Origin of the sequence: Marinoscillum pacificum (genome assembly GCF_024714495.1) — a bacterium.
GTDB classification, from domain to species: Bacteria; Bacteroidota; Bacteroidia; order Cytophagales; family Cyclobacteriaceae; genus Marinoscillum; species Marinoscillum pacificum.
This window is the reverse complement of the sequence record NZ_JAMZMJ010000013.1, coordinates 1-57,671: the sequence shown is the minus strand read 5'-3', so window position 1 is coordinate 57,671 and position 57,671 is coordinate 1. Positions and strand designations below refer to the sequence as shown.

The window sequence follows — 57,671 nt, the reverse complement described above, 5'->3', positions numbered from 1 at the left end:
TGAAGCATTTTGAAGTAGTCTGTATTCACTTCGTTGCCTTCTGCATCAAACTCATGGGTCTTACCACTCACGCCCTTGGCGTATGGCATCAGCTCTTTCACCCCCTGGTATTTATCATATTCTTCCTTGCAGCTGCCATGCCAACCATCTATACAGAAGTTACCAAAGTCAGGAAGTGTACCACAGTAATCACTCCCCACTCCTTCAATCACAGAGCTTAACCACTGACCATTGGAAGAATAACCACCATGATTCTCTACAATCACACTGATTCCACTCTGAGCAGCGTAATCCGTTAAACGGCTCAAACCATCAATCGCAGCAGCTTTTACTTCTTCAGCTGTACCTTCTCCAGCAGCATTTACGCGAATGGAGTGACAACCAAGGATCTGAGCAGCATCTACCCAGGCGTAATGGTTTTCAACTGCCTGAATTCTCGCTTCTTCGTTGGTATCACCCAGATTTCCTTCTCTGTCACACATGATCAGCAAACTTTTTACACCTTGCTCATCACATTGCTTGCGCATATCATACCAAAACTGCTTGTCATTCTTTTTAGAGAAATAGAACACATTCACGTACTCTACTGCTTCCACACCAAAATCTCTCTTGGCAATAGTTGGGAAGTCTACCGGCTTTAGTTCACCTAGAAGTACATTGTCTGGACTTTCATCCCACAACTTCCCGAAATTATCCCACGAACTGATAGCATCTCCGAAAAAAGACCTGTGCAATGACCACTGCGCCAATGAAATTTTGAAGAACAAGTCAGCAGAAGCTTCCACCTTTTTGGTTTCCTCAGTAGTCTCTTCAGTTTTTTTAGATGGCGCTGAACATGCTGCGATCCAGTTGGATGCCCCCAATATGCCTAGGGCTGCTCCGCTTACGCCTAATGTCTTTAAGGTCTTTCTTCGTGTATTTTTCATGATTATAGGTTCTGAGTTTCAAGTTAAAGGTTTTATGTTATAGGTTTTGGGTTGTTTAAAGTTCTGAGTTTCAGTTCTATGTTTTAGGTTCCAGGAATTGATTCAGGTGATTGTAGTTCAAAATGAATTGCATCTACCGTGAGCTCATCACCAGTTTCAAAAATGAAGTACAAATCATGAACTCCAGATTGATCAACAGGCAGTTTCATTGATCCTTCAGCATTATAAGTTACAGCATTCACTGTTTTTCCATCAGGTGAATCCAATACCAACTTCAAAGTACCTGCGGCCTTCGAGAAACCTTCCATAGTAACGGAGGTGACATTGCTTAAATCAATCGATTCATATTTCAGCATTGCTTGATCTCCATTCTTCCTCACGGTACGTTCGTCACCATCTTCTATTCCACCTTGCACTTCAAATCCCAAAAGATCGTCGGCTAATTCCGCCTGCAATATCGGTGGCACGAGCGTAACCTCATCTTTAGCTGAAAGACTTATTTGCCCTCCTCGATCCGTGTAAGATGCTTCAATTCTGATCTTTTTAAGAGATTCACGAGTGGTATTAACATATGCTCTAAGCTCAGCTTTCTCACTCTCTGCCGGTGGTGGATCATTAACCGTAAAGATGTACTTCACAATTTCTCTAGCCGCTTTCATGCTGAAGTTCGGATGCGCAATCATCATCCCATCTCCCCAAACGCCAGAGCCACCATTGATAATTTTCTTCGCCAGAATATCCATTTGGATGTAATCCTGATCATACTTGTCGGCAATTTGTTTAAAGCTTGGCCCGATGGATTTTTCGTCCAGTTTGTGGCAACTTTTACAGTCACTACTTTGAATCAATTGCAAACCTGGAGAAAGACCTTCTGCATCCAAAAGTCCTATTTGAGCCAGACTTGCTGCTGCTCTATTGTCACTGCCCTCATAGGCCGTCATTATGACGGTTACTGAACCTTCAGAAACCCCTTCATTCAACGCTCCATCTTCTGAATCTCTCACTCCTACACTGTAATAGAATGGAGTACCTGGCTGATAAAAACTAGAGTTAACCGGGAATCCAATTTTGACTTCAGGCTTGGTGTTACCAGCTGTGATGGTCTTTTTAAACGAACCCTTTGCTCCATCAGGGTCGCTTACTTCCAATTCAATATCGAACTTGCCTGACTGATTGAAAGTATAGGACAATTTAGATCCGCTCAATTCCTCACCATTGATAGACCAGCTATAAGTCAACTCCTGACCATCTGGATCTGAAGAAGCTTCGGCGTTCAAATCTATGGTCAATGGTAACGCTCCATTATCAGTAGAGGCCTCAAAATTCGCTACAGGAGGTCTGTTTCCATTCACAAAACTCAACTTGATCAGTTTAGAATCATGATTGTCTGTGAAGTAGCCTATTCCATATTCCAGCACATACAATGTTCCATCCGGACCAAAAGCCATAGAAATAGGTGATGCTAATACTGAGTTATCTAGAAGTGGCTCTATAGACTGAAAATTACCTTCTTCATCCTGACTAACTACTTTGATCCAATCCCTAGCCCAATCAAAGGCAACCAATTTTTCATCATAATACGCTGGAAACTCATAGCCATGTTTTCTAGCTTCTCTGTAATTATAAACACCACCAGCTCCGGTTGACCTTGATCCTTTCCCTACACCTGGAAACAAAGGATTTTCATCAAACGAATAATAAACCATGGCTGGAACGGCAGGTGGCAGATCCACAATTCCCGTGTTGTTAACCGAAGTGTTTTTAGGATGTGCCGGATCAAATCTTGGTCCTAGCTCCAACGTCTCAAAGTCATAATCCGCATAGGCAAGGTTATTGGCATTGAAATATGGCCAACCATAGTTCCCTGGAGCTTTCGCAAAATTGATTTCATCATGTGCAGAAGGCCCACGTTCGGAAGTAACATTACCATCTGGTCCTACATCTCCCCAGTACAACCAATCTCTATCCAGATTATATGCCATGGTAAATGGATTACGAGCACCCATCACGTAGATTTCTGGCAATCCTTGTGAACCATCTTTTGGAAACAGGTTTCCATCAGGAATGGTATAGCTACCATCTTTCTCCGGATGAATTCTTAATACTTTACCTCTTTTGTCATTGCTATTAGAGGAAGACTTCTGTGAATCAAATGGAGATCTACCTGGACGCTCATCCAAAGGTGTAAATCCATCAGATGCTCTGGAAAACGTATTATCTCCGGTACTGATGTACAGGTTTCCGTGTCGGTCAAACATGATGTCTCCAGCCGAATGACAACACTCTTCTCTTTGGGTCGGAATTTCAATAATTAGCTGCTCCGTACATAAGTGCAGACTGTCTGGTGTTAGCGTAAATCGAGAGATATGCTGTTTTGGTTCGTCACCGGGTGGTGAATAGAAAATATAAGCCCACTGATTTTCTGAAAAGTTAGGATCCAGAGCAATTCCAAGGAGTCCATCCTCTTCACCTGTGTACACATCCATCTGAGTGATTTGACGTGTTTGATCTGTCCCCGGATTGTAGGTATGAATCTGTCCTTTACGCTCAATCCAGTAAACCAACGAATTTTCTGTCACCACAATATCCATTGGCTCCGCAAGTGGCGCAACCAAAACCTCTCTAACCAATCGATCTAATCCTGGAGCGGCTGGTGAGGTAACTTTATCATAATTGAGTGATGCTTTAGAAAGATCAAGTTTGTCGCACTGGATAGCAGCAGCACCTGATGCTAAGAATGGTTTGATTTGTCCCCAGTTGTAGATAGTATCACGACAGCTAAATGAAACCAATCCTCCTGCTTCCAAATAACGCTCCACATAACTTCGCTCTTTGAAAGTGAGGTCATTCACATCAACATTGATCAGCAAATGACCAGCATCTTGCAAATCAGACTCGGAAATTTCCTGAACTTGAATAACTGATTCAAAAGCATCATTTTGAACCGATTCCGGTCCTCTAACGATTAAATTGGAACCTGTTTTTTGACATGCAATCACCAAAAAGGTGATAACCATTAGTTTAACAATTGAAAATCCTTTTTTTGCTGTGTTAATCATTTACCCTAGTCTGTTCATAATCTCAATCATTGCACGGCCATTGTGGTAGGGGCATTTCCAAGGGCCGGCTTTATCTTCCTGATAATCAATATCACCGTGACGATTGACCTTCCAATGCCACTCACCATCTTTATCCATTATATACGTGCGAATAAACGTCCAAACTCGTTTCATTTGAACCATATACTCCTCATTTCCAGTAATTTGCCACGCATTAATCAAGCCAACCAACGCTTCTGCCTGTGGCCACCAATGCTTATCATCATCAGTTATTCCCTCTGGGCCAGCTTCATTCATCAGACCTCCATCAGTATCCAAACCTTTAAGAGCTGCATCAGTCATTTTAATGGCAATTTGATTGACTCGCTCTATCAACTCTTCGTCACCCAACACTTCAGTGGCCTCACATAAAAGCCAGGCACCTTCTATATCGTGCCCAAAGGATATCTCATGAGATAGCAACTCCCATTTGTCTGTAAAAAACAGATTGAAATGCCCCTGATCATTAACAAATCGATCAAGCATTACTTCAATCAAATTCTTAAGACGTCCCTTTAACTTCTGGTCTGGCCAAATGCGGTACAAATTAGTGTATGCCTCCAACACATGAAGATGGGTATTCATGGTCTTATCAGCATTCATATCCTTATCACTAAGTCTTACGTCGGCTAATTTTCCCCATTGAGCATTTAGAGCCTCCAGGTAGCCATTGTTCAGCACATCATAGGTGTGCTCTTCCATCAATTCAAATATTCGTAAACAAAAGTCCTTTGCCCGCTTGTATTCGTTGATCTTATGGTACTCTGACAAAGCATAAATCGCAAAGGCCTGCGCATAGGTTTGCTTCTTATCTGATACTACCTGCCCTTGATTATCAAGAGACCAGAAAACACCACCATTTTTGAAGTCGATGAAATACTTCGCGATGTATTCATAGGCTCTGTCTGCCATCAACTTATGCTTAGGATTACCAGTAATCTGATAAGCCGCTGAGTAGGTCCAAAGGATTCTTGTATTGAGAATAACTGCTTTATCTGCTTGCTCATGCAACTTGCCCTGACCATCAATTCGACCATAGAAGCCACCCATTGGGTCCACCATCTTTCTTGACCAAAAGCTCAGAATATTATCATTCAGCACATTTATACACTCTCTAGCAAAACTCAAGTGTACTTTTGTTTCAGGTTTTTGTGTCTTCATCATTCAACAAGGCATGTCTACAACTGCTCCACAATCTCTCAATTTATGAAATTATTTCAGCTACATCTTCTTCGATATTTTTCAAAATATCTCTGCTTAGTATTGATGAAAAGCATCAGAAACAAACCCTAACACCACTGGTAATGAGGCTCTCCAATAGGTCCAGGTGTGACCACCATCTCTAACTCGATACTCATGCTTAACTCCGGCTTTGGTCATGGCGATATGCATCAAACTGTTACCTTCAAAAAGAAAGTCATCATCACCACAATCAATAAACCAACGAATAGAATTCAACTCTTCGACAGTACGCTCCTTCATTAGATCCAGAGCATTGTTCTTTTTGCGATAAGCTTCTAAGGTTTCATCACCAAGTTTCTTTTCTTCTTCAGGCATCCAACGTTTCATACTTTCCAAATCCAGTGCACCTACATAAGCACTTAATGGACATGCTGAGGAAAACAACTCTGGATGACGCATGGCATACATGAAAGTACCTCCACCTCCCATGGACAAACCTGCAATAGCTCTGAAGCGTTTCTCACCTTTAATTCTGTACGTTTTCTCTACATGCGGTATCAATTCTTCAAAGAAGAAGTCCTCATACCTCCACTTGTTGTCAATGGAATTGAAATAGCCCATGCGCTCAGTATCCGCATCTGGCATCACAATAATCATTGGAGTGGCTGTACCATTTTTTATCGCTTCGTCAGCGATTCTTCTCACCTCTCCAAACTGTACCCAACCAGTGTGATTGTCTGTTGCTCCATGAAGTAAATAAAGTACAGGATAGCTTCTTTGCGAAGACTCATAGTCAGGCGGAAGGTAGACGGCAAATTTTCGTTGAGACTTGAGGATCTTACTTTCTACAGTAAGGTTATCAAACACTTTTCCGTATTGGGCAAATGCACTTACGGCAGCTAGCATCAGAGCTAGCGACAAAAGCTTTTTCATCATCTATTGGGTATCGAGGTTAAAAAACATCTATAAGTTACTATTTGTAATTGACTGTAGAAAATCCATTACTCTGAAGCGGCATTCAATTCATCCTTCACTTTCAGCATGAATGACTCATCTAGTTTGTACAATCTCATGAACCCAAAGGAAATCAATGCGCCAACACCTGCAATTACACTGATCATCAAACGAATACCCAAAAGTGCTTCATCAGACTGCTCCACATTCGGCTCAAAGCCAAATCCCGCCAACAACCAACCAGAGATGGCTCCTCCGAGTGTCCACCCAAATTTTTGAGACATAGACGAGGAAGAGAACACCAAACCTGTTGCTCTGCGCCCCGTTTTCCATTCTGAGTAATCAGCAATATCAGCATACATGGACCAGCCCAATGGAAGGATAATCCCAGCGGTGATTCCAATGAGTACATTCAAACCAAAGATTAAGAAAATCTGATCACTGGAAATGAAAAAGAACAAGAAACTCAACCCTGCAGAAATCAAAGCTGCCCAACTAAAAGTAGCTTTTTTACCAAACCTTGCCGCAACTGGCTTAGCCAAAAGAACCCCCAAAATATTGGTTCCCAACCATACTGACATGTATACGGATGACAAAGCTGTTGCTGAAGCCTCGAAAGAGTTGCCGAACAAGTTCAGGGTCTGATCTTTCACGTAATATTTAAAGTAAAACAGAATGGAACCATCTCGAAGTGAATTGAAAATCAAAATGAAAATATTAGCTCCTAACATAATGAACCATGGCGCGTTTTTAGCCAGATCTTTCAAGTCGTCTTTCAGAGAGTTCTTTTCTTCTTTTGGTGGAGCTAAACGCTCCCTTGTACCTGCAAAAGTCAGGATAAACAACACCGCAGCTACTATTGCATAAACCCCAATAGTCATTTGATATCCAGTAGCCTGATCTCCTCCTTCACTAAAATAAGCCACCAACGAATTGGCGGAAGCTGTCACAAACAATCCACCAGAAAATGCACCAATAAATCTCCACGAAGCTAGCGAAGTACGTTCCACACTATCGCCGGTCATCACTGCCATCAATGAACCGTAAGGCACATTTACAGCAGTATAAGCCATCATCATCAGCGTGTAAGTAATGTAAGCATAAACTAACTTACCATCAGCTGTGAGATCTGGTGTAGTGAATGTCAAGACACCAATAATTCCAAATGGAACCGCTCCAAAGAGCAGAAATGGTCGAAACTTACCCCATCTCGTTTTGGTTCGATCAGAAATGATTCCCATCATTGGATCATTCAGCGCATCCCACACACGAGTCACTAAGAACATGGTACCTACAGCCGCAGCTGAGATACCAAACACATCGGTGTAGAAAAATAACAGGAACATGGAGAAAAGCTTCCAAAACATGGACGAGGCAAAATCACCTAATCCATAGGAAATCTTCTCTTTGATACTAATGGTTGAGTTGTTCATGTGATTAAATATTTAAATAAGATTTTTCTCTATTTGCCAACATTGCCCCGACCCTAAAGGGTGACTAAAAATCTCCCCTTTAGGGAATAAAAGGGCTTTATCTGCAACTTCTCCTTTTTTGAAAAATCTTTATTTCTTTACTATTCAGTCTTATTTTAAGCCATTGGCCTTAAGGAAAGCCAGGTTGCTGTCAATTAATTGATTTCTGGTTTGAACACTCGCATATGATCTCAAACCATCTTCCGGTGTGTTTTTGCAATAATCCACTAGCTTGTCTACTGTAGAAGTAGCCACATGCATGCGCGTATCTGAGGATGCATAGTAGATGTACACATCGCCATTATCCTTCGCGATCCAGCCGTTCGTAAACAGCACATTGGATACATCTCCAACTCGCTCGTCATCCTGAGGTCCCATGAAATGCCCTGCAGGTCGGTGGATTACTTTAGTTGGATCTTCTAAAGCAGTCATGAACATGTATAGGGTATAGCGCAATCCAGCGGCAGTGTTTCTCACACCATGCGCCAGGTGCAACCATCCGTCTTTGGTTTTGATTGGAACAGGTCCTTGCCCGTTCTTTACCTCTTTAATCGTATGATACACCTTCGGATCGATGATTTGCTCGTTGGAAACCACGGCTTTTTCCATGGACTCTACCAAAGCCCAGCCGATTCCACCACCTTTACCTGCATCGATAAAGCCATCTTGTGGACGGGTGTACAAGGCATACCTCCCATTAACAAACTCAGGATGAAGTACCACATTTCGTTGTTGGCTTCCTCCAGAATCTAAATCTGCTAGTCGCTCCCATTCAACTAAATCTTTGGTTCGAGCAATGCCACATTTAGCAGTAGCTGCTGACTGATCAGATTCAGGTGCGGTAAGATCTCTTCTTTCTGTACAGAACAAGCCATAAATCCATCCATCTTCATGTCCCGTCAAACGCATGTCGTACACGTTAGTGTCCGGCTCATCCGTCTCCGGAAGAGTGATTGGGTGATCCCAAAATCTAAAGTTATCGACCCCATTGTCACTTTCCGCAACTGCAAAAAACGATTTACGATCATAGCCTTCTGCTCTTACCACCAAGCAAAACTTCCCATTGAACTCGATGGCACCTGAATTGAAAGCCGCGTTCATCCCTTGACGCTCCATCATGTATGGATTGGTCTCAGGATTCAAATCATACCTCCAGATCACCGGAGTATGCCTGTCCGTAAGAATTGGATTTTTATAGCGCTGATAAACTCCTGTCGTCTCAGCTAAAGGTTCGTTTTTCTCACTCAAAAATTGCTCGTGTTCTGCAAGCAACGCCTTCACTTTTTCTAACGATTGACTCATTGATTATATACTATTGATATTTTGATCTCTTTAATGTGTTGACAATGAATTTGGCTCATTTTTAATATTCCACTAAATCCATAGTCATTTTAAGCCCTTATTTTGACGAATTGATCCTGTCACCATTCATTCTGACACCTTTGTCAAGACAAAAAGCGTTTCATCAAACCCTTCCATACTTACTTGCGGAAGCGTCAATTGACCTGTAGACTCCATTACCCCTGCGCTTGATCGGATTAAGTTATCCGGGTTGAATGAAGCTAACTGGTAGCTTCCTGCTGGCAAGTCGATCAAGACCTGTTCAGTTTGCGGAGCAGTATCGTTGTTGAGAATCACCACAAAGTATTTATCCCCACACTTTACCGCATAGCTTTCCAAAACTTCAGAAGAGGTTGAGATTTGCTCAAAAGACCCGTTACCTGCTTCTAGCATTTCATCGCTGATCTGGCGAACACCTCTGAAGTATGGCGTCATTCCACGCTCATCAAAAAATTCCCACCACCAGGTCATCGGTAATATTGGAGTAGGATTGAACAGCCCGTACCAAAGCCCTCTTCGATAATCATAATCAGATTCTTCAGCAAATTCTGAGAAATCCAGGTTCCAATCCCATTCATACCCAAACTCTCCCCAGACAAAAGGCTTCTGGTATTCTGCCACGTATTGATTGATCAAGCCTGGAATCTGTTCCGTCTTCTTGTAGATGTGTCGCTGAGCGATATCAATATCCTTTACTTGAAACATTCCTTCAATCTCACGGTGTGACACACTGGTTGTCACAATATGTTTGTAGGGATCAGTTGCTTTGATATAAGCACTCATCTCAGCATGCCAGTCAGTAACATATTTATGAGGAATTCGAATGCTGTCATGAGGTGTCCGCGTGAATACGGAGTTATCAATCTCATTGAAAAACTCCCAGGCACCTAAATGGGTACTGTATCCCCATCTAGCAATGAGGAATCGAAACTTGTTTTTCGACATTTTGCGTGCCTCCTCATTTCTGAAAAAATCGGTTGGCGTTTCAGCTGGACCTCCATTGATCTTATTGTATCGATTATGCTCCCAACCTCCATTTTGAATCAATGCGCCGTGTGTGTCCATGGCAAGCATCACATACAAGCCAAGAGAATCACACTTATCAATAAACTCATCCATCTTCTGGATTCCTTCCGGGTGGAAGTAAGCATCAGAATCTTTGTATCGATCCGTAGGACCAATCTTTTGCCAGAAAACTGGCAAATCCCATGAGCACATCCAGGTACGGAAGAAATTGGCTCCGTTTTGAGATAAGGTTGGCAACAAGTAGTCGTAAGTGTATTTGGGATCTTCGTAATCTCTGGCTTCCCACCCTACATTTTCTCCGATTCCACGGAAGGGTTTTCCAGAATCAAATTTCAATGTCCAGTAGTCGTTAACATGCAAAAATCCATCGCTTTCACCTGCAGATACGATCATATCTTTTGAGGCAGTTTCGTCGATCACGTCTTTACTTTTTACCATAAAAAGATACGTGTAGACTCCTTCCTCTGCAGGTGCAAATCGTGCTCTGAATGCTGTTGATTGTTTAGTAGACGTATTGGGTTCGTAATAACATGGAAGGGTGATTTCTTTACCGGAAGGAGCTGTCAATTTCATATCTACAGCCACTTCCTCCTGATCATAGGCGTTTTCATACACCGCATTGACCTGCAACTCAAACTCTGCCTTTTGGTATTGGTTAATCTCTTCAAAATATCGTTTTTCCGAAAGAAAATAAGAGTCTTCACAGCTGAGTAACCCACCTGCTATGACCACTGAAAAAAGTATGTTAAAAATCTGTTTCATGTTTAAGTGGATTTGATGGTTACCAACCCGGCATTTCATCTCTACTGATGACTCGTTGATGGTTGTAGGTATCCTGAATTTCTTCTTCCGAATTACTCTCCTTTACCAGCTCTGCCCAGGGCATGAAAAACACCCATCTTGGTTGTTCTTTGATTACTTTTTTCGATGGCATTTTCATGCATTCACCTATTGCCATTGGCTTATCTCCTACAATTGGCAGGATGTAGTCATACCACGACTTATCATAGCCTCCATCATAGATATCAAAAGCAAAAACATCCCAATAGTCATTTCCAGGATTGTATTCCTCAAAATCTCGACTCATATCCTGCATGTCCCACACCCAGATTAGATTGGACAACCCTTTTTCTTTTTCAAAGTAATCATGGGTTTGTCTATATAATTCTGCAGTACCTTTTTCACCTTTGCGACCAGCCCACCAGAAAAGCCCCTGATTCATTTCATGAAATGGTCTAAACAAAACCACTACTCCTTTATCTTCTAAATACTGTAAGTAGACAGCTACATCATCCATACGCTTCTTCCAGGTGGTATTCAACTCAGTGCCTTCCGTTATCAAGTCTTCCCATTGCTGATCATCTAGCTGGGCATTGAGTAGCCCCGGATCCCAACCACATGGCTCGCCCATATCGGGCGGACACCCGTGCCACATGAGATTGATGATGGCGCCATTATTCCATTGCTTCTCCGCTTCTTTGATCATCTTCCAGCGATTATCAATATTCTCTTGCTGAAAGAGGAAATCCCCACTCCAGAGCGCTGGATACTTGCCGGTGGTTTCATAGATATAATCCGTCCACTTCGTTGGCTCAATATTCGGTTCTTTATTGTGCTGTCCTGCGATGATCTGCTTACCTGAAATGCTATACAGGTAATCAAGCACTTGCTGCTTGTTTTGGGCTTGCACCCAAAAAGCTCCCAGTATCAGGAGCATTAGCAATGGTTGTCTTTTCATTTGATATGTTGATTTTAACAAGTCACCCGGACCGCTGGTCCAGGTGACTGATACTTATAATTATTCTTTGATCAGCTTACCTGAAGCTGCATTCCTCCCTGACTGATATTGGAAGAAGTAATTTCCCTTCGACACAATTGAACCTGCTCCATTAGCACCGTCCCAAATCACTTCCTTTTGGTTACTCAAGTGATCCATATTGAGTGTTCGAATGACATTCCCTGATACATCAAAGATTCTTACCGTAAAGTCTGTTTCACCATCCCATTCCACTGGAATAGCCACTTCTTTGGTAAAAGGATTCGGGTAAGCCCGGAGTTTTTGCTGAGTAGCCAACTCTGTCGTCGGTTCCGCAATACGAGATCCCGATGCTGGGGTAATTGCCCACCAATTGAGGTTCCAGCCACCAGCATTTGCCTTAATTCCAAATGACTGTGTACCTGCATTCAGATAAACTGTCTGATAAATGGTGGTCCAAGTCTGCCATCCACCAGTAGCAGGCACATTGATGGTTCCATAAACAGGGCCTCCTCCGGCTTGCTCCAGTTGAATCACTCCACCTCCATTTTGGCTCGCTACTCGATAAGCAATGCTGTAGTTGCCACTTGATGGGATATTGATGCCATCATAAGTCAACCAATCTCCAGCATCAACCCAACCAACATTCTGGTTTCCACCTCCAGGATCGCTAGTTGGCTCTGTTTGGATGCCAGACATGTTATTGTAACTCTCGGCCTGGATGTATTGCGTACCGCCAGTACCACCGCCCCCATTTTGCCAGCTGCCTGTACCATTCCAACCCGGCATTTCGTCTAATACACGAACTTTTCCAGACCAGAAGATGTCTTGAATTTTCTGATTAGAGTTTCCAGAAAAAGTTAACTCTGACCATCCCATGAAGAATGTCCACAGTGGTTGTTGATTCAAAAGATTAACCGCTGGTAAATCTTCACATTCGCCAATGCCGATAGGTTTACCAGCGGCCTTATTGACTAATGCGTTGTATTTGGATGAAGAATAGCCCTGACCATCGGACCAATACATATCCATGGTTAAGACATCCCAATAATTCCATCCCGGATCATAGTTATTCAGGTCACTGGAAAGCGATCCAAAATCCTGCAAATTCCACACCCAGATAAGATTTGATAACCCTTTGGTGTATGTGAAATAGTCATGAGTCAATCGATAAAGTGCAGCAGTTCCTCCAGAACCTGGTCTTCCACCCCACCAAAACATTCCCTGATTCATTTCATGAAGTGGACGGAAAAACACTTCCACTCCTGCGTTCTCCAATTGCTGTAAAAGTGTAGCTACTTCGTCCATCATGGCCTTCCATCGGTTATTGATTGCAGTTCCATTAGTGAGAAGATCATTCCATTGACTATTGGAAAGATTTGCCAGGACACCATTTCCATCCCAGTTACATGCTTCTCCACTTACAGGATTACAAGCATGCCACATCAGATTAATCATAGCGCCGTTATTCCATTCATTAATCACTTGATTGATCATGGTTTGACGATCGTCTATTTCCCATGACTCAAACATGAAATCTGAACTGTAAAGACCTGGCCAATCTCCAGTAATGGAATTGAGTTGCTGGCTGTACTGGTTAGGATTGCTGATAGGTTGACGGTTGTGTATACCTCCAATGGTCGTGTTGCCGCGGATGCTATACAAATAGTTGAGTGACTCATAAGGAGTCTGTGCGAAACTGCTTATAGCAAGCAGCATCAGCACACCAATGATTCTTAATGATTTCATCGTGTAATTGGTTTATGTGAGTATTAAATCAGATGAATAGTCCTATTATTCCGGCTGATCAATTCACTGTTACACCTGTTGCCATCGTATACATATCAGGAAGATCCTGACTGAATATGGTAAATGAACTCTCATAGAAATCGACAAAATCATCAGCGGAGGCGTGTCCAGCCCAGGGTCCATAGTAGTGATATCCACCATACTGAGGATCATATTTGTTCCTCCACATTACTACTAAACTGATGTCTTTTCCTATGATTGGCGTGAGTATCTCCTGAGTCCAATATTTGGCATATTCCTGACCATTATTATCTCTTACACCTTCAATACCCGTTTCCGTCACTCCACATGGTTTGAGTTTTTCCTTAGAGAGTGCAGCTAAATTTTTCACATTACTAGCAAGTGCATCGGTATTCGTTCCATGGTAACTATCCATACCAATAAAATCCACATACTCATCTCCAGGCCACCTGTATAGCAACCTTTGTGAAGATGCCACTCCATCCAACTGAGGAGAAATAGCGAAAATGAGATTGTGCACATTTTTATCCTGTGTTAGGTAGTTCACTGTAAACCTCCAGAAGTCAATAAACTCATCTTGAGTTGTACACTGACTTCCCCACCAGGACCAACCTTGGGTATGTTCATGATATGGTCTAAAGATGATTGGGATCAAAACTCCATTTTCATCTTTCAGGTTATTGACAAAGTCTGCCAAACGATCTAACCATACCTTGTATTTGATGTTGGTCTCACTTCCAGAAGTGAGGATTTCTTTTACAACTGTCACATTGGAATTATCCCAGGAATCACCTCCTGTGAGAGGATTGTTTAAGTGTGCACAGGCTGTAATGACTTCACCCCTTGCTCTCGCTTCCAAAATAGTGCGTCTACGATCATCATTGAGATCACTGGTTTCATGTCGATCATCCATGATCTCTGCAAAGTCTACGCTAAAAACTGCCGGGTAGTCTCCACATACTTCTTTCGTATCAGATCTCCCAGCTTCAGCATACCAATCTCGACCATAAATAAGATCATCGTGGTGTCCAAACATAAATCCCTCAGACTGCAGTCTCCATAAATTGGAGTAGAGCGCCCTGGTGATTTCCGTAGCATTTGGATCCGCTAGAGTAAGAGTGACCTCTTGATTTTCTGGTTCCTTCTGTGGAATCTCAGGCTCATCAACAGGAGAACATGAAAACGCAATGATTATGGCAAGTAGACTGAAATACTTCATTTTGGAAGTGGTTGTAATGATAATTTGGTAAGCAAACCGTTTGCCTTCCACTCAAGTGAGCGGAAGACACAACGTTTGCACGTATGAAGAAGTAAGTTTTACTGTCTTTTCAGATCTATCCAGAACGTTCTAGGCTTTCTAACAAACTTGTCATAGTCGGAATAGATTTTTTCCCAGTCGTCAGTTCCGTTTAGTTCAAATTGGAAAGCTTGATTGTCCACCGTTTTGGTTTGATCAAACCCTAAGTCAACGGTAGTGGAAGATTCCACAAACACTCCCTGTGTGGTCGTACCATCCGCGAAAGTGAATGTCACCATCCCTGTGGCATAGTTTCGTTCCCATTGTCCTTCACCGGCAGGTATTTTTCTGTAGAACCCATTCACATTCGTCGGTGGATCCAATACGTATTGAAAGTCAGCGTATGCTCCATCTGCACCCGCATTGTTAACGATCGTTCCAAAGCTATTTCCAGCATCAGTAAATCCGGTTAACTCCAGCGTAATGGTGTTATCCATTTCAGCTGCAGGCCCACCATTTTCTGGCCATACCCATGGCTTATCCGTCATTGCCAGAACAGCACCACCACCATATTCAGGTCCAGTTCCACCCCAAACCACTAAGTTGGAAATCGCATAAGTACCTAATATAGTTTCAGTGAATGGCTCGGCAATCACGGTATAATCGCGCTTCATTCCAGTTGGAGAAGTAACGGTAATTACCGCACTGTTAGATGCATTTTCGAAATTGAGTGCTTCCCCAACTTTCACAGAAGATGCTGCATCATAAGACAACACCAGATTGCTCAAGGCGATATTGCTAAAATCCGGTACTGCATCTACATTGATCCCTACAGTGATGGTTCCAGTATTGTCACCGTCTCTTACGATTTCGGCAGCACCCACCTGGTTTTCAAACTTAATGTTGAGAATACTTCTTTCGTTGTTCCAATCTCCTTCTTCAAACTCCTTAAAAGGATCTTTGACACAAGAAAACTGCGCTACTACTGCTAGTAGTAAGAATATTTTGATTGTATTTTTCATGTCTATTGAACTTTTGGAGTGAATTAATCTAAACCTTGATTGAGGTCTAACTCAATTTGTGGAATTGGATAATATGCCACCTGCTCATCAGACAGACCCGCTGCTTCTTCAACCAAATCATTTACTCGATTGAATCTTCTAAGGTCATACAGTCTATTTCCTTCATACATCAATTCCCAGCTTCTCTCCTGCCATACCGCTTCCCTAAAATCAGCTAGTGACAACCCTGGAGCAAGATCCCCCAGGCCAGCTCTGTTTCTGATGAAATTCACCGCAGCATACGCTTCGGCTGTAGGGCCAGCAGCCTCTGCATATACCAAAGCGATATCCGAGTATCTCAATAAATAAGGCTTGGTACTTGTCTTATCAGTAATGAAATGTGGATCGACATATTTTCTGGAGAATCGGTAAGGAATGGCTCCCGGGTATGTCGCGATACTATTGCCATCAGCGTCAAAAACCTCAGCTACTAACAACTCCTGACCTCTGGCATCAGTAGCGTCAAAAGTGTTGTAAAATGTCTCACTGGTTTGGAATACCGACCAGCCATCGTGAGACACGGTCATTGTTCCATCACTATTATCCAAATAGATATCTCCACCAGCAATGTATGGAATGAACAACTTCGAAATTTTCGAATAATCTCCTTCGATAGTTCCGGAACGATCCATTGACATCAAGAAGATATGCTCTGGTCCTTTTGGTTGATCTACATCATAGATATCTAAGAGATTGTCATCAAATCCGAAAGTTGATTGATCCGTTAGTACTTCATTCGCAAAAAAGGCTGCACTATCGTATAATGTGCTGACATCCAATGCCAATGCATCGTATTTTGGCACACCATGTTCCTTAGCTGATGCCATATGCAAGTAGGTTTTAGCCGCCAATGCAGCTGCTGCAACTCTATCTGCTCTTCCTGTTGTTTGGTATTCGGTAAGAAGCTCCTGAGCTCTTCTAGCATCCGCCAGGATAAGATCGTAGACTTCCTGTAGACCATTTGCAAGTGGAGCGGATGTTTCATCCAAAGAACCTACCAATGTTTTGTGCATTGGCACTTCTCCAAAGTTTCTTACCAGATTGAAGTAATTCCATGCTCTCAAGAAATGCGCTTCTCCCAGATATTTGTTTTTCAAGTCATCCTCAATGGGCGCATTCGGAATATTCTCCAAAATAGCATTGGATCTATTGATCGCGATGTAAGCATACTTGAAGAAGTTCACCAAACTTCTGTTAGTAGAGAAATTATCTACTTTCCAGTTATTCAGATCCTGTGCATCTGCACCTTCATCTGCTTTTGGTCCGCACTCATCTGTCGGCATGTCTCCAAGGAAAAACACAGTTCTTGAGTACTCCAGGAACGTCAACGCATCATAGGCATAAGTAATTGCTGCCTCAGCATCCTCAGCCGACTGGTAGAAGTTTTCTTCTGAATAGAAACCATATGGTTCCTCTGTTAGATCACAGGCATTGGCCATTAAAAGACCAACAATTATCAAAGTATAGTATCTAAGTTTCATCATTGTGTCTTTCATTAAAATGTAATATTTGTACCCACTGTCCATTTGCTCAGTCTAGGATATCCACCCCAGTACCTGCCATCCGTTCCTACTTCCGGATCGTATCCTTTGAACTTGCTGAATGTGTAGATATTGGACGTATTGACGAACAGTCTGGCAGAAATCTGCTTCGGTAGCTCGAAGGTATATCCAAGGTTTAGGTTTTGGATTCTCACGAATGAGCCATCTTCTAACCACCAGTCTGAGAACTTAGTCAATCGACCGTCTCTTAGACTTGGATAATCATTAGTTGGATTATCTGGTGTCCATCTGAAAGGAATAATACTAGGTTGGTTGAAGGCTTGAGTATTCAATACATCGTTTCCAAAAACACCATTAAAGAAGATGCTCGCATCGAAGTTTTTGTAAGAAATGTTGAGATTCAAACTCGCCATGAAATCAGGATTTGGATCGCCGATGATTGTTCTGTCATTCTCATCGATTACATCATCTCCGTTGATATCAATGTATTTAAACTCACCTGGCTGTGCCAGATCACTTTCCAGACCTGCCTCTACTCCTTCTTCTAGTGTCTGAACAATTCCATCCACTTTGTATCCGTAGAACACATTGATCGGCTGACCAATCGCTAACAAATTCGGGAAGCCTCTGAACATCTCAATGGAGTTTCCAGAGTACTGAAATTGCATGCCGGTATTTGCATCAGTGATCAAACCTGACTGCTCTGCATTACCAAGACTGGTTACTTCATTGCGGTTTCTATAGTAGATCAAAATAGCTCCAACAGTGAAGTCGTTTTTCTCTAAAATATTACCATCCAAAGTCAACTCAATTCCTTTATTAACAATAGAACCGTCGTTGATCCACATTCTGTCATAGCCGGACGATAGAGGAAGGATTCTTTCCTGAAGTAGATCATCAGTTTGTTTGTTGTAGTAATCAAAAGTCACATTCAGACGGTCATTCAACACAGTAAAGTCGATACCGAAGTTGGCTTGTGCAGTGGTCTCCCATCTCAAGTCTGGGTTAGGAATCCCTCCCCAAAGCACTTCAATACCATCCTGGCCAGTTCTTCCTACTTCAATACCAGGACCAATTGAAGTAATCCATGCACCATCGTTGTAGTAATTACTGATTCCGTATCTGCTTAGTGTCTGGTATGGCGAAATACCCTGATTACCCGAAATACCATAACTAGCTCTGAATTTCAACTGAGTGAAGATGGATTGCCCGCCCATAAATGTCTCTTCATGTGCCTTCCAGCTTACTGCACCAGATGGGAAGTATGCCCACTTATTATTGTTACCAAACTTAGATGAACCATCCGCTCTGGAGGTGAATGTGAACAAGTACTTGCTATTGTATGCATAGGTAGCTCTGAAAATCCCAGACACCAGCTGAGTCTGTGACAAACCATTACTCAAGTCATTCAACTCAGGGTTACCTGCACCCATATTTTCATTTTTGAGAGTTTCATTCACAAAGTCATAAGCCGCCAGATTACTCGTTCTAGACTCATCAAACTGATAGGAATACCCAACTGTAGCTCCAATATCGTGCTTATCAAAAGACTTAGTGAAGTTGGCAAAAGTCTCCGTTACCAAAGTATTCATCTGCCAGTTGTTGATGTAAGCCGCACCATTGTTGAACTGACCAGCTTGAGTATAAATCTTAGGTTGATATTGATCATTGATACTGCTTCCATATTTATAATTAAGCCTGGAAGTCAAAGTAAGAGACGGGATGATCTTCCACTCTAAATCAAGGAAAGACAGCATGTCCAAAGTCTTGGAAACATTCGTTCTGTTTTCAGTAATTGCAACCGGATGTCCAAAATCATTATTGTTTAATAAGTAATAATCACCTTCGTCATCATATACTGGGAAGATTGGATTTCTCCAGTAAGCCAACCCTCCGTTTGCATTTCTCTTACCTCTGGTTAAGATGTTCGTGAATGTAACCTTGAAGTTGTCAAATACTTTATGACCAATGTTGAGGTTGTAGTTTAGCTTATCGTAGTTATCGTCTATGTACACCCCACGATCGGTATAGTAGTTTCCGCTCAAATTGAAATTGGTCTTTTCATTGGAGCTTGAAATACTGATTGTTGTATTGTTAGAAATAGGATTGTCTCTGAAAACGATCTTATCCCACTCCGTGTAGTAAGGCCATTCACCTGACTCCAACTCTCCAACAGATGGGTAATAAATTCCCGATGGTGAAGTTTCACCAATATACACTGAAGGAAATCCGCCATTGGTTCTTGCCTCATTGTTGAGCTGAGCCATCAATGCCGGGTTTCTCCACAAGTTTAGTTCTGAGGTAAACTGAGAAACGGTTACTTGCTGACGAACGCTAACCGTGGTTTCTCCTGTCTTCGCTTTTCTAGTCGTGATAATGATAACCCCATTAGCTCCTCTTGATCCATAGATTGCAGAAGCTGAAGCATCTTTTAGCACTTCCACAGATTCAATATCTGCAGGGTTGATTTGTTTTAGATCACCGGCGTCTCCCAAAGGAAATCCATCTACAACTACAAGCGGAGAATTGGAACCTCTTAATGAACTTCCACCTCTAATACGTACTGTAGCACCCGCTCCAGGGTCTTGTGAAGGACTAATGATTTGCAAACCAGCTGCTCTTCCCTGTAAAACGCCTTCTACAGAGTTTGCGGGAATGTCTTTCACTTCTTTTAGCTCAACCTGAGTAACTGCCCCGGTCAAATCCTCTTTTTTAACAGATCCATAACCAACCACAACTACTTCTTCCAAACTTGCATAGTCTGGTTGCATGGCAATGTTTATGGTAGTTTGTTCAGTTATTGCCACTTCAGTGGTCTTGTAGCCTACGAACGAAACTAACAGCACTGCCCCTTCTTCTACTTGAAGTTTATAATTACCATCGATATCGGTAATGGTACCATTAGCAGTCCCTTTTTCTACTATGGTAGCTCCAGGTAGTCCTTCTCCATTTTCATCAGTAACCTTACCAGAGATACCTACCTGTTTTTTATTGATGATAACCTCCACAGGCTGGTTGGAGGCGCCTTTCTTCTTACTAATACTTATTGTTTGGTTGATTTGTCTGAATTGAACTCCTGTTTGGCCGGAGATCTCCAGTAAGTATTCAGCTACGGTAGCACGCTTCTGCGAAACAGTTACTTTTACTTTTTCGCTCAAGCTCTTATCGGTATAGAAAAACCGAAAATCTGTTTTCTGCTCGATGTTTTTAAGCACTTTATCCAGCGCTTCTTCTCGAGTTTCCAACTCAATATATACCTCCTTAACACTCTTCACCTGACCAGAAACAGAGTCTGCCAGCAATGAAGACATGGTAAGTACCAGAGCTAAAAATGTATATATAGAGTATTTTGTAACCATAAGAATGGTCTGAAATAGGTTGTATTTCATATTTTTGTCATAGAGTTAAATGAACATTAGATCAGATGGCACAATGGAAAGCTGCAACTTTCCGTCATGCTGAGTAATGATTTCAACCGGGGGTTTAGCGATCCCCGGATTTTTTTAGAGGTTAGTTAGTCTTTCGCATACAGTATCATTTTTGGTTAAATTTTATTTGTACTTGCTTTCCAGCAAGGGAGTATTCAAATCCAACTGAGTAACTAAGAATATCCAGCACATTGGTCAGATATTCATTCTTCTGAAAAGTACCCGAACATTTCACATCAGGAAGACCACCAACTACCTCTATCTCGACTCCATACCATCTCTCTAATGTTTGAACTACATCGTAGACTTCCGTTTTATCAAAATAGAGCACACCATCTTTCCAATAGGTTATTGCCTGCACATCAGCGGTGCCCTTGAGAATTGATTCCATTTCATTGGAAATACTTGCCGTTTCTCCTGGAACTAGATATACCAGATCATCACTGTTATCACGTCTTACTTTTACTTTACCAGTCACAAGAGTTACTTCAGTTTGTCTAGTGTTATATGACCTGATATTGAAAGATGTACCTAACGCTGTGGTTGCCAACGAACCGCTGTACACCGTAAAAGGTCGGGATGGGTTCTCCGTCACATCAAAGAAAGCCTCACCTTCAAGGTTTACATTTCTACCATTTTCGAAATTCTCAAAATAAGTGATCTTACTCTCAGAATTCAATGTGACAATGGTTCCGTCAGGAAGGTATACTTTGGACTTCTGTCCGGCGGGGTTGTCTTTTATGATCTCCACATACTGAGGTTGAACGTCAGTGGTTCTAACTTGCAGAATAACCGCTACAGAAATAATCAATAATGCTACTGCGGCCGCTACTTTCCACCAACTTGTGGAGAAGGATCGGTCATTCGAAGGTTCGCGCAATACATTAAGTGACCTTGTATTGTCTTTGTCTTTAAGAATCTGCTGAAAAAGTTGTTTGCCATCATACTCGAACTCAGGCTTTGCTTTACCATGCCACATTTTATCAAATTCGGCATGTACCTCTTCGTCACTCTTCTCTGAGAGATACCACTTCAAAAACTCCTCAGCCTCAGCCTTGGATAGTTTTCCGTCGAAGTAGTTACGAATTTGTGTGAGTCGATCCATTAGTTTTTGTTTACGCTATTATATAGCCTCAACTCACTCGAACTACTCACGCATATTTTCACATTTACAATAAATTTATCTTTTTAAGTGAGTGTCCAATGCATCATTCAATGAAATCGCAATACCATTGAAAATATCACAACAAAAAGATCAATCCAATTACTCCTGGAGTGATCACTTTCATGTCGATTAGCTTTTCCTTTAGGGATTTTGTGGCACGGTAGATTTGATTTTCTACTGTTCGAGTGGATAGACTGAGCCGCTCTGCTATTTCTTCATTCGACAAGTGCTCGAAGTTCTTCATCATGAAGACTTGCTTCTGCTTGGCTGGCAGTTCGTCAATAGCTTTACTTGACAGTTCGTCCAAATCTGAGAAGATCACATACTCTTCTGTTTCATTGGTATCTCCAGGCCAATAAGTAATGGCATAATGCTGAAAAGCGAGGAAACGGGCTTTTTTCTTTGACTGTTTGATCACAATGCTTCGAACAATAGAAATGATGTAGGCATTGAATGAAAGTGAACTATCCAGGTTGTCTCGATTGCGCCAGATTTTCATGAAGACTTCCTGAATTACTCCTTCGGCATCTTCATGTTGCAAGCCCATCTTGCGACTAATATTGTAAATTTTGGAAGCGTATTTTTCATACAATTTAGCAAACGCTTGCTCATCACCTTTTTGTAGGCGAGCTACTAATTCGCTCTCGTTTCCAAAGTTTATAGAAAAAGCCACTGATTTTAAGAAGATTGATAATTGTGCAGCTAATCTGATAGATTTTTTTTCAATTTCAAAATCACACCAATCTGTTTAGTCCAATTATTGAGAAGATTCATAGATCATTTTCTTCTATTTATCCGATTTTAAAGAGCCTCAATTAAGATTTGTGTAACTTTTATAAAATAATTCTGAATACTAATGATTCAACCGGAAGAAGTAATCAACTTAATTCTGAGTATCGTTTTTATTATCTATCTACTTTACTTGGTAAAATCTAATTCCAGATCTCTCAAAACCTTTTGGTTTCTGGCAATCGTCATGATTTTCATTTCTCAAATATTCACCATTTTAGAGGGCTATTTTCTACCGGAACTTTTCAACCTAATAGAACACTTTTCAACCTGTTTGGCCTCTGTTGCATTGTTATTAAGCGTCTATAAACGAGAACTCTTTTGGATCTAATGATTTCGGCACTCAATATCTTCTCATTTATTGCCTTAACAACAGCTGTTGTATTGATTATTGCACGCTTGTACAAAAAACCAAACAAGAGTTTAATCGCCGTTTTGTTAGCCGTCAGCCTATTGTCGTTATCTGAATTCACCAATATTTTGGAGCATCTAGATATAGCTCCTGAGACAGATGATTGGGAAGACCTATTAGAGATCGTATTTTTACCACTGCTGATTCTGTCACTCCATATAGGTATGCTGGAGGAAGAATTAAACAAACGACTCCTATCAGAAAGTAAATTTGAGGCTATTTACAACAATGCTTTCACATTCATTGGGTTGCTTGATCATGAAGGCCGCTTGCTCGATGCCAATGATGCCTCCTCCAAATCAATAGAGTCAAATATCACTGGTATGTATGGTCAATATTTCTGGGACACACCCTGGTGGGCACATGACGAAACCGAACAACAAAAGTTAAAAGCAGCAATCAGGATAGTTCAATCAGGAAAGATCAGTCATTTTCAGACAACTCATCAATCAAAAGATGGAGAAATCGTCTACATAGACCATTCACTGACGCCTGTATTTGACCATGAAAATAAACTGATCTACATTATCCCTGAAGGACGCAATGTCACACAATTAACTCTCGCACTTAAAGAACTCGAGCAACATAAAAATACACTTGAAAGACTTGTAGAGGAGAAAACTGAAGAGCTCAATGCCGCACTAACTATATCGAAACAGTTAAACGATAAACTATACAATTCTAATCAGCAATTAGAGCAGAGCAATTTGGAGCTAAAACGACAAAGCGAATATCTGCAACAGACACTCACACAATTACAAGCTGCACAACATCAACTCATCGAGAGTGAAAAGATGGCTTCATTGGGTATTTTAACTGCCGGAGTTGCACATGAAATCAATAACCCTCTCAATTTCATCATGGGTGGAGTTACCGGAATTGACTTATATGCCTCCGAGCATCTATCCGCTCACGATGAAGGTATCAAACAGCCTCTTCAATCCATCTATTCCGGCATCAACCGAATCACCAAAATTGTAAAAAGTCTCAATACTTATAGTCGTACAGATAATTTCAGAACCACTGAGTGCAACATCAATTCCATCATGGACGATTGCCTGATCATGCTGCAAAACAAATGGAAACAGCGAATCAATATAATCAAACGATATGATCAAGATGCGATTATTGAGGCTAATGAAGGAAGACTACATCAGGCCTTTTTGAATTTGCTCAACAATGCAGTACAAGCCATTAAAGAAATGGGAGAGATTGAGATCATTACAACGGTGACTCCAGCAGATATTACTACAGAAATAAGAGACAATGGCATTGGTATTTTACCTGAAAACCTCAATAAAATCTTTGACCCATTTTTCACCACCAAGGAACCAAATGAAGGAACTGGATTAGGATTGTCCATCACACGCAAAATCATTGCTGACTATCACGGAACAATCAATTATTCGTCAAACACCCCGGAAGGAACCATAGTTAAAGTCGTTTTCCCTAATTTTAGAGGAATAAAGGACTCATGATTTCTAAAGAACAAGTACAAGAATCGGCTTTGACACTTTTCACTCGATACGGTCTGCAAAGTGTTAATATGGATGACCTTGCCAAAGAACTTCGTGTATCAAAAAAGACCATCTATCAACTCTATAACAGTAAAGAAGAACTAGTCCTAAGTCTTTTTGAAAGGATAAGTGGAGAATGGGATAAAGAAGTTGGAATACTATTGAAAAAACCCAATAATCCGATAATACAGTTTCTGAAACTAACGGATCTTCGGTACCAATATGTAGAGCGACTCAATCCTACCTTTCTATTGAAATCAAGTCGTCAGTATCAAAAGGTGTACTCTTTTATGCTGGACATTACCAGCAGTATTGAATCTCTGGTCTTAGAATTATTAATCAGAGCTAAAGAACAGAATGTTATTTTAGAGGAGGTAGATCCAAAGATTTTTCACACGGTTCATGAAAGTATTTTCATTTCGTATTTTGAACATTATAACCCAGTAGTTCCTGGTTCAAAAAACACCTTTAAACACATGGTCATTGCTCCTATTGCAGGAATTTGCGATACCAATAAAATCAATATCTGGAAAGAATACGATACCATAAGCACAGGAACCCTCACTTAAACAACTCTTTACTAAGCAGTTGCAACAAAAATATTTAGACACCCTTCCAACTAAATGAGGGTTCATGTGGTCAATGCTAACAAATCACCAAGACTATGAAAGCATTAATTCCAACCACAATTCTTCTATTATCATCCTTATTCTATGGATGTACAGACACCTGCGAAACCGTTTCTTCTTATCAATATTACGAACCGGTGTTCACTTCAATGGAGGAGATTCGTCAATCAGTCCAGTTGAGTGATGCAAAAAACATTAAACAGTCTGGTAAAATCTATTTCATTAATGACCACTTGCTAATTAATGAACCAAATGAAGGAATTCATATTATTGACAATACCAATCCAGCCAATCCAAAAAACATAGGATTCATTAACATTCCAGGCAACTTCGATTTAGCTGCAGTAGATGGCTACTTGTACGTAGATAGCTATGTCGATCTGGTTGTATTGGATATCAGTGATCTCACCAACCCAAAAGAAATAAAACGTATTGAAGACATTTTCCCTAACTACAACTCATTTGGGTACTATGCAACTGATGATGGGATAGTCACTGCATGGAAAGAAACAACATCTACTTCTCAAATTAGTACGGAGTGTGATGGCAGTGACTTAATATATTATGGCTGGGGGTATCGGTACGCTGGAGGAATTGCTGTAGATATGGCTTTTGCTGAATCAATAAGCATGTCTGGATCTTCAGTTTCACCAGGAATAGGTGGTTCGATGGCCAAATTCACCATTAACAATGACCATCTCTTTATGATTGATGATCATGAGATGAGAATTGCAGATATCACCACTCCATCAGCTCCAATGTTAGGAACGAAACTTCAGGTTGGCTGGGGTATAGAAACGGTTTTCCCATATGATGACATGCTGTTCATTGGCGCCAATAATGGCATGTATATTTATGATGTGAGCTCTCCACTCAATCCAGTAGAATTATCAAATTACTCACATGTAAACAGCTGCGATCCAGTGGTAACGGATGGTCAATACGCCTACGTCACTTTACGTTCTGGCAATTCATGTGCAGGATTCACGAATCAACTAGAAGTCATCAATATAGAGGACCCAACTACTCCGACATTGGTCTCTACATTCCCAATGTACAATCCTCATGGCCTAAGCATTTCTGATGGCAGATTATTCATATGTGATGGAGAAGCCGGTCTTAAAATCTATGACGCCAGTGACGTGATGCAAATCGGCAATAACTTGATAAAACACTACGGAGACATTCACGCCTATGATGTTATCGCCTTTAATTGCAACATTATGCTCATTGGCGACGATGGACTGCAGCAGTATCACTGCAATGAATTTGATGGAGACATCACCTATTTAAGCACCATTGAGTTCAATAAGAACCTATAGATGAAAAGGTATTTAGGTTTTGTTCTGCTACTTGGAACACTTTCACTTCAAGCTCAAAATGACAGGCTGTTTCTAAATAATGGCAATGTATTAAGAGGAGTTATTGCAAATGACTCCCTTTCCGACACCATTCGCATAGCAATAAGCCAGGTGATTGTATCGGTTCCGTTTGAGGCGATTAATGAAATATATCCCAATAGAAGACACAATCAGGATCTACTGTATCAAAGAAGCGGCCCTTTAAGAACCATGTCTACCAACTTAACTTTTGGGATAGTAAGTGGAAAAAGTAGCTCATATGCTCCATCTGTAATGCGCCCTGCCGGGTACATTTCTCAATTCTATCACGCACACAAACTGCTTAATATTGGAGTCCAGACTGGCATCGTTGATTATAAAGAATACACGATCTATCCCACTTCTATAGAATATCAAGCTCACTTTGGAAGAAGTTATAGGAACTGGTTGGTTTACGGAAATACTGGATATGGTTTTGCAAGAGCCACCAAAGATTATGAAGAGCAGTATAGCTTATCTGGTGGCATAAATTATCAATTGGGTTTAGGTTATCATCTTGCTCAAGACCGATATGCCTTCCAATTCAAAGTAGGATATTCGGTTCAAATGATCGAAGAGACAATAACCTATTCAGACGTTAACAAAACAATTCGTCAAAGACAATTGAATAAAATCACTATTCAAATAACCTATCGAATCAGTTATCTATAAGTCACCTTTAGTTTAAAGTAATAAAAAAGCCGACACCCAAAAATGAGTGCCGGCCCTCGCTTAATCTGATGATTGCTTTCTATCGCACAATCACCTTAAAAATCTCCGTCTTGTTTCCTTGTGCTACTCTTAGCAGATAGTGTCCTGATGCTTTGTTATTCATATCAAACAGGATCTTTCCATCTTTCTCAATAACATCTACTGCTACATCTTTACCATTTAGATCCATGAGCTTCCATTGTGCTCCGTCAAGTGAACCTGAGGACTGAAGCGTAAAGTATCCATCACTTGGATTTGGGTAAAGAAGAAGATTAACATTATCCTCCAGGTTTTCAATCACTATCACATCAAACACTTCCGTTGTTCCGTCAAAGTCTGTTTGCTGAAGTCTGTAGTAAACCAGACCTCTTCCATTTATCTGGTCATCGAATTGATATTCCAGTGGCATGTTGGTTGTTCCGTGACCTTCTACAAATGCCACCGTTTCCCAGGTTTCACCATCAAATGATCTATCAATTGTGAAATAATGATTATCCGTCTCGGTTGCAGTTTTCCAGTTGAGCTGATTATAGTTTCCTTTGTCTGCCCCTTTCCAATACAATAAGTCAACTGGTAAAGGACCTTCTTCCGATTCAATTATTCCATCTGGATCCGCAGCAGGATTTGACGCAGAATTTCCACCACCATCAGCAGTTGACCCGCCACCTGTATTATTATTGCTTCCTCCAGACCCCTGGCTCACATCGGTATTTAAGTTAGTACCAGGCACAGTACCTGAGAAGATGATAACACCTTTACCACCTCCGCCACCACCAGCGTGAGTAGTTGCATCATTAACACTGCCTCCAGCACCTCCTGTTGCAGTCACATTCAGCGTACAAGTAGCTAAGCTCCAATTTTGAACCTGGAATAAAATAGAACCTCCAGCTCCTCCACCACCGCTACCATCATTTCCAGTATCAGCAGCACTTACACCATTTGCAGTGATCGATTTACCACCACCACACGTACCACCTGTCGCTATTTCATTTGCTCGGATGATGATCATTCCACCACCATTTCCTCCAGCAGAACCTATAGCATTGTTTTGGTGACCTCCTCCACCTCCACCACCTAGGTAAATTCTCTGCGCAGAAATAAAGTCACTTAAATCAACTCCACCAATTCCACCTGCAGATGCAGCACAACCTCCTGCTGACCCATCGTATCCAGGCCCTCCATTACCACCAACAGTGTAGTTCCCTCCACCAGCACCACCTGCATTGTGAGGATTTCCTCCGCCACCACCATTGGCTATTTTACCACGTGCCGCTCTATAAGTATTGTTGGTAAGTTTATGAGCTCCTTGTCCCTTTTGCCCATAGCCGTCAGCATCAGCTCTATACACTGTGGCATTACAACCATCCCAATTTTCTGCACTTGGGTTGCCTCCTAAAAAGCCCTGACCATTTACAGAAATATTATTTTGAAGAGTTAAAGTATTGGCAACATCAAGTGCAAATACACCTCCAATTGTACCATTCCAAGCTTTGGCGGTTAAATCAGATGTGGTAGTGTAATTGGTATATTTCGGAAATGATACCATTTGAACAGAAGTAGCCGACCCTACAGAATAACTATTATCCAATGTTTTAGATAAGGTAACAGATGAAGCACCGTAATGACCAGTCACGGATATATTATCCACTGCACCGTAATGTCCAGCTGCAGCTAAATAGACAACATAAATACGCACTGAATTACCTTTAATTCCAGTAGTACCATAATTCGTCCAGCCAAAATTGCCAGTCAAGTCTTGGTAAGTTTGGAAATCACCGCTTTCATCTATATCATAGATCAGGTAAATGTGATCATTGTTATCAAAACCGTACTGAGCTGCAAACATGGTTAGGTCTACATGATCGTATGTTGAAATAGCTATCAGATCTGAATACCACATAGAATAACCATTGGTATTCTCTGCCGCCATGTAATTGCTACCACCATAAGCTTGAATAAAAGGAGCTCTACACCCTCCAGTCACACATCCCGTCGCTCCTTTTATCGCCGCTGTATTTTCAAAATCTTCCGTCCATGCCGTTACTGACCCAGCACGAGTTACGCTTGTTATCTCTACCTCCTCATATAACCCCGCTGACCCAATAGTTTGGACGTCTCCAAATGTCGTATTATCACCGGTGTTAGTTCCTATAATATCGTCCTGCATCTGCATGATCAGCACATTATCCCCCACTTCGAAACTTGCAGCACTTTCATCAGTTTCTCCAAGTGTTACTGTTGTACCAACAATGTTCGTTACCTCAGCATATCCGTTTATTACATCCTGAGCTGTGGTCGCCGATGTAATAAAAAGGAATACAATAATGATCCAAATATGTAGTTTCATGAGTGTCATTTTGATGACGCGAAACTATTATTGAATCATACGTGCATTAGAAGTAATTATTTAGACTACATAAAAAACTAGTTGAGTTAGAGGTTTTACTCTTTGAATGAAAATGAATAAACGTCATTCCTACAGATAAAAAAAGTCATTGCTATGACGGCAATGACTTTATGAAATGAATGAAACAAAATTTTATTTATCTAACCATAACCTTAAAGACCTGACTTTCTCCACCCTGGCTCACCGTTAGGATATATTGCCCCTGTGCTTTGTTATACATATCAAAAAGTAGTTTCCCATCCTTTTCAATAACATCAACTTTGATCGTATTTCCATTGAGATCTATCAGCTTCCACTCCAATCCTTCTACTGATCCAGAAGACTGCAAGGTGAAATAGCCATCACTAGGGTTTGGATAAAGCAATAAGTTCACATTGTCTTCCATATTTTCAATGACAATAACATCAAACACTTCGTTAGTACCATCAAAATCCGTTTGTTGTAATCTGTAATATACCAATCCGCGACCATTGATATGGTCTTCAAACTGATAGTTCATCTGCATATTGGTTGTTCCGTTTCCTTCGACAAATGCTACTGTTTCCCACGTCTCTCCATCAAATGAACGTTCTATTGTGAAGTAATGGTTATCTATCTCTGTAGCAGTTGCCCACTCCAGTTTGTTGTATCTCCCTTCATCTTTTCCTTGCCAGAATAATAAATCTACTGGCAACGGCCCCTGTTCTGACTCTATTACACCATCAGCATCCGCTGCTGCATTGGAAGGTGTAGTGGCTCCTGCATCTGCTCTAGTAGCTCCTCCTGTATTGTTATTGGCTCCACCTTCACCTTGACTTACATCAGTCACCATATTCGTAGCAGGTACAGCGCCAGAGAAAATCACGACGCCTTTACCACCTCCGCCACCTCCAGCGTGAGTAGTTCCATCATTTACACTACCCCCATCACCTCCGGTAGCTGTTACATTCAATGTACATGCATCTAAGGTCCAATTTTCTACCTGGAAAAGTATAGAACCACCAGCACCAGCTCCACCGCCGCCATCATTACCGGCATTATTAGAATTTGCCCCGTTAGCAGTAATTGATTTTGATCCAGTACATGTTCCTCCTGTCACAATTTCCGTTGCTCTAATGATGATGATTCCACCACCATTACCTCCTTGGGTGCCAACTCCATTATTTTGCTGACCACCACCGCCAGCTCCACCCAAATATATTCTATCTGCGGAAATGAAATTACTCAGATCTGCACCTCCGATTCCTCCAGCAGACTGATTACAACCTCCAGCAGAACCATCATATCCTGGACCTCCAGCGCCACCTGCCGTGAAGTTTCCTCCACCTCCGCCTCCAGCGTTATGAGGATTTCCACCACCTCCACCATTCGCAATCTTAGCTCTGGCCGCACGATAAGTATTGGATGTCAATTGTTGAATTCCTTGTCCCTTTTGACCAAAATTATCAGAGTCTACTCTAAACGCGGTAGCGTTACATCTATCTCCATTTTGCACTGGACTTGGTAATCCTCCTATAAAACCCTGGCCATCAACCGAAATATTGTTTTGTAAGGTAAGTGTGTTCTCTACATCTAGAGCGAAAACCCCACCTAACGTACCATCCCAAGGCTTAGCTGTCAAATCGTTGGTAGTCGTGTAATCCGTATAATTTGGAAAAGTAATCAACTGAACAGCCGAACCAGCACCAACATTATACGAATTATCTAATGACTTTGATAGGGTTACAGATGTTGTAGAAGAATGTCCTGTTACAACCACATTGTCAATAGCTCCATAATGACCAGCAGCTGCTAAGTAGTAGGCGTATATTGTGATCGTATTACCTTGAATATTGGTGATGTCGTAATCTCCCCATGTGAAATTTCCATTTAATTCTTGATAAATGATTCCTGTTCCACTACCATCAATTTCATATATTAAATACAAATAATCATTGACATCATAAGCGTACTGAGCTGCGTAAATTGACAAATCAACCCGATCGTAGGCAGAAATATCAATCACATCTGAATACCAAACAGCATAGTTTCCTGTATTTTCTGCTGCCATGTAATTACTTCCTCCATAATTAACAATAGTTGGAGGATTACACGCCCCACCGAAACAAGCTGTATATCCATCAGGTGCTGTTTCAAAATCTTCTGTAAATACAGTTACCGGAGCCGGACGTGTAATCCCTGTGATCTCCGCTTCTTCGTATAAACCTGCTGAACCAATACTTTGAATGTCACCGAAAGATGCATCGTCACCTGTATTTGTTCCAATTACATTGTCTTGCATCTGCATAATGAGAATATTGTCTCCAATCTCAAAGCTGGAGGCTCCCTCATCTGTAGTACCAAGACTTATTGTGTTTCCAACGATGTTTGTAACTTCAGCATATCCGTTAATAACATCTTGTGTAAAAGCTGTTGATGATATAAAAATGCTTGCTAATGTAATCCAGTCTCTTCGTTTCATATCATTGTTGTTTTGATATGGCTAAACTAGAGTTAGATCATTGAGCGAAAGGTGATTATTCTTTCGTTAGTAAAATTTGAACGATGAATAGTAATGATTCTACTTTAAGTGATTTATCCGACAAATACACCCGTATATTACGCTAATTCAATAAGTAAATCACTTATTACCGAATGAAAGACGATTTATCAATCTCTGTAATCTCTGCGCTTCTTTATCTATAAAACCCAAAGAAAATAATCATCACTAATACAGGTTTTATATTCTATAATACAAGAAAAATGAATACTGGGAGATTCTCGAAAAATCCCCCAGAATCTATTACTTAATCATAATTCGGCGAGATAAATACCCTTCATTAGTTCTAATTATCAACAGATACATTCCCGGCATGGCTACTTCAACATTTAGCTTTAATTCATTGAAACCAGAATCATAGGCCTTTCTTGAAATCAATTGGCTGACCTCTTTTCCATTGAGATCTGTAAGAGTGATAGATAAATCTAATTGTTCTGGTAATTGAAAACGGATAGATACTTTCCCCTCGAAAGTTGGATTTGGATAAACTTCTAATTCATGCAAATGGATCGTGGATCGGCAAGCCTCGAAAAAGGTACAAGAGGTGGTCAAATCAGATTTATCTTCAGCTACTAAATACTCATACTCCTCACGAATTTGCTGTCCTTGCTCTCCTGGAATGAGACTCAACAGTTCATCTGTAGCTTCAAACCACAAGTACTGGTCCTCAGCGAGAAAAGGGTAGGTGGATTTGCTTAAAATAACTGGAATTAAGGTTTCATACGAAGCAACAAATGCTTCATTGGATTTGTCATTATTTTCTTTGTCACAATTCCAACTTACCCATTGACGGCCCAAATTATCTGACGCGAAAACTAGTTTAGATAGCCTTTTTGGGTGCCTTACACGCATATCTACTCCCATTTCATCATTACCAAGGCTCAATTTCATACCACATATAGAGGTTTCTTGTTGAGAATATTCAATCCGGTTATTACTGAATTCGAATCCCATCTGTTCCAACTTATCCTGAGGTAACTCTAATGCTTGGATCCCTTCCATCATGGAATTACGATAATGTGACACAATATTGGTTCTGCCTGTTTGACCTCTTAGTTCCTGTATACATTTCACCGTTTCAGGTAAGTAGGCATATCTATCAGGTAAAAGAGCCAAAAAAGACTCTGTGGGTTGAAACCAAAGTGTTTGCTCCTGATCAAATAACGACGAGACTTGTTGATTCAGCTTAATTCCTACATACAAATCTCTTTGATCCATTTTTGCTGATCCAGGAATTACTGCACCTCTTACGGACTCTCCTGTAAAGTCTGTCATGAACAAGGGATAAAAATCAAAATGAGAAGGATCCTTTTTAATATTATCATTATCAGAAGAACGTTGCGGTGCCCACGTACTTCTAAAAGTGGTGCTTCCTCTCTTCTTCCAATCCATTAAAAACGAGCTAACGATACCGTCATATTCATTCAAATAATACAAACCCATTTTCTTGTCAGATTTCTCATACTGAAATCCAAGTCTTGAAAGCTCTTCGATTGTCAATTGAAGCACCATATGATCCGCAGGAATGACTTGGTCTTTAGACCAACCACAATCCATCAGGTTGGCTTCTTGAGAAAAAATCTCTTCAACTGAATCCTCAACAATCACCTGTTGATCACTTGGAGTAGTTGTCGGCTGTGTTTCTATGATAGCAACTTCTCGACTGTGTTTAACTGGTTGTACTTCTTCAGTTGTTGCTACATCAGCAGGTAGTGACTCTAAAGCGATTTCAGTTTTCCGTTTAGGAACCTTCATTTCAGGAAAATGCTCAATTCGCTCCAACTTCAGTTCACTTTCATTTTCCTCAGCAGCAGGCCATAAAAACCACGTAGTGGCAATAATTACACTCGTTAATACACTCATAATAATAAAAGGTTTAATAGAATTTGTTTCCACCAGCCTGGCCTGTGCTGGTGGATGATTAATTAATTGGTGCACCTTTTTTATTGAAACATTCTCATGCACTTCATGAAGCGCAGAGAAAAACTTATCTATATCGTTTTGATCATAACTCATAGTGAAAGCATATAGATCAATGTTGATTTTTCTTTGTCGGTTAACATTTTGAGGAGTTTCTCCTTACCCCGCTTCAACCGCAACTTCACTCCACTCAAACTCCCACCCTGAACCTGATGAATCTCTTCCATTTTCAGATCACTGACATAGAAAAGAATCAAGGTCTCCTTCATTCTGTCCGGAAGTGTCATCATCTTTTCGTAAATCATCTGAAACTCTAATTGCCTATCCAAATCCACTTCATTACCAAGAAATTTTTCCAGTTCTGCTGAATCCCATTCGGAATAAAACTTCTTTCTTCTGGCCCGTTTAAAGTGAATTCTGGATGCCACAGAAAACATATAAGACAGCAATGCTTGTTTGTTTTCTAATTTGGAAAAGCTATTGAGAGTGGTGAGAACGGTATCATGTAGCAGGTCTTCACCGTCCATTTTATTGCCTGAAATAACCCGGCAGTACCTATCCAATGATGAGTGAATAGGTTCATAATACTTGATGAATTCCTGACGTTCTGTATGTCTCAAATGTTAACCTTTTGTAGTATGTGCCACAGGCAGATCAAAAAGTTACATGAGATCTTAAACTTTCTAAAAAAACTTATTGAAAGAAATCAGGCACTAGCCAGCTTGCCGATCAACCAAACGGAGAATTTTGGCGCCAATCGCTTTAAGAAATCAAACAAATAAGCATCTGGACCCACTTTTACTCGCTTTTTGCCTCTTCGAATTCCTCGTACAATAATCCTAGCTGCTCGTGGTGCGGAAGTCATCGCTACCTTCTTAAATAATGCAGCAGATTCCTCCTGAGACATGCCTTCTTTTGGACCTCTTACGAATTTACTGTTGTTGACGATGTTGGTTTTCACCCCTCCAGGAAAGACACTAATCACTTTCACTGAAGTGCCATTTAATTCCTGTTGCAAAGACTCATTCATGCCACAAATAGCATATTTGGAAACGTTGTATGAACTCTGGTTAGGAAACGGAATCAATGCATTGACACTGGACACATTCACGATAGTGGCATCCGGTCTTTCCATCAAGTGAGGAAGAAAAGCCTTGGTCCCATGAAATGCACCCCAAAAATTGACATCCATCACCATTTTAAAATCTTCTACGGTTCCCGTGACAAATGCATCAGCCACAGACCTTCCAGCATTATTGATCACTCGATCCACATGACCAAAATGAGCGATTACCTCTTCAGCGTATTGAAAAAATCCATCCTTATCAGCCACATTTAATTTGTCAGCCTTCACTTTTACTTCATAGACTTTGAGTAATTCCACAGTCTGTTGAAGTTCTGCTTCATTCACATCTGAAATAGCTAAGTGACAACCTTTCTTTGCGAGTTCAATAGCCAACTCTCTTCCTATTCCGGAAGCCGCGCCTGTCACTACTACTACATTGTCTTTCAGATTTCTCATGATATCTCCGTGATGCTAATTCTGCTCAAAGTAAATGAATATCTGTCTTTCCAATCTTAGAAATGCTCGGAAACACAAAACCGCCAGCCCGTAGGCCGACGGCTTCCCCCAATCGTTAATATTTTAAAGCAATTTATTCTGTCCCTGATGGCACTTCTATTCGTTTACCATCTGGCACGGGTACTCCAAAGTCTGGTAAACCATTTGATTGCCAGGTAAACTTTTGAATGCGTGGCTGGCGACCACCCCAGCCTCCATTTGGATCTGACATAGCATGATAAATAATCCAATCTTCCGTACCATCTGGTGACTGTGTAAAGGCGCAGTGTCCTGGTCCGTAGATGTAATTGACATCAGACTTTTCAAAAAGTGGCTCTGGGTATTTAGTCCATGATTCTTTGTTCATCAAGTTACCATCCACATTGATGTATGCACCTAAACAGTACCACTGTGTCCAGCTGGCACTCGCAGAATAGATGACCAATGTAGTATCACCCCGCTGTAAGATTTCAGGACCTTCGTTGGTATACTGATCACGAGTTTCCCAATCCAAAAATGGCTCTATTGAAACTTTCGTGATGTCCTCTTCTATTTCCCATGGAGAGATCATTTTAGCTATGGAAATATGCTCGGTCTCACCATCAGCAGTTCGCATCCATAGGAAATAGTTGTCTCCATTCTCCCTTTGCAGGACAGTGCCATCGATACCTTCAGCAATGATACCTTTGTATTCATAGCTTCCTAGTGGGTCCTCCGTGGTACTTTCTAACACAAAACTTTCCTGAAAACATTTTGTAAAATCACCACAAGGACTTCCTGCTGCATACACATACCAACGATCACCAATGAAATGTAATTCCGGTGCCCAAATGGCATTCTTAATCTCTCCATCGGGTAATGGTTGCCAAACGGTGATCCCCTGAACTTTTGCTACTTCGTGCAAATTCTTTGATTTCCTAATTACAATAGATCCTCCATTGGTAGCAGTGTAGTAATAAAACCCATCTTTGAAAACTACCCACGGGTCTGCTTCATAGCCTCCAATAGGATTGCTGAAATATTGCGTCTGATCATCTACTTCTTCCACCTCTGGATCAGGGGAATCAGTTCCTTTTTGACCACAAGAGGCCATTGTAATGACACAAATAATCAATATGGCTTGAACGTATTTTGAGAACATGTATGATTTGATTTTATCAATTAAGGTGGAGTCATCTTTTAAATGACTCCAAACCTCGCAAAGACATTATTTACTGAAAGGAAGTGGCTTACTGCTTGTAGATGGACCATCTACTACTAGTTGACCATCTTTATTGATGTGCATTTCGTCAATAAAAACTACTCTATCCTGACCACTCTGAGTAGTTCGTCCATGATAAACACAATACATCTTAGAACTATCTGGAGAGAACAAGACCATATTGTGTCCAGTACCTGTTACATCACCACCTTGCTCCACATTCTTTTGAAGTACAGGATTGTTGGATGCTTTGATAAATGGCCCAAGAGGACTGCTACCCGTTGCATAACCTACTGCATAGTTTTTCCCAGCATAGTAGTTAGCAGAGTACATGATGTAATAGACCCCATTCTTTTTAAAGAGGAAAGATCCCTCCGTCCAACGTCTATTAATCTCATTAGAAGTAACCGATCTACTCTCCCACTCTGCTTGCTCATCATCCATTCTGGTTGGCGGTTTCAGAAGTAGTTTAGGTCCACCAATTACACCGCTAAAGTCAGGCTTCAACTCTACACCATACACCCAGCTTTCTTCAATTTCTTCGTACATGCCTTGCTCCTTTGCCCAGTCAGCCACTTCACTTTCTACTGGATGTTTGTAACAGGCTCTTGAATAGTAGAGGTAGTTTTTTCCATCGTCATCTACAAATAGGTTCGCATCGATCACTGGATATCCAGGGTTAAAGATTGGTCGATCATACAAGTCCTTGAAAGGGCCGGTTGGCTTATCAGATACCGCGACACCAATCATAAAGTTCTCTTCTTCATTAGTAGGATTTTCTTTCCATTGTGCACTGAAGAAAATGTAATACTTTCCATCTCTTTTGTATACCTCTGGAGCCCAGAACCACTTTTCGTTCCAGGAGCTATCCGTATTGCCAGTATAAACCTGACCTTCAAATTTCCAGTTGATCAAATCAGTAGACGAGTAAGTTGCAAAGCCATCCTTGGCTCCACCTCCAGTTCCATACATGTAGTAAGTTCCATCTCCATTGTCAAGAATGTATGGGTCTCCAAATTCCACATCAATTGGATTACTATAAGTTGCTGCAGTCTCCTCCTCTTTTTTAGCAGGTTGACTACATGCCCAGGCCAGAACAAGGCCTGCAAGCAATAATAGGTTCGATAGGTTCTTCATCGGATTATGTGTTTAGGTCTATTTTAAGTTAGGAAGATAAAAAGTGAAATCATCTGCTTTGTCAATGAGTTTTCCGTTTTCAACAATTAGTTCTCTCACTTGAATAACAGATCTTCTAAGATCTAGTGGAATGTTGCCATGCTCATCTGCTGGTGCTTCAAGGTGGGATTTTCTACCCGGGTGTGTGAAATAAATTACATAAGCTTTATCTCCAGTCACCACCACATCTCCATGGGCTCCTTTTGGACCATCCATAAAGCGGGAAGATGCTTCGTTCAAAATCAAATCCTGCTTTTCCCATTTCTCAGTATCATCAGATTTGTAAACTCTTAGCCCTTGCCATTCATCAGTTACCACCCAGTAACTGTCTTTGAACCAAAAAGCCTTCGGCCCTTCATGTGCTTGACCACCAATAGCAGGCTTTTTATTCGTTTTCCAGGTAAACAAATCTTTGCTCGTTGCAGACATGGTGATTCCGCCACCTTCTGGAGACTTGTACCACATCTTCCAAAGGCCATCAGGCAATTGGATCAACGTTGCGTCAATCACATTCTTCGTATCCAAATCAACATAGCCTTCATGTTTCCAATCCCACAAATTTTGACTGGTGTAATGTACTAATGTGGCATGACCTCCCCAGTGATTTCTCACTCCCTGGATATAAGCCACGAACATGTGATATGTACCATTCGAATAAACGACATCTGGCGCCCAGAAAGTGTTCTTACCACGCTCAAACTCTAAATCCAATGTACCACGGTATACCCATGTTTTTCCATTATCCTTACTACTGGCAAACCCTATGTCATTTCCATAGCAATAAGCAACGTCAGCTGTTTCTACATTGGCTCTACGCTGGGTGTACAACATCCACCAGCTCTGCTCTTCTCGATTGTAGACTACCACAGGATCTGCAGCCCCATCAGTTATAGGATCTCGATAAAGTGGAGAACTAGGAATAAATTCCTGAGCTGATACCGAGAGGCTCAAGAGCATCTGGCAAACTCCATAGAATAATAGTAATTTCTTCATTTTTTAAACGTCATTTATACGCTTACAATTTTTGATACAGCATTTTCATGCTGAAATTCATTTTTTAAATTTTATTGATCTGTTCTAAATGGACTTGCAGGAAGACCTTCCTTATTGTACAAATTGGCATCATCCGGATTATCACCCCAGGCATATCTAACTGCTTTTGGCTCATTGACCTGACTGCTCCAAACAACTACTTTATTATCGTTCAGTTGAGCTTTTGCCCATACAAATTTTCCATCTGCACCAGCTATTGCAAAACCTTTCACATAGCCATATTTGTCTTTGACTTTCAATCCAGAACCTGTATTTGAAAAACTCAATACAGCCTTATTACCATCCAACTCCATTCCAGTGAAGGTTGGACCTGAGTAAACGATATCTTTACTATACGCTACCTTTTCAGCAGCCATAGCCAAACGATACCCTACATCCTTCTTATTGCGCGGATGAATATCATTAGCTTCTCCTATGTCGATGATGACAGCTTGTCCAGTTTTAGGCAAAGCCAATGTCATAGATTGTGCTTCACGAAGTTCTGCCCAGCCGCTCTCTTTCGGTTGTGCTGCAGGAGTCATGAAGTTGGCAAGCTGAACCCAGATAAATGGAAAATCCTGATTGAACTGTTCTCTCCAATCCATGATCATTCCTGGGAATAATTCCCGATATTGTTTCGGGTTTCTGGTGTTATTCTCACCTTGATACCAAATCACCCCTTTGATAGACAAGTCTGTAATTGGAGCAATCATAGCATTGTACAAACACGTTGGAAAATCATTCGGTCCACTAGATGGATTGCCAAAAGCAGATGAAAGGACTGCTGTCTTGTAGTACCACTTCCCTGACAAATCAATGGTAGCACCACCTGTATTTAAATTTAGATCTGAAGGCTTTCCGTAGATTCCACCTCCTCCAGTGTTATCCGTTACTCGAATAACCAGCCAATTGATACCTTCTTTTAGTACCGTTTTCGAAACATTATATTTTCGAGCTACTGACCAGTCTTCCATATGGCCTACCAATTGACCATTGATGTAGGTATCATCAATATCATCTATCGGCCCCAAACTTAAAGTAGCATCTTTCACTTGCTCTTTGGTTAACTCAAATGACTTTGCAAACCATATAATACCGTCTTCATTACCAATCTTAGTGCTTTCCCAAATTTTGGGCATTTCTATCGTTTCCCATGACTGGTATTCTTTCGCAGACAGCTTGAACCAATTTTGCTTCATGCCTGGTTCTTCAGCAATCGCAGCTTGAAAAGCAGCTCTCATTTTACCCGAGTTCTCCTGACGATATACCAGTTCTTCCTTATTCAAATTACCAAAACCATCTACAGAAGACAATGCTTCCCAACTCATCCAGGTTTCTATGTCCGTTCCTCCCCATGAACTGTGAATCAGTCCAATTGGAATATCAAGGTCTTGATTGATTTGCTTACCAAAATGATACGCTACTGCAGAGAAATTTGGTGTCGACTCAGGGTTGCTTACAAACCATCCATTGGTAGTGACATCTGCATTTGGATTGGCAGCCATGGCTTCCTCAACAGTGAAAAGTCTAATATTCTTATTCGCGCTATTCGCGATCGATTCTTTACCGGTTTTTGTATTGAACAATGGCCATTCCATGTTCGACTGTCCACTTCCAATCCACACATCTCCGATCAAAATATTCTTAAGATGTAATTCTTCCTTTTTTCCGCTGATGGTCATTTCAAAAGGCCCACCATGAGTCATTGGGTGCAATTCAACTATCCATTTTCCAGATTTATCGGCTTTGCCAGAAACAGATTGTCCATTGAACTGTACAGAAATAGCTTCTTTCGGACTGGCTTGTCCCCATACTTTTACAGCTTTCTCTCTTTGTAAAACCATATTATCGCCAAACACATTGGCGACTTGTAATTGTGCGGTTAGGATATGCGCACAAAAAGTCATCAGAGCTATTGAAAAAATTCTCTTGAAGGTCATCATTTTGGGATCTTTTGAATGAATATACTAAGATCGAAAATCCTACGCATATAACCGTATATTTTACGTTATAAATAAGTTTAATATATGGCGCTCCTAAGAACGCCATATCATCTATCTAAATCATGTTTCTAACTGAAACAACTGCCTTTTAGTCTTTTACTAAAAATGGCTCTTTTCCAAGAGACTCTCCTCGATCATTCATCACATGTAAAATGTACTGACCGGACTTCAAATTCAATCCTTCGATTTCATAAGAATTCACGCCCATTTCCACATGATCTCTTGTGATAGTTTTTACCAAAGAGCCACTTAAGTCATATATATCAATCCGTGCACTTTTAGCTTCATATGAGGCATTAAATGCAATATAGAAGCGCTCGTTTGGAACAGGGTTCGGGTAAATTTTCAATTCTTTATCCTCAATTACACCAAAATCAGCAACTACTTCCACATCCGTCACATCTTCCAAAACCACAGTTAAAGTCATTTCTTCGTTGTTGCCTTCTGAACGATTGCCCTCTAAAAACGGACCATTGACTGCTAAGCGACCAATAGCCACTCTTCTCGGCGAGTTTCCAGCACGATTACTATTTACCGCGATGTAATCATTGACTGTTGACGCATGTCCCAATCTGAAAAGGTACTGATCTGCTACTGGGAAATTAACCTGACCTCTATATGTCCAGTTTTGTCCATCACCAGTCGCCCAGTTGGTACCATAAGAATTTTCCCACCAGTAACCTCGAGCATACAACATCACTTTTCCCACTCCAGAAACATATCCCACATACGGCGCCTCAGAGTAATTAGTCAGTCCGTTAACTCTTCTATGGTTTGCAGATCCACGGCCATTGTTGATCAAATCAGCCATGAAAGCCCCACCACCAAATGAGCCACCATAGTAAATGATATCACCATCAATACCAGCATCAATTACATCGGTACATCCTCCAGCTCCATCATGAACTACTTCTACTTCGTTGGCAAATCCGGAGTTTGGATTATTGGAGAATGCTACATAGATATTGTTTTCATCTGGGCCTCTTGTATCCTTTGCCGAAAAATACATTCGGTACTCGTTTCCTCTTTTGACGACTGCAGGAGCCCAGCCATGAATCAAATGTGGAGGCATGGTAAAAGCCGTTGTTGCATACCAACTCCCTTTCAAGTTGTTATTGTCATACGGTCGCATACATCGAATTACTCCCGCCTGATTGGTCACATAAATTCGGTAGTTTCCGTCAAAATTGGTTAGCTCTGGATCTGCACCTTCAAAAGCATCGACCATATGTCCGCCGTTTACAGGTCGCTCATGAAATGTCGCATCAGCAGGAAGACCCCAAGGATTCTCGCTATAAAGCAATCCTCCTCTATGTCGTATGTAGTTTCCAGAGAAATTATACGATTCGAAAGAGATGCCACCTCCAGCGATTCCAGAACGAAGCCACCATGTAGCATCCTGATTGTACCAACCTGTTCCGTCGGGCGCTTCCAGCCAAATCTCACCGTTTTTGTGTCTCAAATATCTGCCAGGGAAATTGACAGACTCAATGGAAATGGCATTTCCATCAGCAAGGCCTGGAACTACCCTAAATTCTGAATCCTGAAAGGGATTAACATTCGGGTCTATTCGTCCACGACTGTAGGCATGTCGGATGAAACTCCCGGGAAAATTAAACGATTCGAACTGTACTGTTTGGGCAGTAAGTTCAGTCAACATCATGCTAAACATAAACAGCATGACCATCATTTTCTGATTAGTTGTTTTCATAGTTGTGTAGAGTTTAATTGTTTAAAAACAGTCATCATTAAGGCAATTCATAGACCTTGTTTTTGAGATTGATCTCGACACACTACCTGTTTATATGCTCCCTTTTACCTAATAAGGGAGACTTTTGAGTTTATTTAGTTTCTAATCACTGTACCTGTCACCCAGTAGACTTCCGAATGCCCATCAGCAAAGTTTCGGCTTGCCAACGCAATGATGGTATTGGCATCCAAAGCACAGACGGAGTTGAAAAATGCACCTTCATTGATTGGCAGATCAGGAAATGGGTATGACACATTTCCAAAATCTTTCGCCTCATCGTCCCCAATGAGGACGTACATCGTATTTTTCATCCAGTCGCTTCCGATATCTCTTCCACCTGTATCATGTAGAGACAAAATGGTTTCCCCGGTTGGAAGTTGAATCAGATATGGACCTCCACCAAAATTGACAAGCGTCTTTGGAGCTGCTAACCATCTACCTTCAGGCACTTCAAATCGATTGGATAAACTGGATTGAACTACCCAGGGTCCATTGGAGTTCCCAATAGATTCAATAGCAAAGGCAATACCTTTTTTATCATGAAGTACCACTGGCACAGGCATGCCATCACGCATTGAGGAGGTATAAGCTACCGTTTTTGGATTGTCCCAGGAGAGTCCGTCATTGTCAGATATGACCATTAAGATTTCTTGCTCTATTTGGTCAGCAACTTGCCACCATCTAGCTTCACTAGAGTAGAAAAGCATCACTTCTCCACTAGGGTGCTGTACCATGGCTGGCTCCCATGATCTTCCATAGGCGACAATTCGAGGCCTTGACCAGGTCAGGCCCCGATCATCACTTTGCATGATCTGGATGTTATCATGTTGGTTATCATCTGGCCTACCTCTGCCAGTAAAAGCCATCAAAATCACTCCGTTTCTCAGCTCTAAAAACTCAGGATTTGCAAAGCCCCAATAATCTGGATCATTGTCCTCCATCAGCACTTCAGCTTCTGACCAGGATTCTCCTAGATCAAAACTCTTTCGGAGATAGATATTGTCCCAGGAATTGTTTTCATCGCCTCCGTGATAGGCCATCAGAAGTGTATCTCCACCTAGACGGATCATTCTTGGATAAGCAGCATTGTATACTTCGTGAGAAACCTTTTTAGGAGTACCCCATTCGATATGATCTATTGGGTTAGCTGCTACGGAATGCTCAATAACCCACTTAGTCGTATCCTCAGGCTCCTCTACTTCAGGCTCCTTTGGTGTAGGGTCATCCTTACCGGCAGAACAGGCAAGAAACGACCCTACGATTACCAAAATTGGAATGAAGGTTTTTATGAATCGAATAGCTGGTTCTATCATAGTTCTTCTAAGTTTATTTGAAATAGGCTTCTGTACGACCTACAGTCAAGAGTTCCCATAAGGAAGCTACCGTCCAGCCTGGAGCAAATATGTCGTTGTAAAATCCTTTACCGAACTTGCCATAATCCCATTGGGTGTGCTGTACTACTTCCGGATAATATCCTACCTTACCAATATTGACCATATGGTCTTCGTAAGGCAAAAGCTGTGATCGCATAGATGTTCTGATCACATCTGCAAATGCACTGAAACGAGGTTCTGAAGTCTCCTCAGCTAACCAATCCAATATTTCATCAAATTCGAAAATGTATACATCGATATGATTGTTCTCCACAGAGACATTTCCCCATCCCCGAGTTTTCATATCGACATCACCCAACATTTGCCCTTGAGCAAAAGGAACGTCCCAGGTGTAGTACCATGACAGAGCAAAATAAGATGCCTTCTTAGCCAATTGAATGTACTTTGCTTTTTCCTTGCCTTTCGTAACCTGAGCTAAATAATACAATGATGTAGCAACGTAAAGTGAAGCTTCTTTATCCTCACAGTTGGCATCTAGTGTTGATGAGAAATAGTCGGCTTTGTTGATCAATTCCGTTTCCTGGTAATCCCCAACTTTTCTAGCTATTTCCAAATACTTTTTATCTCCAAAGTATTCGTAAGCCATCACCAATGGAGGAACTACACATGACGAACTTCCTCCACTCGCATCTTTCACTACCAAACTATCGTCGAATTTACGAGGGAAGCTTCCATCTGCTTTTTGAAGCTTCACAAACAAATCGAACATACTTTTCACAGTGGCTTCCCATTCTGGATGCTTTCTACCAGCTTTCTTTTCGTAATTCAAGTAAAACAATGCCGCATACAATCCTTCAGATTGTCTTCTGATAGAAAACACATCTGTTTCCCAGTTGTGATTCTCTTCTATTCGTTCTCTGAAAAGTCCGCCTTTAGTAAATCCATGAGCTAAATAACTATCCCAAATCTCTTGAGACATATCAATCAATTGCTGGTCGTTTTGCTCATAGCCAAACTCCAATGAATTGAAGGCGTTTAGCAATACTCTACCAACAAAACCAACTTCAAGCAACGGAAGTACTTCACATTTTTCCGTTGACAAGTGCACCCCAGAGTAACCTTTCAATCCGTCTGAATTGGTCACAAATGACTGCTTCCAGAACTGAGAAAGTGTTTTCTTGATATCCTCATCAGTAAAGTCATCCGAATCCACATTTGACGGATTCTTAATATCAAATGAAGTATTCCACGATTGCGCTACGAAATCAGAAAAGTCCTTCGAATCATACGTTCGAATTAAGTATTTGTAGGTTACCGTTTCACCAGCATTCAATTTAATGAATGAAGTTACCGGCTCACCTAGCGTGAGTTTTCTATAATAGGAATGTGGCGCTTCTTTGTATGGAATAGCAAATGTTAGCGCTACTTTGTTAGACTTCTCTTGAAAACCGATCGCGCCTAGATTCGTTGGCCCGCTTAGGATCACTTCCCCTTGATTCAAGGGCGCAAGTGACACTTCGTCATTCTGATCTAAACGAACCAGATTGACACCTTTACCTGAAGTCTCATTGTACGCACCTGCTAATGGTGTACTCAAACGGTCTTCTCGAACGATCCAGCTTTTACTAACTCTGGCATTTGGCGCTTTATCTGGAGAACGTAAGTTTTTTCTATACCAAAATCCAGGAAGGTAAAACTGAGTCTGTTCGTAGTTAAAACCTGTCAAATCAACTGCTCCACTCAAGTTGATGTAAGTATCTTGATTCGCTCGCACAGTGATGGTCAGCTCATTGGAACCTGATACGTTCATCATTTTTTGAGTGATGGAAACAGGTGCGTTTTTGGCATCGAGTTCACCTTCAACTCCGTTAATAGCATATTGCTGAGCTGGATTACCAGGTGATTTTACGGACAGCACATAGTTTACTGGATAGTCCTGTGACCATGAAAGATGAGATGCAAACGCAAGAAGTACAACAAGTAACTTTTTCATCATAAGTGCATTTATTTTTATTTGATTCGACATTAGTAGCAAGTTGCTGGAAAGCTTAAAAATGGATGGCCTTTGCAGACCATCCAATGGATTTCATACAAAGTTGAAATCCCGCCTTAGTATTATTTGACTACAGCTTTTTGTGTAGTAACCGATCCATCAGAATGCGTCATTTTCACTAAATAAATTCCACTAGCTACTTGTATCTCCAAATACGAAGTACCTTCCTGGTTTTTTAGCGTTTTGACCAATTTGCCATCGAGAGTTAGCACACCAACTTCAACGACAGAAGTGCTATTGTAAAGATTGATTTTAGACACTGATGGATTAGGATAGATTACGGCATCAGCAATATCCCCTGAACTCAATACCAGCTCTTGGTGTGTGAAATTGCCAGATGCGAAAGTAGAACCCTCAAAGCTATTATCTATCGCCTGTACTCCCCACTCATATTCACCATAAGGCAAATCCTGAACAGTCCATGAAGTATTGAGTTCCACATTTCCTTTTTGCTGTATCATCAGATCCCCAGTAGTCATGTCTGCCAACGGAGCATAATAATAGTATCCTTCAGAATCAATCAAGTAGAAATTATACGTCAATACAGAAGAGTGATCATCTGTTGGAGCATCCCAACTAAAGACTGCTTTCTGACTAATGGACTCAGCAGCTAAATTGGATGGCGCTGCTGGTGCTTCGTTACTTCCTGCAGTTGTATTTTCTATTACCACAGAAATATTTCTACCAAAGGCTGATCCTTCGCCATTCCATTGGTTTCCAGAAAAACCATTGATCACCAAATCCAGATCACCATCATTATCTAAATCTCCCACTTCAATAGCACTCTCCGAAACTCCTGGAACCGAATGACTGTAATCGGCAAGTTCAAAAGATCCTCCAGTATTGATAAAGAACCCAACTCTTTGACCTCCGGCATCTGGATTCCAACCAGTAACAATTACATCTAAATCACCGTCGTTATCCCAATCTGCAAAACGAGAGGAATTGCCTGGACTGAATGCCCCAAATGGTTGGAAAACAACCGCCTCCGTGAAAGTACCGCCATCATTTTCATAAATGCGGTAGATTAGGTCATTATCTTCTCCAGAATTCACATAGCCGTATCCTCCAATCAACAAATCAAGATCACCATCAGCATCATAATCACCCCAATCAGAAGAACCTGGACCTTTATTCACAATCCCCGGATCTACAGCAGTGAATTCTCCACCATCATTTTCGAAAATCATTCCAAACCTGGCATCTTTATTCACCTCGTATCCAGCCATTACCCACAAGTCCAAATCTCCATCTGAATCATAGTCTACTGCTTGAGGTTTAGAATCTATAAACTGATAGGAATCAAATGGTGAAGTTGCATCAAATCCACCTTCACTATTTCCCAAATACACTTTTGGTCGCTGATCTTCAATGTTATGATTTCCAAAGATGAATATATCGGTATGGCCATCATTGTTCAAATCGGCAATTCCTAGACCTGGAGCAATCTGAATCAGACTACTGGATAATTCATCCACAGCAAATTCATTAGATTCATTGGAAGTGTAAAGATTAACAAAAGGTGTATCCCCAAAACCTGACTGAAGGACATCCATTAATCCATCACCATTTACATCTCCAAAATCCAAGGTAGGAACGTTACCTCCTTGAAAAACAGACTCCACTTTTTCGAAGGTCAAATCACCATTGTTCTGAAATAATTGAACCATTGGAACACCTCCATTTTCACCTACAATGAGGATATCCTGATCTCCATCGGCATCAATATCTACGATGGATATATCACCTTTTTGAACCTCAAAATCAAGGCTCACAATATTTTCTTGAGCATAAAGCCCTATGGTTGCTGCCAGAACGGCTGCAACAGCTAATAATTTCTTATACATTTTTGAATAGGGTTAGGTAGTTAAATCAATATTCACCTGAGGGTTTGGTCAGTTTTTCATAAAGTGGATGAGGTACACCAAAATCCGGGTAACCGTTCTCATCCCAGTTAAAAGGTTGGATTCTAATAGACCTGTTGCCTCCACATCCCTGACCTGGTTGTGGATTTGCATGGTAGATAATCCAATCTTCGGTACCATCTTTCGATGTGAAAAAGCTATTATGTCCTGGGCCGTAAGCATTTCCTTCATCGTTCTTGCTGAAAACAGGCTCCTCTGACTTAGTCCACGATTCTGGATCCATCAAATCTGCCTCATCATCTGCCGTCAATAGCCCCAATGCATAGCCATCAGTCCAGCATGCTCCAGCAGAGTAAACGATAAAGATTTTACCGTCATGCTTCAAAACTTGAGGACCTTCAGTTACTGTAGGATTTACGCCATTCGTTTCCCATCCATACTCTGGTTTAGTCAGCATAACTCGCTCACCAACTGGAGTCAGCGCATCATCCATCTTACAGATATAAATATCCTGACGAACATTTACGTCTCCTTCCCAACCTGACCACAAGTAATACAATTGATCGTTGTGTTCGAAGATCGTACCATCAATAGCCCATTTGTCATCTGGCAGCATTAGCTGCCCCATATCTTCCCAGGTTCCTACTTCTGGATCTTCATTTTCATTTCGAACGACGAACATTCGGTGATTTTGATTGTCTCCATCATCAGCGGCATAGTAGATATACCAAACACCATCAATCTGATGAATCTCAGGAGCCCAAATGTTTTTAGAGTTTGGACCTGTAGCAGGAGGTGTCCATACTGACCTGGAATACGCATCACCCAAGTCAGACATCACATCACTTTTATAGAGGGTGAGATTATACCCAGTAGTGAAGGTGAGGTAATATTTATCATTCGCTTGAAAAACCCACGGATCTGGACCTGAAGTATGAATAGGATTCAAAAACAAAGAATCTACTTTTGTATCAGGCTCTTCTGGCTCTTCTTTTTTAATATCTGGAGTTGTCTCTTCAGAACATGCCAAAAGAGAAAAAACTGACACAAAAAGTAAGGATACAATGAAAGATCTCAACATATGCTAGTTCGTTTCTTAGTATAAAAAAGCCGTGCGAGCAATCTCACACGGCGATTTAAAATATTTACCAATTTGGGTTTTGATCAAGGTTTGGATTTACATCCAAATCAACTTGAGGAATTGGAAGCAATTCGTGCTTTCCTACTTCAAAGTTGTTAAATGCAGGATCATTTCCAGCTAATCCCGGACCTACATCTCCCCATCTCATTAAGTCATTCCAACGGTGACCTTCACCCGCAAGCTCCAGCAATCTTTCATGCTTGATTTGCTCCAGGAACGCATCCTGACTCAAACCTGGCTTCGCTGTTGACAAAGGAGCCAAATTCGCTCTTTCTCTAACTCTGTCTACATGCGCATACGCTTCTCCTGTTCTTCCAAGCGCATTAAGGCACTCTGCGTACATTAACAACACATCTGAATATCTAATGTATCTGTAGTTGTTAGGAGAACGATAACCTTCTTCATTTTTCCAGTGATCATTCAAGAACTTACGTACCCAAACTCTTTTGCTATCCGGACCGTCTCCATATCTATCAGCGAAAGAAACCCCGTAGATCATTGTCTCATTAGGACCATTGATATTCGTAGAGTCAAACAAGAAACTTGCTTCTACTCGTGGATCTCTATTACCATCTACAGTCAACTCATCAAATTCATAGATCACCCATCTGCGTGCTTCAGCATCTGACCAACCTATTCCTACTGGAGCAGTGAATTGTGCCATAGAAGTACCGTAATTGTGATTTGGAGTTGCGATATCATCATCTGTATACTCATTTGGATTCTCAGCAAACTGCCACTCGAATACAGACTCCACATTGTTCTCTGTAGTGATTAGGAAATTGTCTCTATAGTCAGAGGTAAGGTCGTAAATATCTCCACCCTGACCATCTACTAACCATTCCAATGAAGGAAGTGCACTATTGTAATCTTTCAACTGGAAGTATGCTTTCGCCATCAATGCATGTGCCGCGCCTTTAGTAACTCTTCCCAAATCATCAGGGCTTGCATATTGTGCAGGCAACATATCTACTGCCATCTCTAAGTCAGAAATGATCTGATTGTATACTTCTTCTACTGAGCTATTCGCCGGATAATCATCTGGTGAAGTCGTTTGAAGCATCAAAGGAACATTGCCAAACAAGGTTACTAAGTGATAGTAAAACAATCCTCTAAAGAAGTATGCTTGACCAAGAACTTCATCCTTTTTGGCAGCATCCATATCAATGCCTGGTACGTTATCCAAAACCTGATTAGCTCTGTTGATACCAACATAATTATCAGACCATGTACCTGCTACCGGACCAAAATTGTAATCCGGCTGAATGAACTTATCCAAAGCATTCGCTAAATCTGTCCACGGGCTTCTACTCTGACCAATATCTGATCTTGTAGAGAACAACATTGGCATCCATCTGGAGATAGATCCTTTATGTAGTGTACTGTATACTGCATTTACTCCTTTTACGGCATCTTCTTCGTTTTGCCAGAAGTATTGAACACTCGGTTCATTAGGGTTTATAATGTCTAGTTTCTCTTCACAGCCAAACCCCAAACCTATGATGACTATGTATATTAATATTCTTTTCATTGCTCTGATGGTTTAAAAATCTAACTGAATGCCTGCTGAATAAATTCTGTTGGATGGCCAGTTACCTGTATCTGCACCTCGCTCATAGATACCATTACCTGTTACATCTGGATCAAGACCTGAGTATTTTGTAAATGTCAGGAGGTTCTGGCCGCTGACAAATACCCTTGCATTGCCCAAGCCAATAGAGCTTAATAAGTCACTGTTAAACGTATAGCCTAACTCGACATTTCTCACTCTCACGTACGATCCACTTTCTAACCATCGGTCACTGTTTTGACCATTCATAGCTAATGCTACATCATCGCTAGCCACACCAATTCTTGGATCATCAGTATTTGGATTTTCTTCTGTCCAAGGCTGAATGTCACTACGGAAATTAGTGTTTTGGTAGCTATCCAAAATCTGTCTTACACTGTTGTAAATATGGTTACCAAAGATCCCTACCAACTGCACATTGAAGTTGAAGTTCTTGTATGATGCGTTAAACTGTGAACCAATTTGAAGTGTAGGCCAGGCTGATTTGCCGCTAAAGTCTCTATCATCTTCTGTGATCTGACCGTCATCATTTACATCCACAAATCGGATATCACCTGGTTGTGCATTTGGCTGAATCACTTGACCTTCAGTGTTCTGATGATCTAGTACATCTTGCTCAGATTGGAATATTCCATCTGTTTTCAATAGATACCACTCAGAAATGGATCTTCCTACTTTCGTTCTGGTCAAACCTGTTGGGATGTAGTCAATACCAGCTCCCTGGTTACCAACACTTTCAACAGTGTTTTTAATGGTTGTGAAGTTTCCAGATAGATCCCAGTTGAAATCTCCTTCTCTCTTTCTGTAAGTCGCACTGAACTCAAATCCTGAGTTTCTCAACGAACCAGTGTTCACGTATGGATTACCACCTAAAGTACCAAAGTAATTCGCTACTGGAGGGTTAAGGATTGCATTGTCAGAAACTGAGTTGTAGTATTCAATACCTACCAATACTTTGTCATTCAATAATCCTACATCCATTCCGATGTTTCTAGTGATTTTAGTTTCCCACTGAAGTTTTTCATTGATCAGACGTGGCTGGTATGCACCAACATACGCTTGTTGTGAGTTACCAAAAATTGCTCTTGTATTGGAGTTCAAATTACCAACGTAATCCCATGACCCAATTGCACCTGGCACCAAACCAATCTCTCCATAAGATGCTGTTAACTTCATATTGGAGATGTATGGAACGTTAAAGAAGTTCTCCTCACTGATTCTCCATCCTGCTGCTACAGAAGGGAAGAAACCTGTTCTATAATCTTCCTGGAACTTAGAGTTCTTGTCAATTCTACCAGTTAAAGTAAGCAAATACTTATCTGCATAGGTGTAGTTGATTCGACCAAGGTAACCGATGATGTAACTATCTAGCGGTCTACCTCCTGATGAAACATCCTCTCCTACTGCAGAATTAATTGTATTCAAATAATCACCATTGAACTGCTGCAATTCACTTCTGCGCGCAGTAGTGTATTCATTTCTAAATGATTGCTGAGAAGTACCAAATACCGCACTGATTCTGTGCTGTCCAAAGTCTTTGTTGATATTCAATGTATGTTCCAACAAGCCACTCATAAAAGTGGATCTGTTGTCTTCTACGTAACTTGGATAAACTGCAGCATTGAATGACCATACACCATCTTCACGAAGGTATTTAGTAAAATCAAAACTAGCTTCTAAACCAGCATTGAATCGATAGGTGATCCAGTCGGCAATTTTCACATCCACATATGCATTACCTACAATCTTCGAATAAGTAGACTTGTTGTGACTTAAATTATTGATTGCAACCGGGTTCCATGCATAGGTCACTGCGTTGGTTGTTCCTGTTCCCCATCCTTCAGGATTGCTTACATTGATGTAATCATCACTCTGTACAGGAATAACTGGAAGCAACTGCGGCATATCATAAAATGGATTCCCTGCTCCTGGATTTTCATTGATGGAATGAGTCAACACCATATTTTCACCTACCGTCACTCTACCAATCTCGCTCTTACTATTCAGTCTTAAGCTGTAACGTTCAAATGATCTTCCTTTTAGAACACCTTCATTATTGAATGCACTTCCACTGATCATGAATGAATTATTCTTTGACCCTCCAGAAAGGCTTACATTGTAATCATTGATTTTACCTAGTTGGATGATCTCATCTTGCCAATCTGTATCAATAGATGGATCGAAATCAGCTCCTACGGAAGAGGGAACAGGTAATCCTGAGTTCTCGTACATGGTAGTTTGCAAGGCTGCAAACTCCTGTGCATTCATCACATCCCATCTCTTCGCTATTTCCTGAATACCAGATTTTGCAGAAAGGCTTACTTTCATTGGCCCATCACTACCTTGTTTCGTTGTGATGATTACGACACCATTTGCAGCACGAGAACCATAAATGGCTGCAGCAGATGCATCTTTCAAAATTTGAACAGAAGCTATATCATTTGTATTGATTGTTGGATTAGCATCCGCCAACATTCCATCAATTACATATAGAGGTTGCGTATCAGCAAAACTACCTACTCCTCTAATTTCGATCACCGCACCCGAACCAGGAGCTCCACCGTTCCTTACAGTCACTCCAGGAGCCAAACCTTGCATTGATTCTGCAAGTGTAGTTCCTGTTACTTTCTTAACCGCGTCAGGCTTAATAACCGCGGTAGAACCTGTCAAGTCTTTCTTTTGGACGGTTTGGTAACCAATTACCACGACCTCTTCAAGCCCTTGAGTATCTACATCTAATGATACATTGATAGTTGTCTGACCATTCAACAAAACTTCCTGGGCTTGATAACCTACGAAAGAAACAACCAAAATCTGCCCTTCTTCCGCATTCAACGTAAAGTTTCCATCAATATCTGTGATGGTTCCATTGGTTGTGCCTTTGATAGTCACAGTTGCACCTGGTAAGCCTTCACCGTTCTCATCGGTTACAGTTCCTTTAATGGTCTGTAGGATACTTACTTTCTCTGAAACTACTGGTGTCTCGTCAGCTTCTACCTCACGAATAGTGATGGTTTCATTGATACGCTTCAGAGAGACACCTGCGTCTACAGAAATTTCGCGAAGAAGTGATTCCATATTCCACTTACCCGATGTTATATAAACCTCTTTATCCTTCAGGTCCTTTTTCGAATAGGCAAAACGAAAGTCACTCGCCCGCTCGATTTGGTCAAGCAGGTTCAACAAACTCTTGTTGTCATTTTTGATCTCAAGAGTAATCTCACTCAAATACTTCCTTTGAGCAATGGACTCATGACCAAACGCCATGGTGAGCGAATAGCACATGATCACCGCATAAATCGCAATTTTTGACATGCGAACGATTAATTTTGGTAATTTTGCATGCATAGAGTTTATGTTTAAGTCAGAAACTTTATTGAGAGCCGAGATCCTTTCCCCAAAGTCCTCTCGGCTTTCGTCATTTATTTGATAATTACAGTTTTATCCTTTAGTTCATATTCAAAATCATAGGCATAAGACAAACTCTCCATTACCGCTCGTAGCGTAGGGTTCTTGTATTTACCAGTGAATTTTTTCTTAGTGTCGAGTTTTGTTGTGATCTCGACTTTCACATCATACCATCTCTCCAATGTTTTCACGATTTCATCAATAGTATCATCGTCAAACATCATCGTTTGATCCAACCATCCAAAAATCGCTTCTTCATTGACGATTTGCTGTTTCTTGAGTTTTGCGTCTTGCTGCCATGACGCTTGTTGAGCAGGATAAAGCAACACTTCATCTGAACCTTTTCTACTAGCTACTGAAACTTTACCAGTCTTCACCGCAACCACGGCTGCTTCATTCTCTGCATAAGCATCCACATTAAATGAGGTGCCTAAAACAGTGACATCTATATTTTCGGTATTTATTTTAAAAGGTCTGTTAGGATCTTTAGTCACATCGAAAAAGGCCTCTCCCATCAAACTCACATCTCTGTGGTTTACCGCAAACTCTTTTGGGAAGGTGATTTTACTTCCAGAGTTCAACTTCACAATAGTCCCATCAGGCAATTCGAATGTTAACTTTTGACCAAACAATGCCTCTTTCTCGATGAGCACTTGTTCAACAACCGCTGATTTTGGCTGGATTTGATTTTCCATGTGATTGAATACAAAGCCCAAACCAACAGCTAGAAGAATTACCGCAGCTACTTTCCATGCATTGCTCCAACCTTTGCTAGACTCCATCTCCACAACTGGTGAAGGACTTGATTGCATGACACGATCATAAACCTTCTCCTTGTAGGCGTTGATCTCCACATCTGACAACTCCCAATGACTAACCATGTTCTCAAACACCTGACGGTTAAGAGAATCCTCCTCTAGCCAGGATTGCAACTCCCTTTCCTCTACGGAAGTGAGTTCTTTGTTGAGATATTTCAGTATTAGTTGTTCCATTCTTTGTGTGCTACATCTATAAGAGTCCAATCACCCTTAAAACACTTAGCGTTTTTTAAACAAATACAATTAAATCAATAAAAAAGCCTAAGAATTATAAGCTCATTCAATGAATACCCTAAAATGTTGAATTATTTCTAATGAATAGATTGGGCTACCGCCGTAGCAACAAGCGCTGCAATAGACCCGATATTCGTGAAGTAAGGATAATTCACTCCTGAATCCGCAAAATGCTTTTGCAGTGCCTCTTTGATCTTTTTGAGCACATTGTACATGTGGCTTTCTACAGTTTTCCTAGAAATCCCGAGCTCCTGAGCAATTTGCTCATAGGTCATGCCTTTGTTCCGAGCCATATCATAAACCAACTTGCCGTGTGGAGTCAGATTACCGATGACATCATCAATAACTTGCTTGAGCTCTTCGCCCAACAATATATCTTCAGGATCAATAGCATCTGAAACCTGAAGTGTCTCGTCGTAGGTAGAATAAGTGAATTTACCGGGATCTTTAGAGACCATTCGTATGGCTAAATGCTTTACAGAAACATGCAAATACGAACTCAACTCTTTAATGGTATTGTAATCAGGCTTTTTATGCCAAATATTGGTGAAGACTTCTGAAACAACGTCTTCTGCCATTTGCTGATCTTTGGTGATCGTGTAGGCGTAACGGAATAATCTTTCGAAGTAATCTTGATAGATCCCTTCAAACCACGCCTTAAAATCTGCATCGTGATTTAACTTCCGAATTTTACCGCCTCGCTTCAAGTTTTACGAAATTAATAATTTAGAGTTTTATTAATACCCTTAAATTATAATCAAGCTTAAATCTAGTGAAGATTATTGAAATTATTACACGTATTATCCACGTTTATAAAATCATTTTTAGCGGTTTTACCATCACTAGTCATCATTTAAAAAAATAATCAGACCCGTAAGAGCCTGATTATCAAATATTTTTATGATTAAATTAGAATCTGTAAATAGATACTGTATGATATTGCTCTCCTGGCTTTAATAAGGTAGTCGGAAAGTTAGGGTTGTTTGGTGTATCTGGATAATGTTGTGTTTCCAGACAGAAAGCACCCCTGAAATTATAAGTACCATTCTTCCCAGTTTCAGATCCATTCAAGAAGTTTCCTCCATAAAACTGAAGTCCTGGCTCTGTTGTTAAGATATCTAACTCGATTCCAGTTTGCTCCGACTTGATTGTAGCAACCAACTCAGGACTTGCCGTAATACCCTTATCTAATACGAAGTTATGGTCATAACCATTGCCATATCCTAGCTGTTCATCTTCTACATCTACTCTAGCTCCAATCGCTGTAGGAGTTCTAAAATCAAAAGGAGTTCCTTCTACAGATGCATTTTCACCTAATGGAATCAGTGTTTCATCCACTGGAGTGTAGTTAGAAGCTTTCACCATCAGCACATGATCATTAACCGTTCCACTGCCATCACCATTTAGGTTAAAGAAAGCATGGTTCGTTAAATTAACATGTGTAGCCTTATCAGTGGTCGCATCATACGTCATGACGATCTCGTTTTGATCAGTCAACTCATAAGTTACTGTAACTGCAAGTTCTCCTGGGAAACCTTCCTCACCATCTGCTGAAGTATAGGCCAAAGTAATGCTCTTTGCAGAAGATGATTTCACCTCCCACACCACATTATTAAATCCAACTTTACCACCATGAAGATTGTTAGGCCCATTGTTTTGCGCAAGCGTATACTCTACACTATCGATAGTGAATTTACCGCCAGCTATTCTGTTTCCATATCGTCCAATCAATGATCCGAAATAGATTTCAGAAGTTTTTAAATAACCATCCAGATTATCGTATCCAAGATTTACATCCACAAGCTCCCCTTCTTTATCTGGCACTAACATATGAACGATTTTACCCCCATAATTGGTGATGGTTACTTTCATTCCGCTAGCATTTTCTAACAAATAAAGGTCTACGGGTTTACCATTTACTTCAGATTGAAAAGCCTTTCTGATTTCGGTGTAATTCAATGATTCGGTTTCTGTTTTCACTTGACAAGAATAAATAATTGTTGATAATACAAGAAGTGAAAGAAAATAAGTTCTTCTCATTTTTGATATTGTTTAATAAACGTAAGATAAACGTTTAAGTGAATTCACCCAATTCACTCCACTAAATTCTTATTTATTCTCTATTCCAAAGTTTTCAACCAAATGATCATATTCCTCTCTACTGATGGTAATCATACATCCATGACGCACCTTAGAGGGAAATGAATACTTATCCCAGTCAGCGAAGAAGGTGTAACCAGATACCTGATACCATGGTCCATTCAGCTGATCCGCCACAGACAATCCATAAGATACTCCAGGATATTGCTCATAATATAAATACCA

40 protein-coding genes (1 of these 40 running past the window's edge) are annotated in these 57,671 nt (G+C 40.9%); 5 read left to right on the top strand and 35 right to left on the bottom strand.

Annotated features, from left to right (window positions below):
• From NXS00_RS21840 to NXS00_RS21770, 15 genes are all read right to left on the bottom strand, one after another.
• On the bottom strand, positions 1-926 hold the 5' portion of the coding sequence (locus tag NXS00_RS21840) for a sugar phosphate isomerase/epimerase family protein (protein WP_258101408.1). 127 nt of this gene lie to the left of the window's left edge; only the first 926 of its 1,053 coding nucleotides appear in the window; the start codon lies at positions 924-926; the stop codon falls past the left edge of the window.
• Between the two features lie 83 nt (positions 927-1,009).
• A complete protein-coding gene (locus NXS00_RS21835; RefSeq protein WP_258101407.1) occupies positions 1,010-3,985 on the bottom strand; it encodes a PQQ-dependent sugar dehydrogenase in 2,976 nt (991 codons plus the stop codon).
• Positions 3,986-5,188 carry an AGE family epimerase/isomerase gene (locus NXS00_RS21830; protein WP_258101406.1) on the bottom strand — a complete coding sequence of 401 codons (1,203 nt, stop codon included), beginning with the start codon at positions 5,186-5,188 and terminating at the stop codon, positions 3,986-3,988.
• A gap of 93 nt (positions 5,189-5,281) precedes the next feature.
• Positions 5,282-6,139 carry an alpha/beta hydrolase gene (locus NXS00_RS21825; RefSeq protein WP_258101492.1) on the bottom strand — a complete coding sequence of 286 codons (858 nt, stop codon included), beginning with the start codon at positions 6,137-6,139 and terminating at the stop codon, positions 5,282-5,284.
• Between the two features lie 68 nt (positions 6,140-6,207).
• A complete protein-coding gene (locus tag NXS00_RS21820; protein WP_258101405.1) occupies positions 6,208-7,593 on the bottom strand; it encodes an MFS transporter in 1,386 nt (461 codons plus the stop codon).
• Between the two features lie 150 nt (positions 7,594-7,743).
• Positions 7,744-8,934 carry a glycoside hydrolase family 130 protein gene (locus NXS00_RS21815; protein WP_258101404.1) on the bottom strand — a complete coding sequence of 397 codons (1,191 nt, stop codon included), beginning with the start codon at positions 8,932-8,934 and terminating at the stop codon, positions 7,744-7,746.
• Between the two features lie 126 nt (positions 8,935-9,060).
• Positions 9,061-10,761 (bottom strand): DUF5060 domain-containing protein, encoded by a 1,701-nt coding sequence (locus NXS00_RS21810; protein WP_258101403.1) that lies wholly within the window; start codon positions 10,759-10,761, stop codon positions 9,061-9,063.
• 19 nt (positions 10,762-10,780) lie between these two features.
• The gene (locus tag NXS00_RS21805) at positions 10,781-11,737 is read right to left on the bottom strand and encodes a glycoside hydrolase family 26 protein (protein ID WP_258101402.1); all 957 of its coding nucleotides are present in this window, start codon (positions 11,735-11,737) and stop codon (positions 10,781-10,783) included.
• A 60-nt stretch (positions 11,738-11,797) separates the two neighbouring features.
• Positions 11,798-13,504, bottom strand: a complete 1,707-nt coding sequence (locus NXS00_RS21800; protein ID WP_258101401.1) for a carbohydrate-binding protein — start codon at positions 13,502-13,504, stop codon at positions 11,798-11,800.
• Between the two features lie 58 nt (positions 13,505-13,562).
• The gene (locus tag NXS00_RS21795) at positions 13,563-14,744 is read right to left on the bottom strand and encodes a glycoside hydrolase family 26 protein (RefSeq protein WP_258101400.1); all 1,182 of its coding nucleotides are present in this window, start codon (positions 14,742-14,744) and stop codon (positions 13,563-13,565) included.
• A gap of 98 nt (positions 14,745-14,842) precedes the next feature.
• Positions 14,843-15,784, bottom strand: a complete 942-nt coding sequence (locus NXS00_RS21790) for a hypothetical protein (protein ID WP_258101399.1) — start codon at positions 15,782-15,784, stop codon at positions 14,843-14,845.
• A gap of 23 nt (positions 15,785-15,807) precedes the next feature.
• Positions 15,808-17,307 carry a RagB/SusD family nutrient uptake outer membrane protein gene (locus NXS00_RS21785; protein WP_258101398.1) on the bottom strand — a complete coding sequence of 500 codons (1,500 nt, stop codon included), beginning with the start codon at positions 17,305-17,307 and terminating at the stop codon, positions 15,808-15,810.
• Between the two features lie 11 nt (positions 17,308-17,318).
• Positions 17,319-20,714: a TonB-dependent receptor gene (locus NXS00_RS21780; RefSeq protein ID WP_258101397.1), complete on the bottom strand. Its 3,396-nt coding sequence runs from the start codon at positions 20,712-20,714 to the stop codon at positions 17,319-17,321.
• Between the two features lie 145 nt (positions 20,715-20,859).
• On the bottom strand, positions 20,860-21,858 hold the full coding sequence (locus tag NXS00_RS21775; RefSeq protein WP_258101396.1) for a FecR family protein: 999 nt from the start codon (positions 21,856-21,858) through the stop codon (positions 20,860-20,862).
• Between the two features lie 136 nt (positions 21,859-21,994).
• Positions 21,995-22,591 (bottom strand): RNA polymerase sigma factor, encoded by a 597-nt coding sequence (locus NXS00_RS21770; RefSeq protein WP_258101395.1) that lies wholly within the window; start codon positions 22,589-22,591, stop codon positions 21,995-21,997.
• A gap of 183 nt (positions 22,592-22,774) precedes the next feature.
• Here NXS00_RS21770 and NXS00_RS27005 point away from each other — a divergent pair, with 183 nt between their 5' ends.
• The 5 genes from NXS00_RS27005 to NXS00_RS21750 all read left to right on the top strand — a co-directional run bounded on the left by NXS00_RS27005 (position 22,775) and on the right by NXS00_RS21750 (position 27,316).
• Positions 22,775-23,038: a DUF8530 family protein gene (locus tag NXS00_RS27005; RefSeq protein WP_506530938.1), complete on the top strand. Its 264-nt coding sequence runs from the start codon at positions 22,775-22,777 to the stop codon at positions 23,036-23,038.
• A complete protein-coding gene (locus NXS00_RS21765) occupies positions 23,038-24,597 on the top strand; it encodes a PAS domain-containing sensor histidine kinase (RefSeq protein WP_258101491.1) in 1,560 nt (519 codons plus the stop codon). Before NXS00_RS27005 ends, NXS00_RS21765 begins: the two co-directional genes overlap by 1 nt.
• Positions 24,594-25,205, top strand: coding sequence for a TetR/AcrR family transcriptional regulator (locus NXS00_RS21760; RefSeq protein ID WP_258101394.1), 612 nt, complete (start codon positions 24,594-24,596; stop codon positions 25,203-25,205). Before NXS00_RS21765 ends, NXS00_RS21760 begins: the two co-directional genes overlap by 4 nt.
• Positions 25,206-25,300: 95 nt before the next feature.
• Positions 25,301-26,587, top strand: a complete 1,287-nt coding sequence (locus tag NXS00_RS21755) for an LVIVD repeat-containing protein (RefSeq protein WP_258101393.1) — start codon at positions 25,301-25,303, stop codon at positions 26,585-26,587.
• Positions 26,588-27,316: a hypothetical protein gene (locus tag NXS00_RS21750; protein WP_258101392.1), complete on the top strand. Its 729-nt coding sequence runs from the start codon at positions 26,588-26,590 to the stop codon at positions 27,314-27,316. It abuts the gene before it with no gap.
• A gap of 79 nt (positions 27,317-27,395) precedes the next feature.
• Here NXS00_RS21750 and NXS00_RS21745 read toward each other — a convergent pair whose 3' ends face one another.
• The 20 genes from NXS00_RS21745 to NXS00_RS21650 all read right to left on the bottom strand — a co-directional run.
• The gene (locus NXS00_RS21745) at positions 27,396-29,702 is read right to left on the bottom strand and encodes a T9SS type A sorting domain-containing protein (RefSeq protein WP_258101391.1); all 2,307 of its coding nucleotides are present in this window, start codon (positions 29,700-29,702) and stop codon (positions 27,396-27,398) included.
• Between the two features lie 196 nt (positions 29,703-29,898).
• Positions 29,899-32,202, bottom strand: coding sequence for a T9SS type A sorting domain-containing protein (locus NXS00_RS21740; protein WP_258101390.1), 2,304 nt, complete (start codon positions 32,200-32,202; stop codon positions 29,899-29,901).
• 321 nt (positions 32,203-32,523) lie between these two features.
• Positions 32,524-34,143, bottom strand: a complete 1,620-nt coding sequence (locus tag NXS00_RS21735) for a T9SS type A sorting domain-containing protein (protein ID WP_258101389.1) — start codon at positions 34,141-34,143, stop codon at positions 32,524-32,526.
• A 149-nt stretch (positions 34,144-34,292) separates the two neighbouring features.
• Positions 34,293-34,820, bottom strand: a complete 528-nt coding sequence (locus tag NXS00_RS21730) for an RNA polymerase sigma factor (protein WP_258101388.1) — start codon at positions 34,818-34,820, stop codon at positions 34,293-34,295.
• Positions 34,821-34,906: 86 nt separating this feature from the next.
• Entirely contained in the window at positions 34,907-35,722 is an 816-nt protein-coding gene (locus NXS00_RS21725) for an SDR family NAD(P)-dependent oxidoreductase (protein WP_258101387.1), read from the bottom strand.
• A gap of 133 nt (positions 35,723-35,855) precedes the next feature.
• Positions 35,856-36,902, bottom strand: a complete 1,047-nt coding sequence (locus NXS00_RS21720) for a glycoside hydrolase family 43 protein (protein ID WP_258101386.1) — start codon at positions 36,900-36,902, stop codon at positions 35,856-35,858.
• 66 nt (positions 36,903-36,968) lie between these two features.
• Positions 36,969-38,099 (bottom strand): glycoside hydrolase family 43 protein, encoded by a 1,131-nt coding sequence (locus tag NXS00_RS21715; RefSeq protein WP_258101385.1) that lies wholly within the window; start codon positions 38,097-38,099, stop codon positions 36,969-36,971.
• Positions 38,100-38,117: 18 nt separating this feature from the next.
• Positions 38,118-39,131, bottom strand: coding sequence for a glycoside hydrolase family protein (locus tag NXS00_RS21710; RefSeq protein WP_258101384.1), 1,014 nt, complete (start codon positions 39,129-39,131; stop codon positions 38,118-38,120).
• Between the two features lie 71 nt (positions 39,132-39,202).
• On the bottom strand, positions 39,203-41,113 hold the full coding sequence (locus tag NXS00_RS21705) for a sialate O-acetylesterase (protein WP_258101383.1): 1,911 nt from the start codon (positions 41,111-41,113) through the stop codon (positions 39,203-39,205).
• A 148-nt stretch (positions 41,114-41,261) separates the two neighbouring features.
• Positions 41,262-42,884, bottom strand: a complete 1,623-nt coding sequence (locus NXS00_RS21700; RefSeq protein ID WP_258101382.1) for an AbfB domain-containing protein — start codon at positions 42,882-42,884, stop codon at positions 41,262-41,264.
• Between the two features lie 134 nt (positions 42,885-43,018).
• A complete protein-coding gene (locus tag NXS00_RS21695; RefSeq protein WP_258101381.1) occupies positions 43,019-44,236 on the bottom strand; it encodes a sialidase family protein in 1,218 nt (405 codons plus the stop codon).
• Positions 44,237-44,249: 13 nt separating this feature from the next.
• Entirely contained in the window at positions 44,250-46,253 is a 2,004-nt protein-coding gene (locus tag NXS00_RS21690) for a hypothetical protein (RefSeq protein WP_258101380.1), read from the bottom strand.
• Between the two features lie 119 nt (positions 46,254-46,372).
• Complete coding sequence (locus NXS00_RS21685; RefSeq protein ID WP_258101379.1) at positions 46,373-48,157, bottom strand: T9SS type A sorting domain-containing protein; 1,785 nt, start codon at positions 48,155-48,157, stop codon at positions 46,373-46,375.
• Positions 48,158-48,182: 25 nt separating this feature from the next.
• Positions 48,183-49,256: a glycoside hydrolase family 43 protein gene (locus NXS00_RS21680; protein ID WP_258101378.1), complete on the bottom strand. Its 1,074-nt coding sequence runs from the start codon at positions 49,254-49,256 to the stop codon at positions 48,183-48,185.
• Between the two features lie 64 nt (positions 49,257-49,320).
• Positions 49,321-50,847 (bottom strand): RagB/SusD family nutrient uptake outer membrane protein, encoded by a 1,527-nt coding sequence (locus NXS00_RS21675; RefSeq protein WP_258101377.1) that lies wholly within the window; start codon positions 50,845-50,847, stop codon positions 49,321-49,323.
• A gap of 12 nt (positions 50,848-50,859) precedes the next feature.
• On the bottom strand, positions 50,860-54,201 hold the full coding sequence (locus NXS00_RS21670) for a SusC/RagA family TonB-linked outer membrane protein (RefSeq protein WP_258101376.1): 3,342 nt from the start codon (positions 54,199-54,201) through the stop codon (positions 50,860-50,862).
• Between the two features lie 107 nt (positions 54,202-54,308).
• On the bottom strand, positions 54,309-55,286 hold the full coding sequence (locus tag NXS00_RS21665; protein WP_258101375.1) for a FecR family protein: 978 nt from the start codon (positions 55,284-55,286) through the stop codon (positions 54,309-54,311).
• Between the two features lie 137 nt (positions 55,287-55,423).
• The gene (locus NXS00_RS21660; protein WP_258101374.1) at positions 55,424-56,053 is read right to left on the bottom strand and encodes an RNA polymerase sigma-70 factor; all 630 of its coding nucleotides are present in this window, start codon (positions 56,051-56,053) and stop codon (positions 55,424-55,426) included.
• Between the two features lie 202 nt (positions 56,054-56,255).
• Entirely contained in the window at positions 56,256-57,386 is a 1,131-nt protein-coding gene (locus tag NXS00_RS21655) for an aldose epimerase family protein (protein WP_258101373.1), read from the bottom strand.
• A gap of 69 nt (positions 57,387-57,455) precedes the next feature.
• Positions 57,456-57,671, bottom strand: a 216-nt coding sequence (locus NXS00_RS21650) for a glycoside hydrolase family protein (RefSeq protein WP_258101372.1), incomplete at its 5' end; no start/stop codon positions are given.

What these genes read in the sequence shown, in the direction of transcription:
- NXS00_RS21835 (WP_258101407.1), bottom strand. Translation starts at nt 3,985, where the DNA reads ATGATTAACACAGCAAAAAAAGGATTTTCAATTGTTAAACTAATGGTT.
- NXS00_RS21830 (WP_258101406.1), bottom strand. Translation starts at nt 5,188, where the DNA reads ATGATGAAGACACAAAAACCTGAAACAAAAGTACACTTGAGTTTTGCT.
- NXS00_RS21825 (WP_258101492.1), bottom strand. Translation starts at nt 6,139, where the DNA reads ATGAAAAAGCTTTTGTCGCTAGCTCTGATGCTAGCTGCCGTAAGTGCA.
- NXS00_RS21820 (WP_258101405.1), bottom strand. Translation starts at nt 7,593, where the DNA reads ATGAACAACTCAACCATTAGTATCAAAGAGAAGATTTCCTATGGATTA.
- NXS00_RS21815 (WP_258101404.1), bottom strand. Translation starts at nt 8,934, where the DNA reads ATGAGTCAATCGTTAGAAAAAGTGAAGGCGTTGCTTGCAGAACACGAG.
- NXS00_RS21810 (WP_258101403.1), bottom strand. Translation starts at nt 10,761, where the DNA reads ATGAAACAGATTTTTAACATACTTTTTTCAGTGGTCATAGCAGGTGGG.
- NXS00_RS21805 (WP_258101402.1), bottom strand. Translation starts at nt 11,737, where the DNA reads ATGAAAAGACAACCATTGCTAATGCTCCTGATACTGGGAGCTTTTTGG.
- NXS00_RS21800 (WP_258101401.1), bottom strand. Translation starts at nt 13,504, where the DNA reads ATGAAATCATTAAGAATCATTGGTGTGCTGATGCTGCTTGCTATAAGC.
- NXS00_RS21795 (WP_258101400.1), bottom strand. Translation starts at nt 14,744, where the DNA reads ATGAAGTATTTCAGTCTACTTGCCATAATCATTGCGTTTTCATGTTCT.
- NXS00_RS21790 (WP_258101399.1), bottom strand. Translation starts at nt 15,784, where the DNA reads ATGAAAAATACAATCAAAATATTCTTACTACTAGCAGTAGTAGCGCAG.
- NXS00_RS21785 (WP_258101398.1), bottom strand. Translation starts at nt 17,307, where the DNA reads ATGATGAAACTTAGATACTATACTTTGATAATTGTTGGTCTTTTAATG.
- NXS00_RS21780 (WP_258101397.1), bottom strand. Translation starts at nt 20,714, where the DNA reads ATGAAATACAACCTATTTCAGACCATTCTTATGGTTACAAAATACTCT.
- NXS00_RS21775 (WP_258101396.1), bottom strand. Translation starts at nt 21,858, where the DNA reads ATGGATCGACTCACACAAATTCGTAACTACTTCGACGGAAAACTATCC.
- NXS00_RS27005 (WP_506530938.1), top strand. Translation starts at nt 22,775, where the DNA reads ATGATTCAACCGGAAGAAGTAATCAACTTAATTCTGAGTATCGTTTTT.
- NXS00_RS21765 (WP_258101491.1), top strand. Translation starts at nt 23,038, where the DNA reads ATGATTTCGGCACTCAATATCTTCTCATTTATTGCCTTAACAACAGCT.
- NXS00_RS21760 (WP_258101394.1), top strand. Translation starts at nt 24,594, where the DNA reads ATGATTTCTAAAGAACAAGTACAAGAATCGGCTTTGACACTTTTCACT.
- NXS00_RS21755 (WP_258101393.1), top strand. Translation starts at nt 25,301, where the DNA reads ATGAAAGCATTAATTCCAACCACAATTCTTCTATTATCATCCTTATTC.
- NXS00_RS21750 (WP_258101392.1), top strand. Translation starts at nt 26,588, where the DNA reads ATGAAAAGGTATTTAGGTTTTGTTCTGCTACTTGGAACACTTTCACTT.
- NXS00_RS21745 (WP_258101391.1), bottom strand. Translation starts at nt 29,702, where the DNA reads ATGAAACTACATATTTGGATCATTATTGTATTCCTTTTTATTACATCG.
- NXS00_RS21740 (WP_258101390.1), bottom strand. Translation starts at nt 32,202, where the DNA reads ATGAAACGAAGAGACTGGATTACATTAGCAAGCATTTTTATATCATCA.
- NXS00_RS21735 (WP_258101389.1), bottom strand. Translation starts at nt 34,143, where the DNA reads ATGAGTGTATTAACGAGTGTAATTATTGCCACTACGTGGTTTTTATGG.
- NXS00_RS21725 (WP_258101387.1), bottom strand. Translation starts at nt 35,722, where the DNA reads ATGAGAAATCTGAAAGACAATGTAGTAGTAGTGACAGGCGCGGCTTCC.
- NXS00_RS21720 (WP_258101386.1), bottom strand. Translation starts at nt 36,902, where the DNA reads ATGTTCTCAAAATACGTTCAAGCCATATTGATTATTTGTGTCATTACA.
- NXS00_RS21715 (WP_258101385.1), bottom strand. Translation starts at nt 38,099, where the DNA reads ATGAAGAACCTATCGAACCTATTATTGCTTGCAGGCCTTGTTCTGGCC.
- NXS00_RS21710 (WP_258101384.1), bottom strand. Translation starts at nt 39,131, where the DNA reads ATGAAGAAATTACTATTATTCTATGGAGTTTGCCAGATGCTCTTGAGC.
- NXS00_RS21705 (WP_258101383.1), bottom strand. Translation starts at nt 41,113, where the DNA reads ATGATGACCTTCAAGAGAATTTTTTCAATAGCTCTGATGACTTTTTGT.
- NXS00_RS21700 (WP_258101382.1), bottom strand. Translation starts at nt 42,884, where the DNA reads ATGAAAACAACTAATCAGAAAATGATGGTCATGCTGTTTATGTTTAGC.
- NXS00_RS21695 (WP_258101381.1), bottom strand. Translation starts at nt 44,236, where the DNA reads ATGATAGAACCAGCTATTCGATTCATAAAAACCTTCATTCCAATTTTG.
- NXS00_RS21690 (WP_258101380.1), bottom strand. Translation starts at nt 46,253, where the DNA reads ATGATGAAAAAGTTACTTGTTGTACTTCTTGCGTTTGCATCTCATCTT.
- NXS00_RS21685 (WP_258101379.1), bottom strand. Translation starts at nt 48,157, where the DNA reads ATGTATAAGAAATTATTAGCTGTTGCAGCCGTTCTGGCAGCAACCATA.
- NXS00_RS21680 (WP_258101378.1), bottom strand. Translation starts at nt 49,256, where the DNA reads ATGTTGAGATCTTTCATTGTATCCTTACTTTTTGTGTCAGTTTTTTCT.
- NXS00_RS21675 (WP_258101377.1), bottom strand. Translation starts at nt 50,847, where the DNA reads ATGAAAAGAATATTAATATACATAGTCATCATAGGTTTGGGGTTTGGC.
- NXS00_RS21670 (WP_258101376.1), bottom strand. Translation starts at nt 54,201, where the DNA reads ATGTCAAAAATTGCGATTTATGCGGTGATCATGTGCTATTCGCTCACC.
- NXS00_RS21665 (WP_258101375.1), bottom strand. Translation starts at nt 55,286, where the DNA reads ATGGAACAACTAATACTGAAATATCTCAACAAAGAACTCACTTCCGTA.
- NXS00_RS21655 (WP_258101373.1), bottom strand. Translation starts at nt 57,386, where the DNA reads ATGAGAAGAACTTATTTTCTTTCACTTCTTGTATTATCAACAATTATT.